The sequence below is a fragment of the Sphingomonas sp. GW821-FHT04B01 genome (assembly GCF_059420425.1).
Map to the genome: position 1 here is coordinate 452,571 of NZ_JBWKTR010000002.1, position 55,735 is coordinate 508,305.

Below are 55,735 nucleotides of genomic sequence, written 5' to 3' on the forward strand. Positions count from 1 at the left end.
CAGATGCGGCAGATCTTTCCCGATTCGAAGACCTTCGCGGATGCCGAACCGCGTCGCGGCGATGCCGCGATCCTCGCCGCCTACCGTCGTTGCGATTGCAAGGACGATGCCGCGCTGAAGGCGTTCGTGCTCGCCAACTTCAACGTGCCGGTGGCACCGGCCGCGCCGCCGCCGTCGCGCAAGCTGGGGCTGGCCGAGCATATCGACGCGCTGTGGCCGCAGCTTACCCGGACGCTGCCGACCGTGCCGACAGGATCGTCGGCGCTGCCGCTGCCGAAGCGCTTCGTGGTGCCGGGCGGCCGGTTCCGCGAGATGTATTATTGGGACAGCTGGTTCACGATGCTCGGGCTGCAGGTGTCGGGCCGGCAGGATCTGGTCGAGGACATGGTGACAGACTTCGGCAGCCTGATCGATCGCTACGGCCGCATCCCCAATGGCACGCGCAGCTATTATCTCAGCCGCTCGCAGCCGCCGTTCTTCTATCTGATCGCCGGCCTGTCGAAGAATGCCGCGACGCTGACGCAGCGCACGACATGGATGCGCGCCGAGCATGATTTCTGGATGGCGGGCGCCGCCGGATTGCGTCCCGGCGGCGCGCGCGCCCGCGTGGTGCGGCTGGCGGACGGGTCGCTGCTCAACCGCTATTGGGACGATCGCGACGATCCGCGCGACGAAAGCTATCGCGAGGATGCGGCGCTGGTCGCGGCGACGCCGGGACGCGATGCCAAGGCGATGTACCGCGACCTGCGCGCCGGGGCGGAAAGCGGCTGGGACTTCAGCTCGCGCTGGCTCGGCGACGGCAAGACGCTGGCGACGATCCGGACGACGCGGATCGTGCCGGTCGATCTCAACAGCCTGATGTACGGGATGGAGCGCAGCATCGCCGACAATTGCCGCATTTTGAAGGATGCCGCCTGCGTCACCACCTACGCTGCGGCCGCGGATGCGCGCGCGAAGGCGATCGCGGCGCATCTGTGGAACGGCGCGGGCTATTATGCCGATTACGATCTCGACGCGCGCCGGGTCGCCGACGGGCGGACCGCGGCGATGGCTTTCCCCCTGTTCGTCGGCCTCGCCTCGCCGGAGCGTGCGAAGGCGACCGCGCAGGCGCTGACGCCGCTGGTCGGCGAGGGCGGGCTCGGGACGACCGCGGTGAGGACCGGGCAGCAATGGGACGAACCCAACGGCTGGGCGCCGCTGCAATGGGTCGCGATCGAGGGACTGCGCCGCTATCGCGAGGATGCGCTCGCCAAGCGGATCGCGACCAACTGGCTGGCAACGGTGGACCGCGAATATACGGCGAGCGGCAAGCTGCTCGAAAAATACAATGTCGTCGAGCGGCTGCCCGGTGGCGGCGGCGAATATCCGCTGCAGGACGGCTTCGGCTGGACCAACGGCGTGACGCGCGCGCTGCTCGCGGCGGGCTACGCGCCGCCGCGATAGGCGCTACATCGCCGGCATGCTCGCCGGCATCAGATTGTGGTCGAGGTGCGCCATGATCCAGATCGAGCCGATCAGCACCAGCCCCACGATCAGCACGCCGAACGCCAGCGCGAGGACGTTGTTGGTATTGTCCGGCCCGCTGGTGACGTGGAGGAAGAAGACGAGGTGGACGCCCATCTGCGCGATCGCCAGCGCGATCAGCGCCACCGGGATGCCGGGACCGTAGATCATCCCGCTATGCACCGCCGCGAACGAGGCGATGCTGAGCACCGCCGCCAGCACGAATCCGGCGACATAGGTCAGCACCTTGGCGCGGATGTCGCCGGCGTCGCTGCTGCCCTCGCCGGGGGCGCGATCGTCGTCCAGGTCGCTCCGGTCGCTCATCGCGCCACTCCCAGCAGATAGACGGTGGTGAACAGCGCCACCCAGATGATGTCGAGCGCGTGCCAGAACAGGCTGAAACAGGCGATGCGGCGGACGATCTCGTCACGAAAGCCCTTGGCCTGCACCTGCGCCATCATCGTCGTCAGCCAGATCAGCCCGAGCGTGACGTGCAGGCCGTGGCAGCCGACGAGTGCGAAGAAGGCGGAGAGGAAGGCACTGCGCTGCGGCCCGTTGCCCTCGTGGATGAGGTGCAGGAATTCATAGGCTTCGAGGCCGAGGAAGCCGGCACCGAGCAGTGCGGTCGCCGCCATCGCGATCTGGAACCAGAAGCGGTTCTTTGCCGCGGTCGCGATCCCCGCCATGCCGCAGGCGAAGCTGGACGCGAGCAGCAGCGCCGTCTCCGCGCCGACCAGCGGCAGTTCGACGATGTCGCGCGCCGCCGGCCCGCCTGCGGTCGCCTGGGCCAGCACCGCATAAGCGGCGAAGAAGCCGGCGAACATGATGAAGTCGGTGAGCAGGAAGATCCAGAAGCCATAGGCCACGACGATCCGCTTGGGCGCGGGGCCGCGTTCGCTGGGTGCCGTCTCGCCGCGGCCGAGCTTGTGCGGATCGCCGCTCATGCCGGCTGGTCCGCAGGGATATCGAGCAATTGCGCCTTGGCGGTACGCCGTTCGCGGTCGAGCCGCTCCGCCTCCTCGGCGCTGATCTCGGTCTCATTCTCGTCGCGCCAGGCGAAGACGACGAAGGTCGCCCAGGCGCCGAGGAAGCCCAGCCCGAACAGCCACCAGATATGCCACACCGCGGCGAAGCCCAGCGCGGTGGTGAAAAAAGCGGTGACGACGCCGGTCGGCGAATTGCGCGGCATGTGGAACGCCTCGTATTTGGGGCGTTCGGAGAGTTCGCGATTTTCCCGCGCGGTCGACTTGATGTCCCAATAGGCTTCCTCGCCCTTCACGTCGGGCAGCGCCGCGAAGTTGAACGGCGGCGGCGGCGAAGTGGTGATCCATTCGAGGCTGCGGCCGTCCCACGGATCGCCGCTGGTGTCAGCGAGGTCCTTGCGGTTGCGGATCGAGACGTAGAGCTGGATCACCTGACACGCCATGCCGCCGGCGATCATCAGCGCGCCGAAAGCGGCGGCGATCAGCCACGGCTGCCAGCCCGGCACGTCGTAATGCTGCATCCGCCGCGTCATGCCCATCAGTCCGAGCACGTAGAGCGGCATGAACGCGACGTAGAAGCCCACCACCCACAACCAGAAGGCGCGCTTGCCCCAGCGTTCGTCGAGGGTGAAGCCGAACGCCTTGGGGAACCAGTAATTGTAGCCGGCGAAGGCACCGAACAGCACGCCGCCGATGATGACGTTGTGGAAATGCGCGACGAGGAACAGCGAATTGTGCAGCACGAAATCGGCGGGCGGCACGGCGAGCAGCACGCCGGTCATGCCGCCGATCACGAAAGTAATCATGAACGCCACCGCCCACATCATCGGCACGTGGAAGCGGATGCGGCCGCCATACATGGTGAACAGCCAGTTGAAGACCTTCACCCCGGTCGGCACCGCGATGATCATCGTCGTCACGCCGAAGAAGCCGTTGACGTCGGCGCCCGCGCCCATCGTGAAGAAATGGTGCAGCCAGACGATGAACGACAGGATGCAGATCACCATCGTCGCGACGACCATCGAACGATAGCCGAACAGAGGCTTGCTCGAAAAGGTCGAGACCACCTCGCTGAACACGCCGAACGCGGGCAGGATCAGGATATAGACCTCGGGATGGCCCCACGCCCAGATGAGGTTGACGAACATCATCTGGTTGCCGCCGGCATCGTTGGTAAAGAAGTGGAAGCCGAGGTAGCGATCGAGCAGCAGCATCGCGAGGGTCGCGGTGAGGATCGGGAAGGCGGCGACGATCAGCAGGTTGGACGCGAGGCTGGTCCAGCAGAACATCGGCATGCGGGTATAGCCCATGCCGGGGGCGCGCATCTTGAGGATCGTGGTGACGAGATTGACCCCCGACAGCAACGTGCCGACGCCGGAAATCTGCAGCGCCCACAGATAATAATCGACGCCGACGCCGGGCGAGAAGCGCAGCTCCGACAGCGGCGGATAGGCGAGCCAGCCGGTCTTGGCGAATTCGCCGATGACGAGGCTGAGATTGATCAGCAGCGCGCCGCTCGCGGTGAGCCAGAAGCTGACGTTGTTGAGCGTCGGGAAGGCGACGTCGCGCACGCCGAGCTGCAACGGCACGACGAAGTTCATCAGCCCGATGACGAACGGCATCGCCACGAAGAAGATCATGATCGTGCCATGTGCGGAGAAGATCTGGTCGTAATGCTCCGGCGGCAGATAGCCGGGATTGCCGTAGGCGATCGCCTGCTGGCTGCGCATCATCGCCGCATCGACGAAGCCGCGCATCAGCATCAGCAGCGCGAAGATGCAATACATGATGCCGATCCGCTTGTGATCGACCGAGGTGATCCACTCGTTCCAGATATAGGGGACATGGCCGGCGCGCCACGTCCAGACGAGCACCGCGAGGATGCCGCTGCCGACGATGGCGGCGGCGATCAACGGGATCGGCTGGTCCCAGGGGACCGAATGCCAATTGAGCTTGCCGAACATGCTCAATTCTCCCGTCCGCCGTTATCGACCTCGTGCACCGGCGCGCCGGCCTCGCGCACCGCGGCGGCGAAGAAGCCGGTCGGCACGCTGCCGTAGGCGAAGGGCTTCAGATTGCCCCGCTGGCGCGCGAGCGCGTGATAGCTGTCGGCGTTTAGCGCCGGCCCCCGCCCCTTGGTGCCCGCCGCCCAGGCCGCGAATTGCTGCGGCGGTACGGCGTCGACGACGAAGTCCATGTCCGAAAAGCCTTCGCCGCTGTAATGCGCCGACAGGCCGGGATATCGGCCGGGCTTGTCCGCCATCAGGTTGAGCTTCGCCTCCATGCCGGACATCGCGTAGATCTGGCTGCCGAGCCGCGGCACGAAGAAGCTGTTCATCACCGTCGCCGAGGTGATGCGGAAATCGATCGGCGTGCCGGCGGGGACGATGACGCGGTTGACCGTCGCGATCCCCTGTTCGGGATAGACGAACAGCCATTTCCAGTCGAGCGCGACGACCTGGACGACGATCGGCTTCTGCCTGGACGCCAGCGGCCGGCGCGGGTCGAGATCGTGCGCGGCGATCCAGCCCATCCCGCCGAGGAAGATGATGACGAGCAGCGGCACCGACCAGACGAGCAGTTCGAGCTTGCCCGAATAGGCGAAGTCCGGGCGGCGCCTGGCGCGGGCATTGCCGGCGCGGAACCACCAGGCGAAGGCGATGGTCGCGACGATCACCGGCACGACGATGCCGAGCATCACCGCGAGCGAATTGATCAGCAGCGTCTTCTCGCCCGCGGCAACCGGTCCGGCGGGATCGAGCAACGCGGGCGCGCAACCGCCCAGCCCGAGTACGGTCGCGGCAACAGCGAGCGGTTTCAACATGCGGTCGACGGCGAGCAGATCATCGAATCCCTTTGCGGAGCCGTCGTGACGGTTCTCCTTCATCGGGCAAACGGATGGGGATGCGGGTGGTTTCGTCGGGTGACGAACTATTGCTGGTCGCGCACCCGTTCGAGTGGATCATCGATACGGTGGCCCTACACCAGATATCAGAGCATCGGGGGGAGCCGCAGCCTTCCTCTCGCGCCGCCACGCCAGCGACTGGCGGTTGAGCGCGGCGAGATCGACCGTCCCGTCGGCGGCCCCCTGCCCGAGCGACACCGCCCGCTCCAGCAGATCCACCGCGATGAACCGATACGCCGGCCGCCCCTCGACCACGTCATACCAGACGCCGCCCACCGCCGCGTCGAGCAGGATGCGCTGGAAGCAATGATCCGCGCGTACCGGCCACATACGAAGACCCGCGAGACCGGGCAGGGTCTCGCGGGTCAGCGTCAGCCATGCGGCCTCCAGCGCGGCGCGGCGGGTGTCCGCGCCCGCCACGATCAGATGTGAATCGGCTTGCCGGTCACCGCCATCGCCGCTTCCTTGATCGCTTCGGAATGCGTCGGATGGGCGTGACAGGTATAGGCGATATCCTCCGACGTCGCGCCGAACTCCATCGCCTGCGCCGCCTGCGCAATCATCGTGCCGGCGACGCTGGCGATCGCCCAGACGCCGACGACGCGGTCGGTCTTGGCATCCGCGATGATCTTCACGAAGCCGTCCGGTTCGTGATTGGTCTTGGCGCGGCTGTTCGCCATCATCGGGAACTTGCCGACCTTGATCTCGCCCTTCGCCTTGGCGGCCTCTTCGGTCAGACCGACGCCGGCGAATTCGGGCAGCGTGTAGACGACGCTCGGGATGATGTCGTGGTTCACGATGCCGGTGAGGCCGGCGATGTTCTCCGCGACCGCAATGCCCTCGTCCTCGGCCTTGTGCGCGAGCATCAGGCCGGGGGCGACGTCGCCGATCGCCCAGATGCCGGGCACGCTGGTGGCAAAGTCATGGTCGATCTCGACCTGGCCGCGCGCGTTGACCGAGAGGCCGGCGGCGTCGAGGTTGAGGCCGTCGGTGTTCGGCTTGCGGCCGATCGCGAGCAGCACGACGTCCGCGTCGATCGTCTGCGCCTCGCCGCCGGCGGCGGGCTCGACGGTCAGCGTCGCCGCATCGCCATTCACCGCCACGCCGGTGACCTTGGTCGACAGCTTGAACTCGAAACCCTGCTTCTTGAAGATCTTCTGCGCTTCCTTGCGGACGTCGCCGTCGAAGCCGGGCAGGATCTGGTCGAGATATTCGACGACCGTGACCTTGGCGCCAAGCCGGCGCCAGACGCTGCCGAGCTCGAGGCCGATGACGCCGCCACCGATCACGACGAGATGCTGCGGCACCTTGGCGAGTTCGAGCGCGCCGGTGCTGTCGACGATGACCTTCTGGTCGACGGTGACGCCGGGCAGCGGCGTGACCGACGAGCCCGTCGCGATGACGATGTTTCTCGCACGAACGGCCTTGCCGTCGATCTCGACGCTGTCCTTGCCGGTGAAGCTGGCGCGGCCCTTGAGCCATTCGACCTTGTTCTTCTTGAACAGATATTCGATGCCGCCGGTGAGCTGGTTGACCGCGTCGCGGCGCTGGCCGTGCATCGTGTCGAGATCGAGTTCGGCGGTGACCTTGATGCCCATCTTGGCCATCGTGCCGTTCGAGGCGGCATCGAAGAACTCCGACGCGTGCAGCATCGCCTTCGACGGAATGCAGCCGACGTTGAGGCAGGTGCCGCCCAGCGTCTCGCGGCTTTCGGCGCAGGCGGTCTTCAGCCCGAGCTGCGCGGCGCGGATCGCCGCGACATAGCCGCCGGGGCCGGCACCGATCACGAGGACGTCATAGTCGTATTGCTGTTCGTCAGCCATTGCTCAGCTCCATCGTGCTCCTGCGAACGCAGGAGCCCAGGGTTACGGGCGATGCCATTCTTGGCTCTGGACTCCTGCGTTCGCAGGAGCACGCGTCAGAACAGCGTCTCGTACAAATCCTTCCACTGCGGGTTGCCCTTTTCGATCAAATCGACCTTCCAGGCCCGCTTCCACTTCTTCATTTGCAGCTCACGCTGCCGTGCCGCCTGTATGTCGTCGCTCGCGTCGTACCAGACAAGCAGGATGCAACCATGTTCTTTGGTGAAGCCATCGACGAGCCGGTTACGATGTTCGTATGCCCGGCGGATCAGATCGCTGGTCACGCCGAGATAGAGCGTGCCGTTGCGTCCGCTTGCCATGAGGTAGACGTAACCGGGGCGCATGCCGGACTCCTACCGTGTTCCTGCGAACGCCGGAACCCAGAGCCAGGCGGGGATACCGCCCGTGACCCTAGGCTCCTGCGTTCGCAGGAGCACAAGCACTTACAGGTCGATCAGGATGCGGGTCGGGTCTTCGATCGCATTCTTGAGCGCGACGAGGAAGGTCACCGCCTCGCGGCCGTCGATCAGGCGGTGATCGTAGGACAGAGCGAGATACATCATCGGGCGCACGACGACCTGACCGCCGACCACCACCGGGCGCTCCTCGATGCGATGCAGGCCGAGCACCGCCGCCTGCGGGGGGTTGATGATCGGGGTCGACATCAGCGAGCCGAACACGCCGCCGTTGGAGATGGTGAAGGTACCGCCCTTCATTTCGTCCATCTTGAGCGTGCCGTCCTTGGCGCGGCGGCCGAAGTCGCCGATCGTCTTCTCGATGCCCGCGACGGTGAGGTCCTGCGCATCGCGGATCACCGGCACGACGAGGCCGTTCGGCGCGCTGACCGCGACCGAGATATCCGCATAATCGTGATAGACGATCTCGTCGCCCTCGATCGAGGCGTTGACCGACGGAATGTCCTTCAGCGCCATCGTCGCGGCCTTCACGAAGAAGCCCATGAAGCCGAGGCGGACGCCGTGCTTCTTCTCGAACAGATCCTTGTACTTGGCGCGCGCCTCGATCACCGCGGTCATGTCGACGTCGTTGAACGTCGTCAGCATCGCGGCGGTGTTCTGCGCTTCCTTGAGACGCTTGGCGATCGTCTGGCGCAGGCGCGTCATCTTGACGCGCTCTTCCTTGCGGCCGCCCGTGGGGGCAGCGGCGGGCGCGGGCGCGGCGACGGGGGCCTGCGTCGCGGGCTTCGACGCGGCGGCGGCGGCGACGTCTTCCTTGGTGATCCGGCCGTCCTTGCCGGTGCCGGTGATCGACGACGGATCGAGACCATATTCGAGCACGGCACGGCGCACCGACGGCGACAGCGCCGCGGGCGAATCGCTCGACGCTTCCGGCTGCGCGGCCGGTGCCGGAGCGGCAGCCGCTGCCGGCGCGGCGGCGGGGGCCGGAGCGGCGGCGGGCGCGGGCGCCGACGCCGGAGCGGCGGCCGCGCCGTCACCCGCCTCGATCGTCGCGAGCATCGCGCCGACCTCGACCGTGTCGCCGACCTTGACCGCATGCTGGCCCATCACGCCGGCGACCGGCGACGGCACCTCGACCGAGACCTTGTCGGTCTCGAGGCTGGCGATCGGCTCGTCGACCTTCACCGGGTCGCCGGGCTGCTTGAGCCATTCGCCGACGGTGGCTTCGGTGATCGATTCACCCAGAACGGGCACGGTAACTTCGGTTGCCATCTCTTGCATCCTTCTCCCCGGGGAGGGGTCTCAATCGGGGAACGTTGTTAGCTGCTGGGGGCCTGGGTGGGCCGGGCGGTGGTGGTGGACGCCTCGCTGCGGGTGCGGCGGATTTCCTCGCGGACGTTGTGGCCGAGCGCATCGGCGACCAGCGCGCCCTGTTCGGCGGTGTGGCGCTTCATCAGGCCCGTCGCCGGCGAGGCGGCGGACTGACGGCCCGCATAGCGCGGCCGCTTGACTGCGCAATCGGCGGCCTTGAGCGATTCCTCGATCAGCGGCTCGACGAAGAACCAGTAACCGTTGTTCTTCGGCTCTTCCTGCGCCCAGACGACATCCTCGAGCTGCGGCATCCGCGCGATCCGGCGGGCGAGCGCATCGCCGGGGAACGGATAGAGCTGCTCGATCCGCACGATCTGCGTGCCGGTATCGCCCGCGGCGTTGCGCGCCTCGATCAGGTCGTAGGCGACCTTGCCGGTGCACAGCACCAGCCGCTTCGTCTCGGCATCCGCCGCACCGTTGGTGTCGGAGAGGATGCGCTTGAAGTGACTGTCGCCCTGGAAGTCCGCCGCAGCCGACACCGCCAATTTGTGGCGGAGCAGCGACTTAGGCGTCATCACGATCAGGGGTTTGCGGAAGTTGCGGTGCATCTGCCGGCGCAGCAGGTGGAAGTAGTTCGCCGGCGTGGTGCAATTGGCGACCTGGATATTATCCTGCGCGCACGACTGGAGGAAGCGCTCGGGACGTGCCGAGCTATGCTCCGGCCCCTGCCCTTCGTAGCCGTGCGGCAGCAGCATCACGAGGCCGTTGGCGCGCAGCCACTTGGACTCGCCGCTGGTGATGAACTGGTCGATCATGATCTGCGCGCCGTTGACGAAATCGCCGAACTGCGCCTCCCACATCACCAAAGTCTTCGGATCGGCGAGCGCATAGCCGTACTCGAACCCGAGCACGCCATATTCGGAGAGCGGACTGTCGAGCACCTCGAACCGGCCGTGCTCGACCGTGGTCAGCGGCACGTACTTGTGCTCGTCGGTCTGGTCGACCCAGACCGCGTGGCGCTGCGAGAAGGTGCCGCGGCCCGAATCCTGACCCGACAGGCGGACGCCATAGCCCTCCGACAGCAGCGAGCCGAAGGCCAGCGCCTCGCCGGTCGCCCAGTCGAAATTCTCGCCGGTCTTGAACATCTGGCGCTTGGCGTCGATCACCCGCGACAGCGTCTTGTGGATCTGGATGCCCTCGGGCACCGTCGTCAGCGTGCGGCCGAGTGCGTCGAACAGCTTGAGTTCGATGCCGGTCTCAACGTTGCGGCGCTCGCTGCCGCCGTCGGTCGGCGCAGACAGGCCCGACCAGCGACCGGCGAACCAGTCCGCCTTGTTGGGCTTGTAGCTCGCGCCCGCCTCGAACTCGCCTTCGAGCAGGGTGGTGAACTGGTGGACCTTGTCGTCCAGCCATGCCTGATCGATCACGCCCTCCGACATCAGGCGCTTGGCATAGATCTCGCTGACGCCGGGATGCTGGCGGATGACGTTGTACATCAGCGGCTGGGTGAAGCCCGGCTCGTCGCCCTCGTTGTGACCGAAGCGGCGATAGCACCACATGTCGATCACGATGTCGCGATGGAACTTCTGCCGGAATTCGATCGCCATCTTGGTGGCGAAGGTCACCGCCTCGGGATCGTCGCCGTTGACGTGGAAGACCGGCGCCTGCACGCCCTTCGCCACGTCGGACGGATAGGGCGACGAGCGCGCGAACTGCGGCGAGGTCGTGAAGCCGACCTGGTTGTTGATGATGAAATGGACGCAGCCGCCGGTGTTATAGCCGCGGATGCCCGAGAAGCCGAGGCATTCCCAGACGATCCCCTGCCCCGCGAACGCCGCGTCGCCGTGGATCAGCACCGGCAGCGAGCCGGTGTGCTCGACGAGGTCGTTGGCGAGCGTCTGGATCGCGCGCGTCTTGCCGAGCACGACCGGATCGGCCGCCTCGAGGTGCGACGGATTGGCGACCAGCGACATATGGACCTTGTGACCGTCGAACTCGCGGTCGGTCGAGGTGCCGAGGTGATATTTGACGTCGCCCGAACCGCCGATCTCGTCGGGGTTGGCCGAACCGCCGGCGAATTCGTGGAAGATCACGCGCAGCGGCTTGGCCATCACGTTGGCGAGCACGTTGAGGCGGCCGCGATGCGCCATGCCGTAGACGATCTCGCGCACGCCGGCCTGGCCGCCGTATTTGATGACGCTTTCGAGCGCCGGGATCATGCTCTCACCGCCGTCGAGGCCGAAGCGCTTGGTCCCGACATACTTCTTGCCGAGGAACTTCTCCCATTGCTCGGCCTCGATGACCTTGCTCAGGATCGCGCGCTTGCCGTCGCTGCTGAACTCGATCGCCTTGTCCTTGCCCTCCATGCGGTCCTGCAGGAAGCGGCGCTCCTCGACGTCGACGATATGCATATATTCGAGGCCGACGTTGCCGCAGTAATTGCGGCGCAGCGTGTCGACGAGCTCGCGTACGGTCGCCCATTCGAAGCCGAGCGTGCCGCCGAGGTAGATCGGCCGGTCGATATCGGCGTCGGTGAAGCCGTGATATTCGGTGCGCAGATCCTCGGGCATGTCGCGGTGCGACAGGCCGAGCGGATCGAGGTTGGCGGCGAGATGGCCGCGGACGCGATAGGTGCGGATCAGCATCTGCGCGCGGATCGCGTCGCCCGCCGCCTTGATGATGTCGTCCTTGGACGGCGCCGCGGTCGGCGCCGCGGCGGGCTTGCCGCCCTTGGCCGGCTTGGGCGCCGGCTCCATCTGGGTGGGGTCGAGGCCCGCGGTCAGGTCGTCGGTGGTCGACAAAGGCCAGCGCTTGTTGGTCCAGCTCGGACCGCCGGTGCCGGCTTCGAGACCCTCGAAGAAGCCACGCCAGCCGAGATCGACCGACGACTGGTCGGCCTGATATTTGGCGTAGAGCGCTTCGATGAACGCAGGCGACACGCCGGATGCGATGTCGCCGAAATCCTGACCTTCGTAGCCCATGGTCTTCTTCCTTCAACCCCTCTCCCCTTGTGGGAGAGGGAGGGGCCCGCCGCCGTCAGGCGGTGGGAGGGTGAGGGGAAAGGGTGTCGCTCGGCATCCCCCTCATCCAACTTCGACTAGGCGGCTGCGCCGCCAAGTCTCCGTATCCTTCTCCCACGAGGGGAGAAGGGTCAGATCAGCCGTTCAGCACTTCCAGCAGCGTCGAACCCAGTTCCGACGGGCTCGCCGCGACCTTGATGCCGGCGGCTTCCATCGCCGCTATCTTGCTCTCGGCGTCGCCCTTGCCGCCCGACACGATCGCGCCGGCATGGCCCATGCGACGGCCCGGAGGCGCGGTGCGGCCTGCGATGAAGCCGGCCATCGGCTTCTTGCGGCCACGCTTGGCCTCGTCGATCAGGAATTGTGCGGCCTGCTCCTCGGCGTCGCCGCCGATCTCGCCGATCATGATGATCGACTGGGTCGCCTCGTCGGCGAGGAACAGTTCGAGCACGTCGATGAAGTTGGTGCCGTTGACCGGATCGCCGCCGATGCCGACCGCGGTGGTCTGGCCGAGGCCGGCGTTCGAGGTCTGGAACACCGCCTCATAGGTCAGCGTACCCGAGCGCGACACGACGCCGACCGAGCCCTGCTTGAAGATGCTGCCGGGCATGATGCCGATCTTGCACTCGCCCGGCGTCAGCACGCCCGGGCAGTTCGGGCCGATCAGCCGCGACTTGGAGCCCGACAGCGCGCGCTTGACGCGGACCATGTCGAGCACCGGGATGCCTTCGGTGATCGCGACGATCAGCGGGATCTCGGCGTCGATCGCCTCGAGGATCGAATCGGCGGCGAAGGGGGGCGGCACGTAGATCACCGACGCATCGGCGCCGGTCTTCGACTTGGCTTCGGCGACGGTGTTGAACACCGGCAGGCCGAGATGCTCGGTCCCGCCCTTGCCCGGCGTCACGCCGCCGACCATCTGCGTGCCATAGTCCAGCGCCGCCTTGGTGTGGAAGCTGCCGGTTTCGCCGGTCATGCCCTGGGTAATGACCTTGGTGTTCTTGTTGACGAGGATGCTCATGGAGGCTCCCTGGATGTGACGCAGCCCCCGTCGATGCGGGGGCGCCATAAGACGTGCGGGGCGGCCGGTCGCCGCCCCGCACCGAAATGATTAGTTCAGCGAGCCGTCGATGCCCTTGCACGCCTCAAGCAGTTCCTTGACCGCATCGACGGAGACGGTGAGGTTCGCCTTGGCCTCGTCGTCGAGCGCGATCTCGACGATCTGCTCGACGCCGCCGGCACCGATCACCACCGGCACGCCGACATAGAGGTCGTTCACGCCGTACTGACCATCGACATAGGCCGCGGCGGGCAGGACGCGCTTCTGGTCGTAGAGATAGGCCTCGGCCATCGCGATGCCGCTGGTCGCCGGGGCGTAATAGGCCGAGCCGGTCTTGAGCAGGCCGACGATCTCGCCGCCGCCGCCGCGGGTGCGCTTGACGATCGCGTCGATCTTGTCCTGCGTCGAGCGGCCCATCTTGATGAGGTCGGGAACCGGGATGCCCGAGACGGTCGAATAGGAGATGACCGGGACCATCGTGTCGCCGTGGCCGCCGAGCACGAAGCTGGTGACGTCCTTGACCGAAACCTGGAACTCGTCGGCGAGGAAGTGGCTGAAGCGCGCCGAATCGAGCACGCCGGCCATGCCGACGACCTTGTTGTGCGGCAGACCCGAGAATTCACGCAGCGCCCAGACCATCGCGTCGAGCGGGTTGGTGATGCAGATCACGAACGCGTCGGGGGCGTTGGCCTTGATGCCCTCGCCGACCGCCTTCATCACCTTGAGGTTGATCCCGAGCAGATCGTCGCGGCTCATGCCGGGCTTGCGCGCGACACCGGCGGTGACGATGATGACGTCGGCGCCGGCGATATCGGCATAATCGTTCGAGCCGGTGATCTTAGCATCGAAACCTTCGACCGGGCCGCACTGCGACAGGTCGAGCGCCTTGCCCTGCGGCACGCCTTCGACGACGTCGAACAGGACGATGTCGCCAAGGCCCTTCAATGCCGCGAGGTGCGCGAGCGTGCCGCCGATGTTACCGGCGCCGATCAGCGCGATCTTCTTGCGAGCCATCCAATCCATCTCCGTTACAGGCAGGGCGTGATTGGCCACGCCGGTTACGCCCGTTTTGCGCGCCCGGCAACCGTTAAACGGCATGGGTTAAGAGTTTATCTGATAATGGTTCGCAAGTGCATTAGACTGTGCCATGGCCTTGCGCCAGATAGTCTTCGGAGCGGATTTCCTCGAGCCGGCTGACCGTGCGCTGGAATTCGAACCGGCCATCGCCCTCGGGATAGAGCGCGTCGGGCTCGGCATCGGCCGCCGCGAGCAGCTTGACCTTATGCTCGTAGAGCGCGTCGATCAGCGCGACGAACCGTGCCGCCTCATTGCGGTTCTCGGGCCCGAGCTTCGGAATGCCGACGAGGATCACCGTATGATAGCGGCGTGCGACGGCCAGATAGTCGGCCGCGCCGCGCGCCTCGCCGCACAGCTTTTTGAAGGAGAAGACCGCGACGCCCTTCAGCGTCTTGGGGACGTGCAAGGTGCGCCCCTGCACCTCGATATCCTCCGACGGGATCGGCTCGGTCACCTCGTGATCGGTCAGGCGGAAGAAGGCGGCGGACAGGTTGCGCGTCGCCTCGGCGCCGTTGGGCACGAGCCAGGTGTTCTGCTGGCCGAGCCGGTCGCGGCGATAGTCGATCGGCCCGTTCAGCGTCACCACGTCGAGCCGGCTTTCGATCAGCGCGATGAAGGGCAGGAAATGCTCGCGGTTGAGGCCGTTCTTGTAGAGGTCGGCGGGTGCGCGGTTTGAGGTGGTGACCATCGTCACGCCGGCTTCGAGCAAGGCGGTGAACAGGCGGCTGAGGATCATCGCATCGGGCGAGTTGGTGACCATCATCTCGTCGAAGGCGAGCAGCCGCGTCTCGGCGGCAAGCGCCGCGGCGACGGGGGCGATCGGGTCGCCCGCTTCCCGGCGGCGCTCGATCGCGATGCGGCCGTGCACCTCCAGCATGAATTCGGAGAAATGGACGCGGCGCTTCCTGTCCACCGCGACATTGGCGAAGAACAGGTCCATCATCATCGACTTGCCGCGGCCGACGTCGCCGAACATGTAGACGCCGCGCGGGCCGCCGCCGCCGCGCCCGGTGAGGCGGCTCAGCAGGCCCTTCTTGCGTGGCGCCTCGAGTGCGGCGGCGAGTTCGTCGAGGCGGGTGGCAGCGGCGCGCTGTTCGGCGTCGGGGCGCAACTCGCCCGCGGCGACGAGCGCGTCATAGGCGTTGAGGACTTTGGTCATGGGGAGCTCCTGCGAACGCCGGGGCGCTCATGGTCATTATAGGCGTTTCGCCTCGCCCTTACCCTTCGGTCGCAGGCGGCGCTGGGTGAGGGCAGGCGCGATCGGCCAAAGCGTTCGCCTCAGGCCGTCGCCTTGCGCAGCGTGCCGGTGAAGCTGGCGATCGTCCGCGCCTCCTGCACGATCAGCCCGCGCAGGAACAGCATGCGGCCGGTTTCACGCAACAGTTCGATGCGCGCTTCCAGCGGCACCCCGATCGCGCCGCCATCGATGAACTGCGCCGACAGATCGACCGTCACCGCGCCCCCTGCGCCGAGAACGCCGAAGCCGCGCGACGCGGCGAACAGCGCGACGTCCATGAAACCGAGCAACGCCCCGCCGTGGACGTTGTCGCGCATATTGGAATGGTCGCGCCGCGGCTGCATGCGGACGCGGGCGATGCCGTCCTCGACGCGGACGTGCAGCGGTTCGATGAATGTGTTGAAGCGCGACACGTCCCGGAACTGCCAGCGTTTCCAGCCGGGCAGCTCCGGATCGTCGTCGTAGACGAAGGCCGGCGACTCCGTCACGCCACGTGCCTTACAGGATGCGCTCGGCTTCCATCTTCTTGATCTCGGCGATCGCCTTGGCCGGGTTGAGACCCTTGGGGCAGGTGTTCGCGCAATTCATGATCGTATGGCAGCGATAGAGGCGGAACGGGTCCTCGAGCTGGTCGAGCCGCTCGCCGGTCATCTCGTCGCGGCTGTCGGCGAGCCAGCGATAGGCCTGGAGCAGGATCGCCGGCCCGAGGAACTTGTCGGCGTTCCACCAATAGCTTGGGCACGAGGTCGAGCAGCAGGCGCACAGGATGCACTCGTAGAGACCGTCGAGCTTGGCGCGATCCTCAGGCGACTGCAGCCGCTCCTTGCCCGAGGGCGGCGGGCTGACCGTCTGCATCCACGGCTTGATCGAGCTGTACTGCGCGTAGAAATGCGTGAAGTCGGGAACGAGATCCTTGATGACGTCCATCGCCGGCAGCGGCGTGATCTTCACCTCGCCCTTCACGTCCTCGATCGCGGTGGTGCAGGCGAGGCCGTTGCGGCCGTCGATGTTCATCGAGCAGGACCCGCAAATGCCCTCGCGGCACGACCGGCGGAAGGTGAGCGACGAATCCTGCTCGGCCTTCATCTTGATGAGCGCGTCGAGCACCATCGGGCCGCATTCGTCGAGGTTGATCTCGAACGTATCGTAGCGTGGGTTCTCGGCGGTATCGGGATCGTAGCGATAGACCTTGAAGGTCTTGATGCGCTGCGCGTCACCAGTCGCTTTATGAACCTTGCCCTTCGCCTTGACCTTGCTGTTCTTGGGCAGGGTGAACTCGGCCATCGCCGCAACGCTCCTCTATATGCTGCGTTGCGGCTATGCCTTTCGTCGGGCGAGTGCAACCCCCGAGAGATAGGCGGCGATCAGATCACATCAAGAACAAGGCCGCGCTGGCGCGCCTCCTCGGCCTCGATATACCAGTTGGACGGCGCCTTGCTGCGCAGCTCGTCCAGCGTCACCGACGAGCCGCGGACGATCTCGCGGAAGCCCTCTTCCTGGATCTTGATCGACTCCTCGATCTCGTGGAGCTTGGCCTTGAGCACCGCGGGCAAGGTGGTGAGCGGACCGGAGAGCTGCACCGTGCTGGTCATCAACCGCTCGTGCAGCATCAGCCGGGTGCCGCGGGTGAGGAACCGCTTCTCGACCGGGAAGGCCGCCATGAAGGTCGCACCGGCGGAATAGACCGCGACCTTGCCGAGGAACAGCGTCTCGCGGCCGGTATAGTCGCGCAGCAGCTGGATATCGTCGCCCATCGCGCGGCCCATCTCGGGGTCGCCGCCAAGCGTCGTGATCGACACGACGAGCGGGCCGTCCTGCGGCGCTTCGGCGAGCTGCGTCTTGAAGCGGGCGTACATCATGTCGTCCACGGTGCCGTGGAGCTGGATGTGCGGGAAGGCCAGCAGGGGGTATTTGCTGGCGACGTTTTGGCGGGCGCTATCGGTCATGTCGCGGCGAACCCCCGTGGCCCGCCGAGGTTCCCGACCTCGGCGGAACCCGCCGCCGTGGTGGCGCGCTTGTGGCGCACCCCAGCGAAAGATGATCTCATGAAGCCAGCGCTAAAGCCTCTCGCCGAGCAGGTGATCGTGATCACCGGAGCAAGCTCCGGTATCGGCCTCGTCACCGCGCGGATGGCGGCGGGGCGCGGCGCCAAGGTGTTGCTGATCGCCCGCGACGAAGCGGCGCTGCGCGAGGCGGTACAGGGCATCGTCGCGGCGGGCGGGACGGCGGACGCCTATGCCGCCGACATCGGCGACGCGGATACGATGCGCGCCGCAGCCGCGCATGCCAACCAGCGGTTCGGACGGATCGACACCTGGGTCAACGATGCCGGCACCGCCATCTACGGTAAGCTGGTCGAACTGCCCGACGACGAACATCGCCAGCTGTTCCGGACCAATTATTTCGGCACCGTCCACGGCTGCCTCGCCGCCATCCCGTATCTGACCGCGTCGCGCGGCACGTTGATCACGGTCGGGTCGGTGGCGTCCGACATGCCGAGCCCGATCATGGGCGCCTATGCCGCGAGCAAGCACGCGACCAGGGCCTACATCGACGCGCTGCGCATGGAGCTGGCCAGCGACGGGGTGCCGATCCAGGTGACGTTGGTCAAACCGTCGGGGATCGACACGCCGATCGCCCAGCATGCCGCCAATCACGAGCCCGGCGAGGCGCAGATCCCGCCGCCGGTCTATGCGCCCGAGCTGGTCGCGGACGCGATCCTGTTCTGCGCGACGCATGCCAAGCGCGACATCACCGTCGGCGGGGCGGGCCGCGCGCAGGCGCTGTTCGCCGCGCATTTCCCCAAGCTGTTCGACCGGCTCGCGCCGCTGGCGGCGACGATGTTCGTCGATCCCAAGAAGGACCAGCCAGCGCCGAGCAATCTGTTCACCACCACCGATACCGGCCGCGTCCATTCGGGCGAGCATCCGGCGGCGCGGCAGACCAGCCTGTATACCGCCGCGGCGAAACATTCGGGGCTGACCACGGCGCTGGTCGCGATCGCCGCGGCGGGCGCCGGCGCCTTCCTCTACGGCCGGAAGGATGCGGCGTGAGCGATATCGAATGGCAGATGAGCGCCGTCCTCGCCAACGTCGACCGCGGCGGCAACGAGGTTCCCGAGGTGACCAATCTCGCCGATGCGGTGCGGGCGTGGCTGGCGCTCGACAACGGCTTGCAGAATGACGCGGTGCTGCGCCCCGAACGCGCGGTCGACGTCGACGGCGAGCCGGTCGCGGTGTTCGCCGGGCAGGCGATCCGCGGTCTGGCCAAGCGACTAACCGGCTGAGCGTTCAGGCGCGCTTCGCGCTTCCGATCAGGGCCAGCATCGTCGCGGCGAGGCCGTCGCCGCGTGCTTCGAGCCGGATCGGACCACCCTTCTCCCCTGCCTGGATCAGCGCCATCGCCAGGCCGTTGAACGCGGATCGCGTCGTGGCGTGATCGGGCTCCAGACTGCGCGGATCACCGTTGCCGACACCGAGCAACACCGCGTCGCCGCTCAGCGCGAAGGTGATGCGGTTGTTCGCGGTCGGCACCTCGCGGCGCTGTCCGTCGAGGATCGCGGCGCGGACCACCGCGACCTCGCCCGGTGCGAGCTGGCGTCGATCGCTCGACAGGCCGATCCCTGCGGGTGCGCCGGTCGTCTGTCGTTCGGCGGTCAGGATAGGGCGACCATCGCGGAAACCCCGCGCGGTGATCCGGCCCGGTGCGTACGGCACCTGCCAGGCGAGATGCGTGTTGCGCGCCACCGTCTGCCGCCCGAGGCTGCGGCCGTTGAGGAACAATTCGACCGCCTCGCAATTGCTGTGCACCCAGACCGCGACCGTCTGCCCCTCGCGACCCGGCCAGTTCCAGTGCGGGAAGAGGTGGAGCACCGGCTCCGAACCCCACCAGGCGCGGTAGTAATGGAAATTATCCTTGGGGAAGCCGCACAGGTCCATCTGGCCGAAGTGCGAGACGTTTTCCGGCCAGCGTTCGAACGGCGTAGGCTCGCCGCGATAGTCGAAGCCGGTCCAGACGAACCCGCCGGCGAGGAACGGCCGCGCGTCGTAGAAGGACCACCATGTCTCCGCGGTCGTCGCCCAGACCGGATAGTCCTGATCATAGGCGGGGACGAGCCCCTCCTTGTCGTTGCGGGCATATTCGCCGCGCGTCATCACCGTGCTGCCCGTCTCGGTGCCGATCATCGGCACGGTCGGGTGCTTGGCGTGATAGCCGTCGATCTCGCCGAGATAATAATTGCAGCCCATGACATCGAGCACGCGCGAGGCGCCCTGCCCGAGCTTGCCGTTGAATGCCTCGGTCACCGGACGGGTGCCGTCGAGCGCATGGACGCGGCGCTTCATCGTCTCGGCGATGCGGGCGCCGTTTTCGGTGCCGCGGTGGATTTCCTCGTTGCCGATGCTCCAGATGAAGACGCTGGGGTGGTTGCGGCCCTGTCGCACGACGCGGTCGAGCTGTGACAGGCCTTCGGCATTGCTCGACATCTGCCGCGTCTCGCTCATCACGAGGATGCCGAGCCGGTCGCAGGCGTCGAGGATCGCCGGCGCGGGGGCATGGTGGGTCGAGCGATAGGCGTTGGCGCCCATCGCCTTGAGCTGTTCGAGCCGCCAGACGTGCAGGCTGTCGGGCACCGCGAAACCGACGCCGGCATGATCCTGATGGTTGCAGGTGCCCTTGATCTTCACCGGACGGTCGTTGAGGAAGAAACCGCGGTCGGGATCGAAGCGGATCGTGCGGATGCCGAAGCGCGTCTCGTCGCGGTCGACCGGGGCATCGTCGATCAGGATCTCGCTGGTCAGCGTATAGAGGTGCGGCGTCTCCAGCGACCAGAGCGCCGGACTGGCGAGCAGCGTCTGCTGCGCCGCGATCGTCTCGCCCCAGGCGGGCAGCGCGAGCGGATCGGAGGTCAGCCGCGCCACCACCCGCCCGTCCGGCGCGGCGATCGTCGAGCGCAGCCGGACGCGCGTGGCGGGGCCGTCGTTGACGATCTCGGTCGTGATCGCCACCTGCGCGCTCGCCGCGGCGACGGTGGTGCGTACGGTCGCACCCCATTGCCGGACGTGCACCGGCGCGGTCTTGACCAGCCGCGCGTGGCGATAGAGGCCGGCGCCCTCGTACGACCATGCCTCGCCGAGACTGACGTCGCAGCGGACGAGCAGCACATTGTCCTCGCCCGGCTTGGCGAAGTCGGTGACGTCGATCTCGAACGGCGTATAGCCGCTCTCGTTCGACCCGACGACGAAGCTGTTGAGGATGACGAGGCAGTCGCGGGACACGCCGTCGAACTGGAGCAGCAGCCGGCGCGTCGCATCCGCCGGCGTCAGGCGGATGACGCGCCGGTACCAGCCGACGCTGGTCGCCGGCCACATCCGGCCGAGCGGCTTGAAACCCTGATAAGCGCCGGTTTTGTCCGCGTCGCTGCCCGGCGCGCCGAACCGCTCGAACGGCAGGTCGACCGCCCAGTCGTGCGGCAGCGACACCGTCGCCCAATCCTTGGCGTCGAACTTGGCTTCGGCGGCCGGGGTGCCGGCGTCGCCCGATTTGGCATAGGTATCGTGGCTGCGGCCGAAGCCGAAGTCCCTGGCCGGGTCGCTGGCGTGGCCGAGGTGAAAGCGCCAGTCGGTGTCGAGCGGCTCGACGATGCGCGGGTTCGGCGAAGCGGCCGGAGCCGCCGCAGCGAGCGGCGCGGTGGGCAACAGCGCCGCGACGGCGGAGGCGCCGCCGGTCTTCAGGAGCGCGCGGCGGTGCGGGTGGCTCAAAGGGCGTCCTTCCGGCGGTTGATCGGATCGCCATTCCATCATTTCGCCTTTAGTCCGTCAAATATATTATACGATGATAAGGTCTTCGGCCGTCTCCGTATGGCAGGCGACGGGGTGAAGCCGACTTTGATTTTACATGCGTTCGCAACGACTTGAGTGAGCATGTCCGCTCGGATTGCGGACGGATGTTTGACGTCAGTGGCATGGTTCGATTTGCATCAGCGCACGCGAGTGCGGCCTCTTGAATCACGTCCGGAGTTCCACTGGTAAGCAGTTGAGGACGCGCGCTTTATCCGAAATTCGATGCCGCCGGACCGATCGTTTCGGATGCCGACCACGGCGATTGCGACGCTGCCATACGTCGTTGCCCGAGATTGCAAAATCGCCTGCATTAACCCAATGGTAGCCTCCTCGTGCCAGGGATGGCCGAGGGGTAACCCTACAATAGGAGATTAGCGTGATTCGTAAGTACCTCACCGCCGTTGCCGCTACGGCCCTCGTCGCTGCACCGGTCGCTGCGGCACCGGCCAACCCCGCTGCGAGCCTGTCGGTCGCCAAGTCGGTGCGCACCGGTTCCACCTCGGCCAGGAAGAACGAGCTCGCCGGTGGCGGCGTCATCATCGCCGTGCTGGCGGTCGCTGCCGTGGCAGCCGGCATCGTCGCCGTCGCTTCGGACGACGACAAGGCCGACAGCAACTAAGATCCGTTTTCCGCGGTCCTCGCCTGCGGGCGCGGCCGCCGGTCACGGCAGCGCCACGGGCGCTCGCAAAGGGGGCTACGGCCCCCTTTGTTGTGTCGGCGGCCGGGACACGTCGTCGCGCTGGTCGGTCAGGCGCGCCGGGCCGCGGCCCCATCGGCCCATCAGCGCGCGCACCAGTCCGCCGCGCCGATAATAGGCGTCGTGCCACTCGGCGGCGCGGCGCTGCTGCACGCGCCGGTCGTAGCGCAACGCGAAATACAGGCTGGCGATCAGCACCGCGATTCCGGCGAGGATCAGGGCATCGCTTGCGGAAAGATGTTCCCAATACATTCTCAAGCGCCCCATCGGGCGCCCTGCCGGCCCGGGAGTTGACGAGCCCGCCGGCAGAGCGTGGTACAGACATGCCGGTCGGGACGCCGGCGAGCAACCGCAATCGCTATAGGGTCTTGCGCCGGAATCCCGTTCCGAAACAAATCAACTCACGCCGCACGGCTTCGCTCCGCCCGGCGCATCGCCACTAAGCACCGCCGGCAGCGGGCATCAGGCGCGCTTCGTCGCCAGCACCACCGGCGTCGCGGCGACGCCGGGCACGGGCAGGTCCTTGATCCGTCGGGCGCGAATGGCGCCGGAGGGACCGGCCATGTTGACGTACAGACCGTTGGGTTCGGTGTCCTCGACGACCAGCGCCTTGGCGCCGATCTCGCAGCCCGCGCCAATCGTGACGCCGGGATTGATCGTCACGTCGGTCATGACCCAGCTGCCCGCCTTGATCGTGATTGGGGAGTCGATCGTCTCCTGCGACGAGCGCCGCTTCGGATTGCCGGTGTGATGATGCGTGCTGGTGGTGAAGGTGACGCCCGACGAGACACGCGCGCCCGCCTCGAAGATCAGCGGCGCGGCACCGTCGTAGCGGGCAAAGCAGTTGAGCATCGCATCCGGTCCCATCACGATGTCGGCGCTGTCGAGCCAGCAGGAATGACGGATGGTGGCGGTCGGGTGGATCCGCGCACCCGCGAAATTGAGGAGGCGCCGCCGCAAGCCGTCGGAGATGAACACCGAGCCCTGGATGCGCAGGATCAGGGCGCGCAGCTTCGTTCGTTTCCAACGAATCTGGGTCATCGGCTGTCTCCCGGCACACTACGGTCATCGTCGTTTTCGACGGAACTCGGGCACGAATGTTGTCCTAAAGCTACAGACCCATTTTGTCATCAGTCAAATGATTCTGTCCGATCGGCGTCACGGTCGATCGCATGGCAATCCGATGGCCGCGAACATACGGAACGCGACGTTAACCTTCTCCAGCTACACGCAGACTTCGTCGGAAAGACCATGGAAGGGATTGCCGGACTGACCTGCCCGCCCAGTATCTGGTGGGTGGGTCAGTCTACCCGCGGGGCCCCTGTCCTGCCGCGCCCGTCACACCCGCGCGCTGTCGACGACGCGCCGCGCCGCCGGTGCGCCCCGCTCGTAATAATGGAGCGCTGGCGCCTCATAGGTGATCAGATACAGGCGGCCGCGGATGATCGCGCCGAACGCCTCGCCGCGCCGGTGCAGCGATTCGTCGAGACGGATATAGCTGTAGGTGAAATGGACGCCGTCGCTGCCGGCGAAGCGTGCCGGCTCGACCCGCTCGATCGTCATCGCCGCGATGCCGCGCGCGACGCGATAGCTGTTCTCCAGCAGAATCGGGATGTCAGTGACCAGCATCGTCGCCGCCACGCGCGGCAGCGGACGCTCCTTACGGTTGACCTCTCGAAACAGCGTCTTGCCGTCGGCAATCCCGCCATAGAAGGTCAGCGCGTCGAGCTGGTCGCCGTCGCGCGTCCAGCGTTCCGCATAGCGTCCGGGGCGAACGCCGAGCCTGTTCCATTCGGCGTCGGGCTGTACGGTCAGCACCGATCCGGCGACGGCGACGCGCTGCCCCGCCGGGATGAGCGTGTTGCCGGCGCGGACCGGCACCGCGAGGGCGAGCGCCGCGGCGGCGAGCGCGATGGAGGGGAAGTGGCGCAACGTCATCGGCAAGCCTCATGAAGCGATCAGGGTGGAGATCAGCGGCGCATCGCCCGCATCGGGCTTGCGGCGGAGATAGTCGCGCAGCGCCGCTCTGCCGGCCTCGGCTTGGTTGCCGCGCAGCAGCGCGAGACCGAGCCCGCGATAGGCTTCGGGCGGCGCGTCGCCACGGCCGATCGCGTCGCGATAGAAACCGGCGGCGCTCACCAGATCGCGCGGATTGCCGCGTTCGCGATACAATTCGCCGCGCGCGAACAGGAGCGGCGTCGTCCAGCCGTCCGCCGCCAGTTGCGCGAGCAGATATTCGCTGCCGCCGAAATCGTTGCGCTTGATCTGGTCGGCGAGCAGGCGCGGCAGCCATGGCGCGAGCGCCGCGCGATACCGCGCCGCCTCGTCCGCGCCGTGAACGCCGATCGCCGCCGCCGCGGCACGCAGATAGGTGGCGCGGGTGAGATCGGTCGGATGCGTGGCGAAGAAACCGGCGGTGTAGCGTTGGTCGGGCTTGCGATAGCGGCCGATCGCGCTCGCGTCCGTCTCCGCCATGGCGCGCACCCAGATGTCCGCCGCCGCCGATGCCGGATAGGACGAGGCCGCGAGGTAGCGCAGGCCGAGCAGGTCCGCCGCTTTCTCCTGCGCGCGATCGAAGCGGTAGAAGCCGCCGATCGTCGCCACCTGCAAGGCGAAGCCGCCGCCGAGGATCGAGGCCCAGGCGAGCAAAGCGTTGCCGCTGCGCCGGTGGCGGAAGCTCGCCACGGTATGACGCAGCTCGAAATGGCCGAATTCGTGGCCGAGCATCGCGCCGAGCTCCGCCTCGCTGTGCAGCCGCAGCAGCGCACCCGTCCACACCGTCATCATCCCGTTCGGATAGGTGGTCGCGTTGAACGCCGGGATGCGCACGATGTAGAGCCGGATCGCGGCGCAGCGATCGGCACCGACGGTGCGGCACAGGACGTCGCGGACGAAGGCGTTGAGTGCGGGATCGCGGATCACCTCCGGCGCATCGCGCAGCCGACGCTCCTCTTCGTCGGCGATCATCCACGCACCGCGCTCGTCGACATCGGTGGGCTGATAGGCGGGAACATAGGGCGGCAGCACCGGATCGGACGCCGCAGTCGCGGTCGAGACGATCAGCGCGGCGGCGATCAGGCGGCGCATCTCAAGGCGCTGCTGCGGGCTTGCCGGGGAAGCCGGCGAGCAACTGCCGCACGCGCTTCTCGGCGCCGGCGACATCGCGGACGTCCCCGCCCATCTGCCAATCGGCGTTGAGCCACACCAGATCGCCGGTGCGCAGATCGACCAGCCCGGCGAACCCCCGGTGCACCCCGGCGGTGACCGGTACCCGCGCGAGCGCGGCGAAGATCTGCAACACCTTGCGTCCGGTCGAACCGAAATGATCCTCGGTCGAGACGAACAGCGCGTAATCGGCGCCGGCGAGGCCGGGCAACGTCGCCACGTCCGGCCCGAGGCTACAGGCGAACTGGTCCTTGCGCTTCTTGGTCGGCAGCCGGTTGCCGACGAAGAACTGATATTCGATCACCGACGCCGCGACCGTATCGAACAGCGCCTGATATTCGGCAAGCCGCGCGGCGTCCGCGCCGACGGGCTCGACATAATCGGTCACGTCGTTGCCGAGCCGCCGCTCCGCCGTGCGCAGCGCGGCGCCGAGTGCGTCGCGCGCCTGCGCGGTCCAGTCGGCATTGGGTTCGAACATCCCCGCGGTCGATTGCGCACCGACCTGGATCGATGGCCGGATCAGCACGATATGCGCCGATCCCGGCGTCAGCGTGAAACCCGGTTTGACGCCGGACTTCTCCTGCGCCGACGCCGACGACGCCCCGACCAGCAACCAGACCACCATAATGATCCGAACAATCTGCAAGTTACCGCCCCCGGCCATCGGATTGCTATCCGACTCGCAACTCCACATATCACATCGAGTCGAGATTTAGAACTGCGGCTTTGGCCCTAGTCTCTGCCTATTGCTTCACCGTCGAGCTACAACACATGGGTAGCCCGTCTAATATATTGATGGCGTTGCCATTCGCAGACGTGACGCGCCCGATTATGGGGTCGGCACCAAACCGGCGCACGGGCGTTACGATCGCGCAATGGTTTCCCGCCACCTGAAAGTCGCCAGCTACAATATCCACAAGGGCGTCGGTCTCGACCGTCGCCGCAACCCGGAACGGGTGCTGGAGGTGCTGCGTGAGATCGACGCCGACGTCATCGCCTTGCAGGAGGCGGACCGCCGCTTCGGCACGCGCGAATCGGTGCTGCCGACGCATCTGCTCGACGAGCACAGCGACTGGAAGCCGGTCGAATTCGGCATGCGCGCGCTGTCGATGGGCTGGCACGGCAACGTCATCCTCGTCCGCAAGTCGGCACGGGTCGTCGAGCGCGCGCCGATCCATTTGCCCTCGCTCGAACCGCGCGGCGCGGTGATGGCGGATATCGACACGCATGCCGGCATGCTGCGAGTCGTCGGCATGCACCTCGACCTGTCCGGCCTGTGGCGGCGGCGGCAGGCGGCGGCGATCATGGCGCATGTCGAGACGGCGACGCTGCGCCATCCGACCGTGCTGATGGGCGACCTCAACGAATGGACCGCCGCGGCGGGGTGCCTGCGCGACTTCTGCCGCGACTATCGCATGGCGGCGACCGGGCCGAGCTTCCACGCGCGCCGGCCGGTCGGGCGGCTCGACCGGATCATGGTGTCGCCCGAGCTGACCGTCGCCGAGTGCGGCGTCCATGCCAGCGCCGCGGCGCGCAAGACCTCGGATCACCTGCCGATCTGGGCGACGCTGGCGCCCGCCTGATGCGCGAGAAGGAACTGCGCCTCGCCCTGGTCTGCTACGGCGGGATCAGCCTCGCGGTCTATATGCACGGCATCACCAAGGAGGTATGGCATCTGGTCCGCGCGAGCTGCGCCTACCATGCCGGCGATGCGCGCGAGGGCGGCAGCGAAGCGGTCTATGCCGCGCTGATCGAGGAGATCGAGGCACTCGCCGGCATCCGGCTGCGCGTGCTCGCCGACATCATCGCCGGCGCGTCGGCGGGCGGGATCAACGGCATCTTCCTCGCGCAGGCGATCGCCACCGGGCAGAGCCTCGAACCGCTCACCGATCTGTGGCTGACCTCCGCCGATGTCGAGGCGCTGATCGATCCCGATGCCGCACCCGCCAGCCGCTTTTCGAAACTGTGGGCGCTGCCGCTCGCCTGGGTCGCGGCGGGGCGCAGCAAGGACAAGGTCGAGGCGCTCGACGAGGCGACGCAGGACGAGGTGCGGACCAAATTGTCGCATTTCGTCCGCTCGCGCTGGTTCGAGCCGCCGTTCGGCGGCGCGACCTTCACCGGCCTGCTGCTCGACGCCTTCGCGGCGATGGCGCGATCGACGGCGGGACCGCGGTTGCTGCCCGACGGCCAGCCGCTCGACCTGTTCGTCACCTGCACCGATTTCACCGGCCATCCCGAACGGCTGCGCCTCAACTCGCCACCCGAGGTGATGGAGACCGAGCATCGCGTCGTGCTCGGCTTCTCCGATCATGCCAGCGGCGGCGTGATCGGCGCGATGCCCGATCTCGCCTTCGCCGCGCGCGCGACGTCGAGCTTTCCGGGGGCCTTCCCGCCGTTCACCGTCGGCGAGCTCGACGACGTGCTCGCGGCGCGCGGCATCGACTGGCCGGGCCGCGCCTCCTTCCTCAAGCGTGCGCTGCCACGGCAGTTCGCCGCCAACCAGGTCGACAAAGCGGTGCTGATCGACGGATCGGTGCTCGCCAACGCGCCGTTCCGGCCGGCGATCGACGCGCTCAAGGAACGGCCGGCGCGGCGCGAGATCGATCGCCGCTTCGTCTACATCGACCCCTCGCCGGGTATCAAGATCCGGCTCGGTTCGGGCGGCGAGAAGCCCGGCTTCTTCCAGACGATCCTCGGCGCCCTCAGCGACCTGCCGCGCCAGCAGCCGATCCGCGACAATCTCGATGCGCTCGCCGAGCGCTCCGGCCGGATCGACCGGATGCGCGGCATCGTCACCGCGCTGCGCCCCGCGGTGGAGGAGGAGATCGAGCAGCTCTTCGGCCACACCTTGTTCCTCAACCGGCCGACGCCGGCGCGGCTGGTCGCCTGGCGACGCCGCGCGCAGACCGCGGCGGCGACGCGCGCCGGCTACAGCTACGCCGCATACGGCCATCTCAAGCTCAGCGGCGTGGTCGAGACGATCACTGGCCTGCTCTACCAGGTCGGCGGCGAGCCCGGCCAGCAACGCTGGCGCCGCATCCGCGCGAGTATCGAGGCGGCGATCGCCGAACGCGGCTTCGGCGGGCTCGCGCCGAGCTTCTCGGGCAAGGAGAGCGCGGCGACGATCGACTTCCTGCGCACCTTCGATCTCGGCTTCCGCATCCGCCGGCTGCGGCTGATGGCGCGGCGGCTGGAGGAGATCGAGGCGCAGCATGACGGTGCCGCGGGCGAGGCGAGCGCGATGCGCGAGGCGATCTATGCCTCGCTCGCCGCCTATCTCGACCGCCAGCGCGCCGACCAGCATCCCGAGCTCGGCCATCACGTCCGCCGCCTGCGCAGCGGCGATGCCGCGCCGCTGCTCGACGCGCTCGGCGCCGCGCTGGACCTCACGACGTTGGACGGCGATACCGACCGGCGGCTGGCGCACGCCTTCGCGACGCTCGACCGGCCGATGCGGCGCGCGTTGCTGCTCGCCTATCTCGGCTTCCCCTATTTCGACACCGCGACCTTGCCCTTGTTGCAGGGCGAGGGGCTGGACGAATTCGATCCGATCAAGGTCGATCGCATCGCCCCCGACGACGCCACCGCGATCCGGGCGGGCGGTGCGGAGGCGACGCTGAAGGGCATTCAGTTCAACAGCTTCGGCGCCTTCTTCAGCCGCGCCTATCGCGAGAACGACTATCTGTGGGGCCGGCTGCACGGCGCCGAGCGGATGATCGACATCTGCGTCTCGACGCTGCCCGCGCAGGTGCGGATGAAGCCCGGCCGCGTCGCCGCGATCAAGCGCGCCGCGTTCCGCGCGATCCTCGACGAGGAGGAACCGCGGCTGACGGCGATCCCGGCGCTGATCGCAAGCCTGCGGGTGGAGGTGGGGTGACGCCATTCCCCCGATGCAAGGGCAGGCTATTATAGGGGCGTTGCGATGTTACGTATCCTCCCGTCATGCCGGACCTGATCCGGCATCCCGCTTCTTCGTACCCTCCGAAAAAGCGGGACCCCGGCACAAGTCCGGGGTGACGGAGTGGGATTGCAAGGTCGGCCAGAGCAGACGGACGCTCACAGGCGATAGCCCTGCCCTTCCGGGAGAGGACCGCCCACTCTGGCCATCGGCGCGCGCCCCGGCTACCCTTGCTACTCCTCAGGAGTGTTACATGCAGTTCCTCAAGATCCTGTTCTGGTTCCTGCTCGCGTTCGTCGCGGCGCTGTTCACCTATGGCAATTGGACCGGCGTCCAGATCAATCTGTGGAGCGGCCTGATCGCCGACGTGAACCTGCCGCTGCTGCTGCTCGTTACTTTCCTGCTCGGCTTCCTGCCGACCTATCTGTACCTCGGCACGGTGCGCTGGCGGCTGCGCCAGCGTCTCGCGGCGTGCGAGCGGCTGCTGGTCGACCAGCGTGCCGCACCGGCGATGCCCGCACCCGTTGCGGCCGAGCCGGTCGTGCCGGCCGACCCGACGCTCGACGGACCCCCGGCATGAGCCCGATCTACGTCGCGATCGACACGCCCGATCTCGCCCGCGCCAAGGCGATCGCCACCCGGACCCGCGCGCATATCGGCGGCATCAAGCTCGGCCTCGAATTCTTCTGCGCGCATGGCCAGCATGGCGTGCGCGAGATGGCGGAGCTCGGCCTGCCGATCTTTCTCGATCTCAAGCTGCACGACATCCCCAACACCGTCGCCAAGGCGGTGCAGGCGTTGAGCCCGATCGAGCCCGCGATCCTGACCGTCCACGCCAGCGGCGGCCGCGCGATGCTCGAGGACGCCAAGGCGGCGGCACCGCTCAACACCAAGGTCGTCGCGGTGACGATGCTGACCAGCCTCGACGCGAGCGATCTCGCCGCCACCGGCATCGGCGGCAGCGCGCACGACCAGGTCCTGCGCCTCACCGAACTGGCACATGAGGCGGGGATCGACGGCATCGTCTGCTCGGGCGCCGAAGTCGTCGCGGCGAAGAAGGCGTGGCCCAAGGGCTTCTTCGTCGTCCCCGGCGTCCGCCCCGCCGATGGCGCGGCCGGCGATCAGAAGCGCGTCGTCACCCCCCGCGCCGCGCTCGATGCGGGCGCCTCGATCCTCGTCATCGGCCGCCCGATCACGCAGGCAGAGGACCCCGACGCCGCCGCGCGGGCGATCGGCGGGACGCTGTAGGACCCGATCGACCCTCACCCTTCCCACCGCCTACGGTGGCGGGCCCCTTCCCTCTCCCACCGGGAGAGGGAAAAGCCGCCGAAGGCGGCGACGGGTGAGGGTGACGGCTGAATGCGATCGGTCTGCAGCCGCCGCCGAACCCTTGCACTTCCCCCGCCGAACGCCGACACGCGCAATCATGCCCGTCCACACCAAGATCTGCGGCCTCTCCACGCCCGAGACGCTCGATGCCGCGTTGCGGCACGGCGCGAGCCATGTCGGTTTCGTCTTCTTTCCACCGTCGCCGCGCCATCTCGATTTCGCGCGCGCGACCCAGCTCGCCGCGCGCGTGCCGTCGCACGTCCGCCGCGTCGGCGTGTTCGTCGATCCCGACGATGCGCTGATCGAACAGGCGGTCGCCAGCGGCACGATCGACGCGGTGCAGCTCCACAAGACCGCTGCGCCCCGCGTCGCCGCGATCCGTGCCCGCACCGACCTCGAAAGCTGGGCCGCGGTGGCGGTGAAGACCCGCGCCGATCTCGATGCAGCGCGCAGCTTTGTCGGCGCCGCCGACCGCATCCTCTACGACGCCAAGACCCCGGACGACGCGAAGCTGCCCGGCGGCATGGGGTTGCGCTTCGACTGGGCGCTGCTCGACGGCTTCCGCCACCCTTTGCCGTGGGCGCTGTCGGGTGGACTCGACCCCGCCAATGTCGGCGAGGCGATCGCTCGGACCGGCGCTACGCTGGTCGACGTATCGTCCGGCGTCGAGTCCGCGCCGGGGGTCAAGGATATGGACAAGATCGGCGCCTTCCTTAAAGCGACGCAGTCATGAACGCCCCCAACACCTATCGCGCGCAGCCCGACGAGCGCGGTCACTTCGGCCAGTTCGGCGGCCGCTATGTCGCCGAGACGCTGATGCCCTTGGTCCTCGACCTCGATCGCGAATATCGCGCCGCCAAGGCCGACCCCGCCTTCGCCGCGCAGTTCGACGACCTCATGGAACATTATGTCGGCCGCCCCAGCCCGCTCTATCACGCCGAGCGGCTGAGCGAAGCGGTGCGCGAGGGCGCGGAGCCCGGCATGGGCGCCCAGATCTGGTTCAAGCGCGACGAGCTCAACCATACCGGCGCGCACAAGATCAACAATTGCATCGGCCAGATCCTGCTCGCAATCCGGATGGGCAAGACGCGGATCATCGCCGAGACGGGCGCCGGCCAGCACGGCGTCGCCACCGCCGCGGTCTGCGCGCGCTTCGGCCTACCCTGCGTCATCTACATGGGGGCGAAGGACGTCGCACGGCAGCAGCCCAACGTCTTCCGCATGAAGCTGCTCGGCGTCGAGGTCCGTCCCGTCACCAGCGGCGCGGCGACGCTGTCCGACGCGATGAACGAGGGGCTGCGCGACTGGGTCGCCAACGTCCACGACACCTTCTACATCATCGGCACCGCCGCCGGCCCGCACCCCTATCCCGAGCTGGTGCGCGACTTCCAGAGCATCATCGGTCGCGAGGCGCGCGCGCAGATGCTCGCGCGCACCGGCCGGCTGCCCGATCTGCTCTGCGCGGCGATCGGCGGCGGGTCGAATGCGATCGGCCTGTTCCATCCGTTCCTCGACGATCCCGCGGTCGGGATGCTCGGGGTCGAGGCGGCGGGCCATGGCCTCGACGGCAGCGAACATGCCGCCAGTCTGGCGGGCGGTTTCCCGGGCGTGCTTCACGGCAACAAGACCTATCTGTTGCAGGACGAGGACGGCCAGATCGCCGAGGGTCATTCGATCTCGGCGGGACTCGACTATCCCGGCATCGGCCCCGAACACGCCTGGCTGCGCGATATCGGCCGCGTCGAATATACCAGCGCGACCGACAAGGACGCGCTCGACGCCTTCCAGTTGCTCTGCCGCACCGAAGGGATCATCCCCGCGCTCGAGCCGGCGCATGCGATCGCCGCGGTGGCGGTGCGCGCGCGGACGATGCGCGACGACCAGATCATCCTCGCCAACCTCTGCGGTCGCGGCGACAAGGATATCTTCACCGTCGCCGAGGCCCTGGGGGTGGCGATATGAGCCAGCGGCTCGCCAACGCCTTCGCCAAGGGCCGCCCGGCGCTGGTGACCTTCGTCACCGCCGGCGATCCGACGCCTGACGCGACCGGCGCGATCCTCGACGCGCTCGTCGCGGGCGGCGCGGACGTGATCGAACTCGGCATGCCGTTCACCGATCCGATGGCGGACGGCCCGGCGATCCAGGCGGCGAACCTGCGCAGCCTCGCCGCCGGCACGCGGACCGCCGACATCCTCGCCATCGCCACCGCCTTTCGCGCCCGGCATCCCGACGTGCCGCTGGTGCTGATGGGCTATGCCAATCCGATGCTGCGCCGCGGCCCCGACTGGTTCGCCGGGGCGGCATCGGCGGCGGGTGTCGATGGCGTGATCTGCGTCGACATCCCGCCCGAGGAAGACGATGCCCTGGGGCCGGAACTGCGCGCGCGCGGCATCGATCCGATCCGCCTCGCCACGCCGACCACCGATGCCGCGCGCCTGCCGCGCGTGCTCGATGGCGCGAGCGGTTTCCTCTATTACGTCTCGGTCGCCGGCATCACCGGCCTGCAGCAGGCGGCGCAGGGGTCGATCGACCAGGCGGTCGCGCGGCTCAAGGCGACCACCGACCTGCCCGTCGCGGTCGGCTTCGGCGTCCGCACCCCCGAACAGGCCGCCGCGATCGGCGCGGTTGCCGACGGCGTCGTCGTCGGCTCGGCGATCGTCGAGCTGGTTGCCACCCATGGCGCCGCCGCGCCCGATGCGGTGCGCACCTATGTCCACTCCCTCAGCGAGGCGCTGGCCTCGTCGCGAAAGGTCATCCGATGAGCTGGATCACCAACGTCCGCAACGCTTTGCCCTTCGTCGCCAAGCGTGAATCGTCCGACGAGAACCTCTGGCACAAGTGCAAGGGCTGCGGGCAGATGGTCTTCACCAAGGAGCTGGAGGAGAACCTCTACGTCTGCCCGAAATGCGATCATCACGAGCGCATCGGCCCGAAGCTGCGCTTCGCGCAGATTCTCGACGAGGGCAGCTGCGCCGAACTGCCCGTGCCCAAGGTACCCGAGGATCCGCTCAAGTTCCGCGATTCCAAGCGCTATACCGACCGGCTCAAGGCGGCGCGGACCTCGGCGCACGAACAGGACGCGCTGATCAACGCGCGCGGCACGATCCTCGGCCATCGCGTCGTGATGGGGGTGCAGGATTTCGCCTTCATGGGCGGCTCGATGGGGCTCGCGGTGGGCGAGGCGTTCGTCCGCGGCGTCGAGGAAGCGATCCGCGAGAAGGCGCCCTATGTGATCTTCACCGCCGCGGGCGGCGCGCGCATGCAGGAGGGCATTCTCAGCCTGATGCAGATGCCGCGCAGCACCGTCGCGATCCAGATGCTGCACGACGCCGGCCTGCCCTATGTCGTCGTGCTGACCGATCCGACCACCGGCGGCGTCACCGCGAGCTATGCGATGCTCGGCGACGTGCAGATCTCCGAACCCAATGCGCTGATCGGTTTCGCCGGCCAGCGCGTAATCGAGAGCACGATCCGCGAGAAACTGCCTGAAGGCTTCCAGCGCGCCGAATATCTGCTCGACCACGGCATGCTCGACATGGTCGTCCACCGCAAGGAACTGCGCGAGCGGCTGGCGACGGTGATCGGCTATCTGTCGGTGGCGCAGGCGGCGTAACCGGGGGGACGTGCCCCAGCACGCGTCATCCGGACACAGGCGCAGCGAACCCCAACAGATGCCAGACCACGCCACCTCCACCGATCCCGCGGTCCAGCAGCAGCTCGACCGCCTGTGGTCGCTGTCCCCCGGCGCCGACATCCTCGGCCTCGACCGTATCACGACGCTGCTCGCGCGGCTCGGCGACCCGCATCTGGCGTTGCCGCCGGTGTTCCACGTCGCCGGCACCAACGGCAAGGGCTCGACCTGCGCCTTTCTGCGCGCGGCGATCGAGGCGGCGGAGCATGACGTCCACGTCTTCTCCAGCCCGCATCTCGTCCGCTTCAACGAGCGCATCCGCATCGCCGGGCGGCTGATCGACGACGCCGCGCTCGCTGCCCTGCTATCCGAGGTGCTCGACCATGCCGACGGCATCGGCGCGAGCTTCTTCGAGGTCACCACCGCCGCCGCCTTCCTCGCCTTCGCACGTACCCCCGCCGCCGCGACGATCGTCGAGGTCGGTCTCGGCGGGCGGCTCGATGCGACCAACGTCATCCCCCGACCCGCGGTCACCGGCGTCGCCGCGCTCGGCATGGACCACGAAGCCTTTCTCGGCAGCCGCATCGTCGACATCGCCGGCGAGAAAGCGGGGATCGCCAAGCCGGGCGTGCCGCTGGTGACGATGAACTATCCCGCCCCCTGCCGCGCCCGCGTCGCGGCGGTCGCCGCCGTCGCCGGCGCTCCCGTGGTCGCGCGCAACGTCGACTGGTGGAGCGAAACCGCGCGCCAGACGATGCGCTATCGCGACGGCGGCTTTGCCGTCGTGACCGATCGGCCCCGGCTCGTCGGCCCGCATCAGTCGCGCAATCTGGCACTCGCCATCGCGATGCTGCGCCATCAGGGCGCGCTGGCAATTCCGGAGGCGGCGATGCGCGCCGCCGCCGATTGGGCGCAATGGCCCGCACGGATGCAGCGACTCGGCGCCGGACCGCTCCACGATCGCCTGCCGGCCGGCAGCGACCTGTGGCTCGACGGCGCGCACAATCCCTCCGCCGCGCAGCCGGTGGCACGCGCGCTGCGCACGCTCGCCGGCGAACGGCCGGTGGTGCTCGTCCTTGGCATGCTCGCCAACAAGGATGCGCGCGGAGTGCTGCGCCTGCTCGCCCCCGCGGTGTCGCGGATGATCGCGGTGCCGGTCCCCGGTCACGCCTGTCACGCCCCCGCCACGCTCGCCGCGCTGGCCGAGGAGTTCGGCGTCGCCGCCGGAGTCGCCGACGATCTGCCGCAAGCGCTCGATCTGGCGGGAGAAACCGCTGCGCCGGTCGTGCTGATCGCCGGTTCGCTCTATCTTGCCGGTGAAGCGCTCCGCCTGAACGATGAGTATCCACAATGACGCGTTGATTGCGATTGACTTGCAATAGCGGATTGTCGAGTGTTCGGGACGACCACAGGAGTTGCCCCCGATGTCCGACCTCACCACCACGATCGCAGCCCTGCCCTATGCGCTTCCCGCCTGCCCGAATGCGCGGATCGCGTTGTTCGCGCTGCGCCGGATGGGCGCGCAGGGGTTGCACGATGCGCGCGCCAGCCACGCGCTGTTCACCGCCTTCGGGCAGGAATTCCGCCGGCCGCTGGTGCTGATGCGCGCGCTGATGGCGGACCTTGCCGGCACCGCGGCGGGGACGATCGCGATCGCGCCCTGCTGCTGCGCGCGGATGACCGCGGCGGAGCGGACGATGCTCACCATCCTCGCCCGCGTCGAGACCGCGCCCGATACCGCACGGCTGCTGCTCGGCGACCTGCTCGGCGTCCGCCGCGTCGACGCGGTGCTGGCGAGCGTCGCGGCGGTGGCGACCGCCTTCGCCGACGACGGCCGCCCGATCTGCGTTTAGGCCTGGGGCGTGTCGCGCACGTCGCCCTCGCCCGCCACGCCGGCGCTGCCGATCGACCGGTCGATCAGGCCCGACCGGCACATCCACCAGAACAGCAGCACGCCGGGCAGCGCCGCGACCGTCGTCCCCCAATAGAAAGCGACATAGCCGAAACTGTCCACCAGCCGCCCGGTCGTCGTCGCGGTCAGCACGCGGCCGACGATGCTCGCCGCCGCCGAGATCAGCGCATATTGCGCGGCGGTGAAGCGCAGGTCGCACAATGCCGAGAAATAGGCGACGACGGTTACGCCGCCGATGCCGCTGGCGAGATTTTCGAATGCCATCGCCCCGGCCAGACCGAGGTTGCTGTGCCCCGCTCCGGCGAGCAGCGCAAAGGCGGCGTTGGAGACCATCATCAGCACGAGGCTGAGCATCACCGAGCGCTTCAGCCCCATGCGCGCGTAGAGCACGCCGCCGACCGCGATACCGATCCAGAACGCCCAGAAGCCGATGACGACATCGTACAGCGCGATCTCGTCGTTGCTGAAGTGCAGGTCGTCGAGCAACAGCCGCAGCGCCTGCTGCCCCAAAGTGTCGCCGATCTTGTGCAGCAGGATGAAGGCGAGGATGATGAAGGCACCGTGGCGGCGGAAGAATTCGAGGAACGGGCTGACGATCGATGCAGCGATGTCGCGTGCGCCATGCCGCTTGATCGGCTCGCGGCGCCGATGCGGCTCGCCGCGGACCAGCGCGACGATCATCGCCGGGAAGGCGAACAGCACGCAGGCGAGATAGGCGACATGCCAGTTCGAGCGAGCGGCGATCACCAACGCCAGCGCGCCGGCGAGTACCGAACCGATCCGCCAGCCATATTGCGTCATGCCCGAGCCGATGCCCATCTGCTCGGGTTCCAGCGTCTCGATGCGATAGGCGTCGATGACGATGTCGTAGGTCGCGCCGGCAAAGCCGACCAGCACCGTCGCGATGATCGTCGCCTGCAGACTGGCGGCGGGATCGACGAAGGCGAGGTTGGCAACCGCAAGGATCACCAGCACGCCCGATAGCAACACCCACGACACCCGCTGGCCCAGCCGACCGATCAGCGGCAGCCGCACGCCATCGACCATCCACGCCCATAACGGTTTGAGATTGTAGACGAGGAAGCCGAGCGTGAAGGCGGTGATCGTGCTCTTGTCGAGCCCGTCCTGCTTCAGCCGCGTGGTCAGCGTCGCGCCGATCATCGTGAAGGCGAGGCCCGAGGATATCCCCATGAAGAACACGGCGATCGGGCCGCGCTCGGCATAAGGTGCCAGCGGCGCGAGCCGCGCCCGCAGCGCCGCGGAGCGCCGCATCGCGACGATCAGCACAAGCACGAGCGCGACGACGATCAGGAAATACAGGTTATTGCCGGTCATCGGCGCGACACTAACGCCAATTTCGCGTGCGCCTAGCGGCTTTGCGAATGGGGCGAGGGCCGAAGTCGATCACCCGATCCCATACCGTTCACCCGGAGCCTGTCGAAGGGCGGCAGGACCCACCGTGCTTCGACAAGCTCAGCACGAACGGCGTCGGGATGTATGCCAGCCCGTCTTATCCCGCCGGCGCCTCGAACAATTGGAACCCCGACGGGAGGCGCTTGGTCTTGCGGCCGGCGCGTTTGGCTTCGATCGCCTCGATCGCACCGATCAGGTCGCGCTGCTGGTAGGGCTTGGCGAGGCAGCCTGCCGCCAGCGACATCGCCTCGGCGGGGAAATTGCCGGTGACGAACAGCACCGGCACGCCGCCCTCGCCCGCGGCGCGCGCGACGTCGAGCCCCGATCCGTCGGCGAGATGCACGTCGACCAGCACCAGATCGACCTCCGCATCCGAACGCAGCACACGAACCGCATCGGCGACACGGTCCACCGTCGCGACGATCTGATAGCTCGCATCGGTCAGCAGATGCTCGACGTCGAAGGCGATCAGCGGTTCGTCCTCGACGACCAGCAGGCGCACGATCTGGCGCTTCTTCCTCCCGAACAGCATCGATGCGCTCCGCGTGGCGTCAGGGTATTCGTTACGCCTCCGCGACATAACGCACGCACGCAGCTTCGGACGCAAATATTTTCGCAGCTTGGACGAATGCGCGTTATGGGCGGACCATGGCCCAAACCCCCGAACCCCGCACCGGCGACCGGATCGCGAAACTGCTCGCCCGCGCCGGCGTCGCGAGCCGCCGCGAAATCGAACGGATGATCGCCGACGGACGCGTCGCGCTCGACGGCAAGCTGCTCGACACGCCCGCGACGGTGCTGCGCTCGCTCGCCGGCGTCACCGTGGACGGCGAGCCGGTCGCGCCGCCCGAACCGACGCGCCTGTTCCTGTACCACAAGCCGACCGGCCTGCTCGTCACCGAGCATGACCCGGCGGGGCGGCCGACGATCTACGACCGATTGCCCGACGACCTGCCGCGGCTGGTGCCGGTCGGCCGGCTCGACCTCAATACCGAGGGGCTGCTGCTGCTGACCACCGACGGCGGCTTCAAGCGCCAGCTCGAACTGCCGGCGACCGGGGTCGAGCGCAGCTATCGCGCGCGCGCTTACGGCAATGTCACGCAGCAGCAGCTCGAGGAGCTGGCCGAGGGCATCGAGATCGACGGCATCCGCTACGGCCCGATCGACGCCAATATCGAGCGCCGCACCGGCGCCAACGTCTGGATCGAGATCACGATCACCGAAGGCAAGAACCGCGAGGTGCGGCGCGTGCTCGAACATCTCGAATTGCAGGTCAGCCGGCTGATCCGCACCCGCTACGGCCCGTTCATCCTCGGCGACCTGCCGGTCGGCGGCGTCGGCGAGGTCAAGCAGCATGAGGTCGTCGCCTTCCGCCGCACGCTGAAGGGCGGCGCGCCCGACGAACCGATGATCGAGGCGCCACGCGACGGCTTCCGCACCGCACCGACCGCCAACCGGCCGGCGCGTGCCCGGCCGCGCCCCGTAGACGTGCCGGCACCGCGCGACGTGCAGGAACGGCCGGCCCAGGCGCGCACGCCCGCTACCGGCGAAGGTCGCCGCGCGCCCCGCCGCAGCGATGCGGCACCGGCCGGCGTCGCCACGCGTCCCGCTCGTCCCGGCGCGACGCCGGCGTCGTCGGCAGGCGGTCGTCAGGACACCCGTCGCGTCGCCCCCCGCGCCGAACGCACCGGTTCGGAGGAAGGCCGTCGCTTCACTCCGCGCGCCGATCGCGGCGGCGAGCGCGACGCTCCCCGTCAGGAAGGCCGCCGCTTCGTGCCGCGGGCGGATCGCGGCGACGAGCGTGAGGCGGGCCGCGGTCGGTTCGGCGATGCCCGCCGCGCGGTCCGTGCCGGCGACGCCAAACCCGCTGGCGCGCGTCCGCCCCGGTCGAACACCCGCCCGCCTCGCGACGACGACCGGCCGAAAGTCCCGACCGGTGGTTCGGCGGTCAAGCCGTGGGAGCAGGGCGACGATCGCAACGGCGGTCGCACCCGATCGAATGACGGCCAGCGCTCGTCCACCGCCGGCGGTCGTCCTGCGCGCGCGGGCGCCCGCCCGCCGCGCGGCGATGCGCCCCGCAGCGGAGGTCCCGCCGGCGGTCGCGGCTCGCCGCGTCCCAAAACCCCCGGCGGCACGCCGCGTGGCGCGCCGAAAGGCGGCCGTCGATGAGGGTGATCGCCGGCCAATGGCGTGGCCGCCCGCTCGTCGCGCCCAAGGGCGACGCCACCCGCCCCACCGCCGACCGGACGCGCGAGGCGCTGTTTTCGATGCTGACCAGCCGGCTCGGCAGTTTCGAGGGGCTCGCCGTCGCCGACCTCTTCGCCGGCTCGGGCGCGCTCGGCATCGAGGCGCTGTCGCGCGGTGCCGCCTCGTGCCTGTTCGTCGAACAGGACGGTGCGGCGCTCGACGCGCTCAAGGGCAATCTCGCCAAGCTCGGCACCCGCGCCGACGTGCGTGCAGGCTCGGTGATGGGGCTCGGTCCCGCACCGGCGGCGCTCGACCTTATCATGATGGACCCGCCTTACGGCACCGGCGCCGGCCTCGTCGCGCTCGACAAGCTGGCGCGGCTCGGCTGGGTCTCGCCGGCGACCTGGGTCAGCATCGAGACCGCCAAGGCGGAAGAAATCGCCCCGCCCGGCTTCACCGTCGATGCGACCCGCGTCCATGGCAAGGCACGGCTGACGCTGCTGCGGCAGGCGTAGCGCCGTTAGCCCGCAGGCCGTGACCGCAGCAGTGCCAGCCCGCCCAGGCTGAGCAGCCCCGCGCCGACCAGATACAGGCCGATCCACCCCAGACCGCGATGGGCCAGCGCCTCCGCGGCGATCGGTGCGACCGCACCGCCGAGGATGCCGCCGAGGTTGAAGGTCATCGACACGCCGGTATAGCGCACCCCCGCCGGAAACAGGCTCGGCAGCCACCCGCCGAGCGGCCCGTAGGCGAAGCCCATCACGAACAGGGCGAAGGCGAGCCACAGGAAGACGACGAAGAGCGAGCCTGCGCCGAGCATCGGCCCCATCGCAAGGCCCGCGGCCATGCAGCCGAGAAACCCGATCACCAGCATCCGTCGCGCGCCGGTGCGGTCGGCGGTGACGCTGGCGACGATCACCCCGGCGGCGAGGAACAGGATCGCGACGAGTTCGACCGCCAGCATCGCCTCGCGTCCGTATCCCAGCATCTTGGTCCCGTAGCCGAGCGTGAAGGCGGTCGCGAGATAGAAGAGCGCGAAACAGGCGATCACCCCGCCCGTCCCCGCCAGCACCGCGCGGCCATGGTCCAGCATCAGCGTCGCGATCGGCACCTTGGGCAGCGCTTCCGCCTGCTCCGCCTCGACGAACGCGGGCGTCTCGGTGAGCTTCAGCCGCACCCATAGCCCGAGCACGACCAGCACCGCGCTGACCAGGAACGGCAGCCGCCAGCCCCACGCCCGGAACTGCGCCTCGTCGAGCGCCAGCCCGAGGATGAGGAACAATCCGTTCGCCATCAGGAAGCCGACCGGCGCACCCAGCGGCGGGAACATGCCCCAGGTATTGCGGCGGTGCGGCGGCGCGTTCTCGACCGCGAGCAGCGCCGCCCCGCCCCATTCGCCGCCGAGCCCGAACCCCTGCCCCAGCCGCAGCAGGCACAGCAGCAACGGCGCGACCCAGCCGACCTGATCGTAGGTCGGCAGGAAGGCGATCGCGACGGTCGACCCGCCCATCAGCATCAGGCTGGCGACGAGCGTCGACTTGCGGCCGACGCGGTCGCCGAAATGACCGAACACGATCGCGCCCACCGGCCGCGCGATGAACGCGAGGCCGAAGCTGGCGAAGCTCAGCATCTGCTGCGCGGTCTTGCTCTCGGCAGGGAAGAACAATTCGCCGAACACCAAAGCGGCGGCGGTGGCGTAGATGTAAAAATCGTAGAACTCGACCGCAGTGCCGACCAGGCTGGCGGTCAGGATGCGTCGGGCGGAGGCGGGCGCGGGCGGCGTGGCGGACGGCGAAGGCATGCGGTCACTCTAATCGCGAAAAAATCGTTGCGGGCAACAGTTGTGAAATCCGTTCGCAACAATCCACGCCTAGAGAGAGAACGTCGCTGCTCCTCTCCCCCTGTGGGTAGCGACGTGTCGGTCGCCTCCCCTGTCGGCCGACCCTCCCTGAACTACGGGGCGGTCGCTTTGCGGCTGCCCCGATTTTTCATGGACTTGACCGCTCGTCGCGACGCGACGGCGATCGCCGCGCCGCCGAGCGAAAAGCCTTATTCCGCGCGATCGGCGTCATGCAGACCGGCGAGTCGCACGTCGCCCGCCCGTGCCGCGAGCTGGCGCGTGCCGTCGTCGCAAATCTCCCTGACGCAGCGCAGCGCGTCGAGTCGCATCTCCAGCGTCGCACCATTGGGGATGCATGCCGCGCGCGCCGCGCGGACGATGCGGCCTTGCAGCGACCGCCGGCCCGATTCACTGTGCAGGTCGAGCCCCTTGGCCGACACCTTGACCTGCACCGGCTCGCGCTCCGCGGCGATGGCGGCGCCCGGAACCGCGGCGAACAGGCACGACAAGGCGACCGCCGCGATGGCGGCGTGATGCGACGTCTTCATGATGACACTCCTGCAAATCGGACTCGCCGCGGCGGGCCGGCTCGATCCCCGCGCGCCTCCCGGGCGCCGGCTGGACGAAGCCGACCATTCCGCCGGCGGGGTCGCCCTAGCAGTCGGTCGTTACGCATGCGTTACATGCCGGTGTCGCCTTGATGACGACCGGTGGCCGATCGGACTTGCCCGCTCGCGCGCCGTTCCCTACCTGTTCGCCGGTGACCGATCTCAGCGCCCCCGCCAACGCCTTGCAGGACCCGCCCTATCTCAAGGGGCTCAACCCGCCGCAGCGCGATGCGGTCCTGACCACCGAAGGCCCGGTGCTGATGCTCGCCGGCGCCGGCACCGGCAAGACCGCCGCGCTCACCGCCCGGCTCGCGCATCTGCTGTGGACGCGCAAGGCGTGGCCGTCCGAGATCCTCAGCGTCACCTTCACCAACAAGGCGGCGCGCGAGATGCGCGAGCGCGTCGGCCGGCTCGTCGGCGACGCGGTCGAGGGCATGCCATGGCTCGGCACCTTCCACGCGATCGGCGCCAAGATGCTGCGCCGCCACGCCGAGCTGGTCGGGTTGCAGAGCAATTTCAGCATCCTCGACACCGACGACCAGCTTCGGCTGCTAAAACAGCTCATCCTCGCCGCCGATCTCGACGAGAAGCGCTTCCCCGCGCGCAGTCTCGCCGGGCTGATCGACGACTGGAAGAACAAGGGGCTGGTTCCCGCCGATATCGATGCCGGCGAAAGCGAACGCTATGCCAACGGCCGCGGCGGCGAACTCTACGCGCAATATCAGGAGCGGTTGAAGGCCCTCAACGCCTGCGATTTCGGCGATTTGCTGCTGCACATGCTGACCGTGCTGAAGACCTATCCCGAGGTGCTGAAAATGTACCAGGAGCGGTTCAAGTACATCATGGTCGACGAATATCAGGACACCAACGTCGTCCAGTATCTCTGGCTGCGCCTGCTCGCGCAGGCGCGCAAGAACATCGCCTGCGTCGGCGACGACGACCAGTCGATCTATTCGTGGCGCGGCGCGCAGGTCGAGAACATCCTCAAGTTCGAGAAGGACTTTCCGGGCGCGAAGGTGATCCGGCTCGAACAGAATTACCGCTCGACGCCGCATATCCTCGGCGCCGCCTCGGGCGTCATCGCCAACAACGGTGGGCGGCTCGGCAAGACTTTGTGGACCGAGCTCGACGCGGGCGAGAAGGTGCGCGTGCTCGGCGTCTGGGACGGCCCCGAGGAGGCGCGCCGCGTCGGCGAGGAGATCGAGGCGGCGCAGCGCAGCGGCAAGAGCCTCGACGAGGTGGCCATCCTCGTCCGCGCGCAGCATCAGACTCGCGAATTCGAGGATCGCTTCATCGCGATCGGCATGCCCTATCGCATCATCGGCGGATTCCGCTTCTACGAACGCGCCGAGATCCGCGACGCGCTCGCTTATCTGCGCATCGTCAACCAGCCCGCCGACGACCTCGCCTTCGAACGGATCGTCAACGTCCCCAAGCGCGGGCTCGGCGACAAGGCGCTTGCCAAGATCCACCAGCTCGCTCGGATCGAGGGCATACCGCTGACCATCGCCGCGGCGCGCATCCTCGACACCGACGAACTGACCCCGCAGGCGCGCCGCGCGCTCGGCAACCTCGTCGGCGACATCGCCCGCTGGCGCGACATGGCGCGCGACCTGCCACATGCCGAGCTCGCCCGCCAGTTGCTCGACGAGAGCGGCTATACGGCAATGTGGCAGGCCGAGAAATCGGTCGACGCCGCCGGCCGGCTCGAGAACCTGTCCGAACTCGTCCGCGCGATGGAGGAATATGAATCGCTCGGCGCCTTCCTCGAACACGTCAGCCTCGTCATGGACAAGGAGGGCGGCGTCCAGGACCCGCAGGTGACGATCATGACGATCCACGCCGCCAAGGGCCTCGAATATGACACCGTCTTCCTCGTCGGCTGGGAGGAGGGGCTGTTCCCGTCGCAGCGCTCGCTCGACGAGGGCGGCACCAAGAGCCTCGAGGAGGAACGCCGCCTCGCCTATGTGGCGATCACCCGCGCGCGGCGGCGCGCGACGATCCTCCACGCCGCCAACCGCCGCATCTACGGCCAGTGGACGTCGAGCATCCCGAGCCGCTTCGTCGGCGAACTGCCCCCCGAACATACCGACGCCGAGACGACGATGTCGGGCGGCGAGAGCCTGTGGCGCGCGAACTGGAGCGAACGCGCCGACCCCTTCGCCGACGTCGGCCGCGGCACCGGCCGCGGTCCCGGCTGGCAGCGCGCGGCGGGCAGCGGCTCGGGCTTCTCGACCGCGCCGACGCGCGTCGTCGAAAGCCGGTCGAGCGCGGTCAGCATCGGCAACAAGGGGCGCAGCGACCTGTCGGTCGGCCTGCGCGTCTTCCACCAGAAGTTCGGCTATGGCGCGATCGCCGAGATCGAGGGCAACAAGCTCGAGATCGACTTCGAGGCGGCGGGCCGCAAGCGCGTGATGGACAGTTTCGTCACGATCGGGTGAGGGTCGTTCAGGAACCGCCAAGGTCGGATCGGATTATGCTCGTTGCGGACCCGACTCCACGGGTCCCTTAGAGGATCATCCCGATGTTCAGGTCCCTTCTGCTGTCCGCCGCGGTCTGCGCGAGCCTCGCCGCGACCGCCCCGGCGATCGCCCAGTCCGCCGCCGACGATGCCCGCTTCGCCGCTGCGCAACAGCGGTTCGATGCCGAGATGGCGCGCTACCGTTCCGAATTCGACCGCTATCGCGCGCTGCGCGGCACGCCGGGCCCGGGCGGCTATCGCCAGGCGCCGGTGCCGGGCGGCTATGACGAGCAGCGCTACGACGATCGCGACGACGACCGGTACGAAAACGGCTACGATCCCGCACGCTACTATCGTCCGGGCGCGCAGGAGCGCGTGCTGAGCCCCAACGACCGCGTCTATGCGGGCAATGACGGCCGCTATTATTGCAAGCGCAGCGACGGCACGACCGGCCTCATCGCCGGCGGTGCGGCGGGCGGCATCCTCGGCAACGTCATCGACGGCGGCCACAGCCGGATCGTCGGCACGTTGCTGGGCGGCGCAGTCGGCGCGCTCGCCGGCAAGGCGATCGACCAGAATCAGGCGCAGGTGCGCTGCCGCTGAGCGAGCGGCGGTCGGACGGTCAGGCCCGTTCGACCGCCATCAGCGTCACGCCCGCATATTTCTCGGCTTCGGGCTCGAACAGGCTGCTCGGCGCGAACGCCTTGTCGGTCAGCGTCGGCTCGCCGAGCCCGTCCATCTTGAACGTGCCGACCTTCTCCTCGCGCGGCGGCTTGCCGTCACGCTCCACCGTCACCGCGTCGACGTAGATCTCGCCATGGCGGGTGTAGAGAATATGCGGCGCGATCGTCACCGTCCCCTTGTTGTAGGTGGCGGTCACGGTCAGCAGGCGCACGATCGCTTCGAACATCGTCGGCACCGGTCCCGTCGGTGCGGCAGTCGCGGCTTCGGTCTGGGTCATCGGCGGCACCATAAACGTTCGTGTTGCGTCGCAGCAAGAACGCTTTGCCGTTAACGATGTTTCACGGCCGGCGGATCGCCCCGCCAGCCGCCGTCCGCTTTAGCGATAGACGGTGAAACAGCGCCGCTGCGGTCCGTAATAGCCGCGATGCACCCGGCAGACGACGCGGCCGCGACCATAACCGCGGCCATAGCCCCGCCCGTAACCGCCGCCATAACCATAACCGCGACCACGATCGTAGCCGCGCCCGTGGAAACGCGGACCATCACGCCAGCGGCGGTCGTCGCGCCGGTCGTAGCCGCGGTGATCGTACCCGCGGTGATAGCTGCGATCGTAGCCGTAGCGCTGCGCCTCGGCGGGCGCGGCGGTCATCAAGGTGCCGGCAGCGAGCGCCGCGGCGCTGAACAAAGCAATGAGCTTCATGGGGTTACTCCTCACACGCCCGACATCGGGCATGTCCGCACCATGGCGCGGGCGCCATGCATGCGATCTGAACCCGCGGTTGTGAAAATGTCAGGATCGCTGCCCCGCCACCCCGTCAGGGCAGGCGCACCGTCAACCCGTCGAGCGCCGCGGTCAGCCGCACCTGGCAGGCGAGGCGACTCGTCCGCGACGCGGCGGGGACCAGATCGAGCAAATCCTCCTCCTCCTCGCGCGCCGCCGGCATGCGGGCGAAATCCTCCGCGGCGATAACGACGTGGCAGGTCGCGCAGGCCATGTCGCCGTTGCACGTCCCTTCGAGCGGATGGCCATCCGCCTGCGCGAGATCGAGCAATCGGGTGCCCTCGGCGCCTTCCGCCTGTCGGCTGCGGCCATCCGGATCGACGAACACCACGCGAATCATGCCATCCCCCCCTGCCGCGCCGCTGCCGCGACGATGGCCGCCAGTCCGTCCCGCAGCGCGTCCTCGCCGGTATAGCGCCCGAAACCGAGCCTGATACTCGACCGCGCCTGCGCCTCGGTCAGGCCGAGCGCGCGCAGCACGTGGCTCGACCGGCCCGAGCCGCTCGCACACGCCGATCCCGCCGAAAAGGCGAGATCGCGACAGTCGCTCATCAGCCGTGCCACGTCGAGCCCGTCGCGTCGCACGTTGAGATTACCGCGATACCGCCGCGTCACCGACCCGTTGACATCCCATCCCGCCAGCGCCGCGGTCGCGATCGCCCAGAGCCGATCGACATGCGCCGCATCGGCCGCAGCCCGCTCCGTCATCAGCCGCGCCGCGGCACCGAAACCCGCGCACAGCGCCGGCGATAGCGTTCCCGAGCGTCCCGCCGCCTCCTGTCCGCCGCCGTGGATCAGCGGCGCCAGCGTCACGCCGTCGCGAATCCACAAGCCTCCGATCCCCTTCGGCCCATGCAGCTTGTGCGCCGACACCGCGATCAGATCGCATCCCGCCGGCACCGGCATACGCCCATAGCCCTGCACCGCATCGCACAGCATCAGCGCGCCGGCCGCATGCGCCAGTTCGGCGAGCGCCGCGATCGGTTGGATCACGCCGATCTCGTTATTGACCAGCATCGCCGCGACCAGTCCCACCCCCGGCCCGATCGCCGCCGCGGCCCGATCGAGGTCGACCAGCCCGTCGTCGCCGACCGGCAGCACCGTCACCTGCCGTCCATGGGCCGCCTCCGCCGCAACGGTGTCGAGCACCGCGGCATGTTCGGTCGCCAGCGTGACGATCGCGCCGCTGGTCCCCTTGATCGCCCAGTTGAGCGCCTCGGTCGCGCCGCTGGTGAAGCTGAGCGCGCCCCCCGCCGGCGCAAGTGCCGCCACCGCATCGCGCGCCACCTCGACCGTCGCCTTGGCGGCGCGGCCCGGCCGATGTGGCGAATGCGGATTGGCATGTTGCGATTCGAGCCATGGCAGCATCGCCGCCAAGGCTTCGGGCGCGAGCGGCGTGGTCGCCTGATAATCGAGATAGATCATGCCGCGCGGCGCGTCGTCTTCGCCATCTGCCGCCACGCCGCGACGAAGGCGTCGACGTCCGCCTCGCTTGTGGTGCGCCCGAAGCTCACCCGGATCACCTCGCGACCGGCGGCCGCGTCCCAGCCCATCGCACCGAGCACATGGCTCGGCTTCATGCTGCCGCTCGAACAGGCGCTGCCCGCCGAGACCGCGAAGCCGGCGCTGTCGAGCAGGATGAGCTGCGCCGCCGCCGCAACGCCGCGCAGACGATACGATCCGATCGCCGGATGGCGCGGACTGTCGGCGGCGACGATCTCGCCCCCCGACCGCAGGATCGCATCGTCGAGCCGCGCGCGCAGCACGCCATGGTCCGGCTCCGCCTCGCCGAGCACCGCGGCATAGCCGAGCGCGCCGGGCAGGTTCTCCGTCCCCGGTCGGTAGCCGCGTTCCTGCCCGCCGCTGGGATGCAGCAGCGCGAGATCGCGCACCAGCAGCGCGCCGATCCCCGGCGGGCCGCCGCGCTTGTGCGCCGACAGCGCCACCATATCCGCAACCTCGGCCAGCTCGACGGACGCCGGCATCTGCGCGGCATCGACCAGCAATCGGCTGCCGGCGTCGCGCACCAGCGCAGCGATAGGTGCCAGCGGCTGCCGCACCCCCGTCTCGCTGTTCGCCCATTGCACGCAGACCAGCGCCGGCCCCGCCGCGAGCAGCGCCGCGAGCGCCGCCAGATCGACGATCCCGTCCGCACCCACCGGCGCCACGGCGGCATCGCCGCCGGCGCGCAGTACCGCATCATGTTCCACCGCGGTGACGATCCGCCGCGGCAGCGTCGTCCGCCCCAGGGCGACCGAAAGCGATTCGCTCGCGCCGCTGGTCAGCAGCGTCTCGCCCCGCCAGCCGTACGCCGCGGCGATGGCGCGTCGCGCCGCCTCCAGCGCCGCCCGCGCCGCGCGCCCCTCGGCGTGCGGCGACGACGGGTTCGCCCAGCGCACCAATCCGTCGACGACGGCCGCGCGTGCGGCATCGGTCATCGGCGTGGTGGCGGCGTGATCCAGATAGAGACGTTGGGACAGGATTCGTTCCAATTGCGTGTCGGAGCCCGACGCCTATATAGCGCGCAACGTTCTGCGCTGCACAGCGCGCCCCTTCTTACGTGGCGAGACCCATGCCCGAAGTCATTTTTCCCGGCCCCGAAGGCCGTCTCGAAGGCCGTTTCGCGCCCGCTCCCCGTCCGCGCGCACCGGTGGCGATGATCCTGCATCCGCACCCCGCCGCCGGCGGCACGATGAACAGCCGCATCGTGCAGGAGCTCTACAAGACCTTTCAGCGCCGCGGTTTCGCGACGCTGCGCTTCAACTTCCGCGGCGTCGGCAAGAGCCAGGGGACGTTCGACAACGGCATCGGCGAACTGTCCGACGCGGCGAGCGCACTCGACTGGGTGCAGAGCTTCCATCCGGAGGCGTCGACCACCTGGATCGCCGGGGTCAGCTTCGGCGCGTGGATCGGCATGCAGCTGCTGATGCGCCGTCCCGAGATCCGCGGCTTCATCTCGATCGCGCCGCCCGCGAACATGTTCGACTTCTCGTTCCTGGCACCCTGCCCGTCGTCGGGCATCATCATCCAGGGCGAGGCCGACGAGGTCGCCACCCCGGGCGCGACGCAGAAGCTCGTCGACAAGCTGCGCACCCAGAAGCACATCACCATCCATCACGACACGATCCCGAAGGCGAACCACTTCTTCGAGAACGAGACGCCGGAGCTGATGCGCTCGGTCGACAAGTACCTCGACATGCGGCTCGACCCGAATTCGCCGATCCGGTGACATCGACGCCGGGACCGCACGCTGATGCGGTCCCGGCCACGCTGGCGGTCACTGGTCTCGATCAGTCGCCGGTCAGCAGACCCTCGAAATCGAGGATGCCGGCGTGATATCGTTCGCCCCGCACCTCTTCGAGGATGTCATAGATCGCCATGAGCTTGTCGCATCCCTCGGCCGTCTTGCCATTCGTGTCGTCGGGATCGGCCAAAAACAGTGATTTGGCTTCATCCGCATCAGCGAGAACCGTCCGGTAGCGCTCTTCGCCGACCTTGTCCGCGACGGCGGCTAGCCCAAGCTGAATACTTCGAAACTCGTTGTCGACCGACCGATGATAGCCGTAAGACGTCACCTCGTCGAAGCGCGGCGCCGCCGCCATCATGCACATGAGGAAATCCTGGATTTCGCTCAACTGTTCGGGGACGTACAAGCGCCCACCTTCCTTGCGCTGCGGTTCCATATTGCCTCACTGTTTCATGACATACGTATGGTCAGGATGCGTACCGCTGGGGGTCACAACGACGATATAGCGTGGCTTTGAACCAGTTTCCGAAAAACGCCGCAGTTGTTCATCGGCCATGGTCTTTCGGGTCAAGCTGACTTCGATATAAGTATCAGCAACCCGAATGTCGGGAAGGCCGTACGAGCCTTTCGGCGTCACATACTCCCGCCGATTGACCCTGACGTTTCCATTGCTCGAGACCTTAACGCCATATTGGTTTAATCTTTCGCGAATAGTTCTTCTCACGTGAGTATCTATAAAATTTCCTAATTTCATGCCGTTGTTCACACCACGATTTTTTAGCGTTCCCTTATTGAGCCGCTCCAATCCTTCTTTATAAGTTTTATCCACCTCTCGCTGCACCCGACGGATCATCTGTGCCCGCAGCGGAGCATAGTCGCCTAAAACCCTCGCATGCGTCGCGGCTTGCCACATTAACAGATCGTCAAGCCTGTTGGCGCTCCCTTCGACGCTGGGGTGACCCGAGTTCATGTACTGATGAACGAAATTCGGGTCTAATCTCTTTATATCGCTAAGCACCTCCTTCGAGTGCCGATCGAGTACTTGTATTTGCGCTTCAGCGGCTGGCCCGACGATGTCTAATAATGGCCCGGTGATTGCAGCGAATGTTTTCAGCGCAGGATCGTTGATCTCGGGAAACGCCTGCTCCACCGTCATAGGGTCTTCGAACGCCCGGCTGTTGCCGCCGCGCCCCATTCGTGGCCCTTGCCCTTCGCCATAAGCGGCGACGGACCCAGCCCCTCCGGGACCGAAGGTGAATCGGCCGTCTTTCGGATCGTGATAGGGGTTGAACTTGAGCTCCAGCCCCGCCGCCGACCTGACGGTCGGCAGGCGGCCCGTCCTCAGCCACCATGAAAATGCCTGCCGTTTCTCACTCGTCGATAGTTGCATCCCGCCGCCCCTTCCGGTTACGGCAGGAACATATCAGCAACATTTTCCAACAAAGCAAATGCGTATTACGGCACGCTGGCACCAGATCGCCGACGTGGTTGATATCCGAAGATTCTATCTTTGCTCTTATCGTCGACGGTCGATGCGCGTGACCGGCGACTCGGCCGTTACAATTGCCAGATCGCCACGTTGCCGAGCAATACCGCCGCCATCACCAGCAACAGGATCGCCTTCCGCCGATCCCCGCCGCGAGCGAGCAGCGCGCCACCGCCGATCAGGCAGGCGAAGCAGCCGAGCATGGCGATGGCCGGGGCGGCGTTGGCGATCGATCCGAGAAGCGCTTGCATTACGATAATCTGCCTCTCACCGCCTGCAATGTCGAGGCAATGCGCGCGCAAGACCGTATAGCGCGCTACCCGACCGCCCGCGCATAAGCGTCGATGTCGACGTTGCCGCCCGAAAGGATCACCAGCAGCCCCGGCTCCGCCGCCACCTTGCCCGCGAGTACTGCCGCCAGCGCCACCGCGCCGCCCGGCTCGATCACCAGCCGCAAATTCTCCGCCGCCCAGCGCTGCGCCGCAGCGGTCTCCGCCTCGCTCACCGCCACGCCGGTCGCATCGCGCCGCGACAGCACGTCGAAGGTCAGCGGCGACACGCGCTGCGTCTGCAAGGCATCGCACGCAGTTGGCGGCGGATTGGGGCCGACCGGCTCGATCCACGACGCCTCCAGCGAGCGGCGCATGTCGTCCCAGCCCTCGGGCTCGACGACCGTCACCGCGCTGTCCTTGAGCGCCAGCGCGAGCCCGGCCGCCAGCCCGCCGCCGCCGCAGGGTACGACGACGCGAGCCGGAACGCCCAGCCCCAGCGCCGTCATCTGCGCCGCCGCCTCGATCCCCGCGCTGCCCTGCCCCTCGATGATCCACGGATCGTCGAAGCTCGGCACCAGCGTCGCGCCGCGCGCTTCGGCGAGTCGGGCAGCGATGCCTTCGCGGCTCTCGGTGGCGCGATCGTAGCGCACCACTTCGGCGCCGAGAGCCAGCGTCGCCGCCAGCTTGGCGTGCGGCGCATCCGCGGGCATCACGATCGTCGCGGCGATGCCCAGCCGCCGCGCCGCCCAGGCGATCCCCTGCGCGTGATTCCCCGAGGAGAAGGCGACCACCCCCCGCCGCCGCGCATCCTCGTCCAATGCGGTGAGCCGATGCCAGGCGCCGCGAATCTTGAACGCCCCGATCGGCTGCAGCGACTCCGCCTTGAACGCCACCTCCAAGCCGTTGATTTGGCGCACATAAAGTGGCGTCGGCGGCAGGATTCTGGCGATCTTTTCGGCCGCGTCGCGCACCCCGGCGCGCGTCGGTTGTCGCAAAAACGTCACTTTTCGTCCTTTCCTACGCTAACCCACTTTACATGGGGGTCGGACGACCATAGATCGCGCCTCCGCTGCCCCATGGGACTTCCAACCGCAAGGCAGCTTTTGTCACCGTATGCCGAAAGGCAATTGGAGGTCCCTTGAATTGGCCAAGCACCATAGCGCGCTGGGGTTAGCGCCCCTCTCGACCGCCCGTTCCGCCGTTAGCCGTACGGGCATCGACATCGCCAAGAGCCGACCGGTCGATCCGGTCACGCTCGTTCGCCCGCACGCCGCTGCGCGCGCCGCCCGCTTCTTCGTCGAGAAGTTTCCGGGCCGCTCGATGTATGCCGTGAAGGCGAACCCCAGCCCGGACCTGCTCAAGGTCCTCTGGGACAATGGCATCACGCATTACGATACGGCATCGATCGCGGAAGTGCGCCTGGTCAAGGCGACGCTGCCGGAGGCGACCTGCTGCTTCATGCATCCGGTCAAGTCGGAAGAGGCGATCGCCGAGGCGTATTTCGTCCACGACGTGAAGACGTTCTCGCTCGACAGCATGGAAGAGCTGGCGAAGATCGTCCGTGCGACCGACGGCGCCACCGACCTCACGCTCTGCGTGCGGCTGCGCGTCTCGTCCGAATATGCCAAGCTCAGCCTGGGCTCGAAGTTCGGCGTCGGTCCCGGCGAGAGCAAGGAATTGCTGATCGCCACCCGCCAGGTCGCGGACGCGCTCGGCATCTGCTTCCACGTCGGCAGCCAGACGATGTCGCCGGACGCCTATACCAATGCGATGGAGCGCGCCCGCGCGGCGATCGTCGAGGCGGCGGTGACCGTGGACGTCATCGACGTCGGCGGCGGCTTCCCCTCGGCCTATCCCGGCATGACCCCGCCGCCGCTGGAGCGGTTCTTCGAGACGATCCACCGCGCGTTCGAGAGCCTGCCGATCAGCTATTCGGCCGAATTGTGGGCCGAGCCGGGCCGGTCGCTGAGCGCCGAATATGCCTCGGTCGTGGTGCGCGTCGAGCGTCGCCGCGGCACCGAGCTGTACATCAACGACGGCGCCTATGGCACGTTGTTCGATGCGGCGCACATCGGCTGGAAATATCCGGTGCAGCTGCTCCGCGAGCCGGATTCGGACGCGCGCGACATGGACTTCGCCTTCTGGGGTCCTACCTGCGACGATCTCGATTACATGCAGGGCCCGTTCCCGCTGCCCGCGGACACGGTCGCCGGTGATTATTTCGAGATCGGCATGCTCGGGGCATATGGCTCGGCGATGCGGACCGCGTTCAACGGCTTCGGCACCGGCGACACGGTCGTCGCGTCCGACGAGCCGATGCTCTCGGTCTATCTCGACGACGAGATCGCCGACGTGCGCACGAACAACGTCGTAAAGCTGTAACGCCAACGCTATAACCGATTGTCTTCCCTCCTCCCGCTTCGGCGGGAGGGGCGGCCCCTGGGTTTCCGCGTCCCCAATGTTGAACGACGACGGCTGGATAGCCAAAGGCGAACCATGACCGACACGCTGAACAAGACCGCAGGCGCCAACGCGCCGATCAACGACAACCGCAAGGCCGAACTGCTCTCGAAGCAGGTCAAGCACATCGACATCAAGAGCTTCGACGCGCGCCCGATCGTCGACGCGATGGCCGACATGAGCTTCACCAGCCGCGACCTCGGCCGCGCGACCAACATCTACAACCAGATGCTGGCCGACAAGGATTGCTCGATCTTCCTCGTCATCGCCGGTTCGACCTCGGCCGGCGGCTGCATGGACCTCTATGCCGAGCTGGTGCGCAACAACATGGTCGACGGCATCGTCGCGACCGGCGCGACCATCGTCGACATGGATTTCTTCGAAGGGCTCGGCCACAAGCACTATCAGGCACTCGAGATCCCCGACGACGATACGCTGCGCTCGCTCTACATCGACCGTATCTACGATACCTATATCGACGAGGAAGCGCTCCAGAACGTCGACCACACGATCTTCGAGATCGCCGAGAGTCTCGAGCCGCGCGCCTATTCGAGCCGCGCCTTCATCCGCGAGATGGGCAAGTATCTCGTCGAGCACGGCAAGAAGGACAACAGCCTCGTCAAGCTCGCCTATGAGCATGACGTGCCGATCTTCTGCCCGGCGTTCGTCGATTCGTCGGCGGGCTTCGGCCTCGTCAAGCATCAGGTCGACGCCGCCAAGGCGGGCCGTCCGTATCTGATGATCGACGCGGTGGCGGACTTCCGCGAGCTGACCGAGATCAAGATCCAGGCGGGCACCACCGGCCTGCTGATGATCGGCGGCGGCGTGCCGAAGAACTTCATCCAGGACACCGTCGTCTGCGCCGAGATCCTCGGCCACGACGACGTCCAGGTCCACAAATATGCGGTGCAGATCACCGTCGCCGACGTCCGCGACGGCGCCTGCTCGTCCTCGACGCTGCAGGAAGCGGCGAGCTGGGGCAAGGTCAACACCGGTATCGAGCAGATGGTGTTCGCCGAGGCCGGCTCGGTGGTGCCGCTGCTGGCGTCGGACGCCTATCACCGCGGCCTGTGGAAGGACCGCCCGGTCCACCGCTGGGGTGCAATCTTCGACAAGTAAGTCATACCTAAGTCCTCCCCCGCCAGGGGGAGGTGGCACGGCGAAGCCGTGACGGAGGGGGAGGACAGGGCGAAGCTTCGTTATGGAGCTGCCACCCTGTCCTCCCCCTCCACCAGTCGGCTGACGCCGAACGATTCCCCTCCCCCTTGCGGGGGAGGGATGGTGGATATTGCGCCCGCCCTTCCGATCCGGCACTTTCATACGAAAGGGAGCCACCGATGCACGCCGAAATCCTGCGCCCGATGGCGGCGCTCGTCGCCTGGACGCTCGTCATGCTGGTCTGGATGCTCGCCACCCGACTGCCGGCGATGAAAGCCGCCGGCCTCCGCCTCGGCATGCTCGTCGGCACCAAGCCGTCCGATGCCGACCGCGGCCTGCCACCCCAGGCGCAGTGGAAGGCCCACAATTACAATCATCTCCACGAACAGCCGACGCTGTTCTACGCGATCTGCACGGTGATCGCGCTCAGCGGCACCGGCAACGGCGTCAACGCCGCGATCGCATGGGCCTATGTCGGCCTGCGCGTCATACATTCGCTGGTACAGGCGACCACGAACAAGGTAGGGCCTCGCTTCATGCTCTTCATCGCCTCCAGCCTCGCGCTCGCCGCGCTCACCCTCCACGCCGTCATGGCGGTGTTCTGATGGCCAAGGGTGAGGTGTTCGAACGCCACCGCCAGCCGTGGACGCAGGACGAGATCCAGAAGCTCCACCAGTTCGCCAAGAAGGGCATGGCGCTCAAGGCGATCGCCAAGGCGCTCAAGCGCAGCGAGGAATCGACCAAGGATCGCGCCAAGGAAGACAATCTGTCGATCGCCAAGCTACGCTAGACGGGATCGACATTCGATTTTTTCTCCTCCCCTTGCGGGCAGGGCTATCGTGATGAGTTTTAATCGGCTTCCTCATCAGATTCGTCACCCCGGACTCGTTCCGGGGTCCACCGGGCCGCAAGAGAATGGTGTCGGATCAAGCCTGTCTCCTCGCCGCAGAGTGGACCCCGGAACAAGTCCGGGGTGACGGGGCGGATTTGGAATGCAGCTAGCCGAACAACCGTTTTGCGCTGCGCTCCAGCATCAGCAATTGCCAAAGGGTGCGGCCGTGATCGGCGCGGCCGCTGCGGTGCGCATCGGCGAGTTTCGCGACCTGCGCCATGTCGAGCCAGCCGCTCTCTACCAGCGTCCGCGACCGCGCCAGCCCGTCCGCTTCCGACGCCAGCGCGCCGCGGAACCATGCGCTGATCGGCGTCACGAACCCCATTTTCGGCCGATAGAGGATCTCCTTGGGGAGATAGCGTTCGAGGCTGCGCTTCATCAGCCATTTGCCCTCGCCGCC

58 protein-coding genes (2 of these 58 only partly in view) are annotated in these 55,735 nt (G+C 67.8%); 23 read left to right on the forward strand and 35 right to left on the reverse strand.

Annotated elements, in window-relative coordinates; genetic code table 11:
- Positions 1-1,443, forward strand: partial view of an alpha,alpha-trehalase TreA gene (gene treA, locus AC07UH_RS08315; protein ID WP_495180170.1) — the 3' portion only. It extends 96 nt beyond the left edge of the window; only the last 1,443 of its 1,539 coding nucleotides appear in the window; the start codon falls outside the window, past its left edge; the stop codon is at positions 1,441-1,443.
- A 3-nt stretch (positions 1,444-1,446) separates the two neighbouring features.
- Here treA and cyoD read toward each other — a convergent pair whose 3' ends face one another.
- The 15 genes from cyoD to AC07UH_RS08390 all read right to left on the reverse strand — a co-directional run bounded on the left by cyoD (position 1,447) and on the right by AC07UH_RS08390 (position 17,320).
- Positions 1,447-1,827, reverse strand: coding sequence for a cytochrome o ubiquinol oxidase subunit IV (gene cyoD, locus AC07UH_RS08320; protein WP_495180169.1), 381 nt, complete (start codon positions 1,825-1,827; stop codon positions 1,447-1,449).
- Positions 1,824-2,447, reverse strand: a complete 624-nt coding sequence (gene cyoC / locus AC07UH_RS08325; protein ID WP_038659561.1) for a cytochrome o ubiquinol oxidase subunit III — start codon at positions 2,445-2,447, stop codon at positions 1,824-1,826. The genes cyoD and cyoC overlap by 4 nt, the downstream gene beginning before the upstream one ends.
- The gene (cyoB, locus tag AC07UH_RS08330; RefSeq protein ID WP_495180168.1) at positions 2,444-4,450 is read right to left on the reverse strand and encodes a cytochrome o ubiquinol oxidase subunit I; all 2,007 of its coding nucleotides are present in this window, start codon (positions 4,448-4,450) and stop codon (positions 2,444-2,446) included. The genes cyoC and cyoB overlap by 4 nt, the downstream gene beginning before the upstream one ends.
- Before the next feature lie 2 nt (positions 4,451-4,452).
- Positions 4,453-5,373 (reverse strand): ubiquinol oxidase subunit II, encoded by a 921-nt coding sequence (gene cyoA / locus AC07UH_RS08335; protein ID WP_495180167.1) that lies wholly within the window; start codon positions 5,371-5,373, stop codon positions 4,453-4,455.
- Positions 5,374-5,448: 75 nt separating this feature from the next.
- Positions 5,449-5,811, reverse strand: coding sequence for a GCN5-related N-acetyltransferase (locus tag AC07UH_RS08340; RefSeq protein ID WP_249340741.1), 363 nt, complete (start codon positions 5,809-5,811; stop codon positions 5,449-5,451).
- A gap of 2 nt (positions 5,812-5,813) precedes the next feature.
- Entirely contained in the window at positions 5,814-7,214 is a 1,401-nt protein-coding gene (gene lpdA, locus AC07UH_RS08345) for a dihydrolipoyl dehydrogenase (RefSeq protein ID WP_495180166.1), read from the reverse strand.
- A 95-nt stretch (positions 7,215-7,309) separates the two neighbouring features.
- Positions 7,310-7,597 carry a GIY-YIG nuclease family protein gene (locus AC07UH_RS08350; RefSeq protein WP_495180165.1) on the reverse strand — a complete coding sequence of 96 codons (288 nt, stop codon included), beginning with the start codon at positions 7,595-7,597 and terminating at the stop codon, positions 7,310-7,312.
- A gap of 99 nt (positions 7,598-7,696) precedes the next feature.
- Complete coding sequence (gene odhB, locus AC07UH_RS08355; RefSeq protein WP_495180164.1) at positions 7,697-8,941, reverse strand: 2-oxoglutarate dehydrogenase complex dihydrolipoyllysine-residue succinyltransferase; 1,245 nt, start codon at positions 8,939-8,941, stop codon at positions 7,697-7,699.
- Between the two features lie 47 nt (positions 8,942-8,988).
- Positions 8,989-11,961 (reverse strand): 2-oxoglutarate dehydrogenase E1 component, encoded by a 2,973-nt coding sequence (locus tag AC07UH_RS08360; RefSeq protein WP_495180163.1) that lies wholly within the window; start codon positions 11,959-11,961, stop codon positions 8,989-8,991.
- Positions 11,962-12,136: 175 nt separating this feature from the next.
- Positions 12,137-13,021 (reverse strand): succinate--CoA ligase subunit alpha, encoded by an 885-nt coding sequence (sucD, locus tag AC07UH_RS08365; protein WP_037536645.1) that lies wholly within the window; start codon positions 13,019-13,021, stop codon positions 12,137-12,139.
- Positions 13,022-13,111: 90 nt separating this feature from the next.
- Entirely contained in the window at positions 13,112-14,074 is a 963-nt protein-coding gene (gene mdh, locus AC07UH_RS08370) for a malate dehydrogenase (RefSeq protein ID WP_495180162.1), read from the reverse strand.
- Between the two features lie 121 nt (positions 14,075-14,195).
- Positions 14,196-15,296 carry a cell division protein ZapE gene (gene zapE / locus AC07UH_RS08375; RefSeq protein WP_495180161.1) on the reverse strand — a complete coding sequence of 367 codons (1,101 nt, stop codon included), beginning with the start codon at positions 15,294-15,296 and terminating at the stop codon, positions 14,196-14,198.
- Positions 15,297-15,415: 119 nt separating this feature from the next.
- The gene (locus AC07UH_RS08380; RefSeq protein ID WP_495180160.1) at positions 15,416-15,862 is read right to left on the reverse strand and encodes a PaaI family thioesterase; all 447 of its coding nucleotides are present in this window, start codon (positions 15,860-15,862) and stop codon (positions 15,416-15,418) included.
- A gap of 10 nt (positions 15,863-15,872) precedes the next feature.
- On the reverse strand, positions 15,873-16,658 hold the full coding sequence (locus tag AC07UH_RS08385) for a succinate dehydrogenase iron-sulfur subunit (protein ID WP_038659584.1): 786 nt from the start codon (positions 16,656-16,658) through the stop codon (positions 15,873-15,875).
- Positions 16,659-16,738: 80 nt separating this feature from the next.
- Positions 16,739-17,320 (reverse strand): ClpP family protease, encoded by a 582-nt coding sequence (locus tag AC07UH_RS08390; protein WP_137899377.1) that lies wholly within the window; start codon positions 17,318-17,320, stop codon positions 16,739-16,741.
- A 99-nt stretch (positions 17,321-17,419) separates the two neighbouring features.
- Here AC07UH_RS08390 and AC07UH_RS08395 point away from each other — a divergent pair, with 99 nt between their 5' ends.
- Together AC07UH_RS08395 and AC07UH_RS08400 are read left to right on the forward strand one after the other, a co-directional pair.
- Positions 17,420-18,427, forward strand: coding sequence for an SDR family oxidoreductase (locus AC07UH_RS08395; protein ID WP_495180159.1), 1,008 nt, complete (start codon positions 17,420-17,422; stop codon positions 18,425-18,427).
- A complete protein-coding gene (locus AC07UH_RS08400; protein ID WP_495180158.1) occupies positions 18,424-18,660 on the forward strand; it encodes a hypothetical protein in 237 nt (78 codons plus the stop codon). Before AC07UH_RS08395 ends, AC07UH_RS08400 begins: the two co-directional genes overlap by 4 nt.
- A gap of 4 nt (positions 18,661-18,664) precedes the next feature.
- On the opposite strand, the gene galA is transcribed toward AC07UH_RS08400, so the two are convergent.
- On the reverse strand, positions 18,665-21,133 hold the full coding sequence (galA, locus tag AC07UH_RS08405) for a beta-galactosidase GalA (protein WP_495180157.1): 2,469 nt from the start codon (positions 21,131-21,133) through the stop codon (positions 18,665-18,667).
- A gap of 457 nt (positions 21,134-21,590) precedes the next feature.
- Between galA and AC07UH_RS08410 the strand changes: the two genes are divergently transcribed.
- The gene (locus tag AC07UH_RS08410) at positions 21,591-21,833 is read left to right on the forward strand and encodes a hypothetical protein (RefSeq protein ID WP_495180156.1); all 243 of its coding nucleotides are present in this window, start codon (positions 21,591-21,593) and stop codon (positions 21,831-21,833) included.
- A 75-nt stretch (positions 21,834-21,908) separates the two neighbouring features.
- Here the strand turns inward: AC07UH_RS08410 and AC07UH_RS08415 are convergent, their stop codons facing one another.
- From AC07UH_RS08415 to AC07UH_RS08435, 5 genes are all read right to left on the reverse strand, one after another.
- Entirely contained in the window at positions 21,909-22,163 is a 255-nt protein-coding gene (locus AC07UH_RS08415) for a hypothetical protein (protein WP_495180155.1), read from the reverse strand.
- A gap of 210 nt (positions 22,164-22,373) precedes the next feature.
- A complete protein-coding gene (locus tag AC07UH_RS08420) occupies positions 22,374-22,952 on the reverse strand; it encodes an acyltransferase (protein WP_137899381.1) in 579 nt (192 codons plus the stop codon).
- Between the two features lie 297 nt (positions 22,953-23,249).
- Complete coding sequence (locus tag AC07UH_RS08425; RefSeq protein WP_495180154.1) at positions 23,250-23,849, reverse strand: hypothetical protein; 600 nt, start codon at positions 23,847-23,849, stop codon at positions 23,250-23,252.
- 9 nt (positions 23,850-23,858) lie between these two features.
- Complete coding sequence (locus AC07UH_RS08430; protein WP_495180153.1) at positions 23,859-24,998, reverse strand: M48 family metallopeptidase; 1,140 nt, start codon at positions 24,996-24,998, stop codon at positions 23,859-23,861.
- Position 24,999: 1 nt separating this feature from the next.
- Positions 25,000-25,701, reverse strand: a complete 702-nt coding sequence (locus AC07UH_RS08435) for a hypothetical protein (RefSeq protein ID WP_495180152.1) — start codon at positions 25,699-25,701, stop codon at positions 25,000-25,002.
- A gap of 250 nt (positions 25,702-25,951) precedes the next feature.
- Here AC07UH_RS08435 and AC07UH_RS08440 point away from each other — a divergent pair, with 250 nt between their 5' ends.
- From AC07UH_RS08440 to AC07UH_RS08485, 10 genes are all read left to right on the forward strand, one after another.
- Complete coding sequence (locus AC07UH_RS08440) at positions 25,952-26,659, forward strand: endonuclease/exonuclease/phosphatase family protein (RefSeq protein ID WP_137899385.1); 708 nt, start codon at positions 25,952-25,954, stop codon at positions 26,657-26,659.
- On the forward strand, positions 26,659-28,953 hold the full coding sequence (locus AC07UH_RS08445) for a patatin-like protein (RefSeq protein ID WP_495180151.1): 2,295 nt from the start codon (positions 26,659-26,661) through the stop codon (positions 28,951-28,953). The genes AC07UH_RS08440 and AC07UH_RS08445 overlap by 1 nt, the downstream gene beginning before the upstream one ends.
- A 274-nt stretch (positions 28,954-29,227) precedes the next feature.
- Positions 29,228-29,554: a lipopolysaccharide assembly protein LapA domain-containing protein gene (locus AC07UH_RS08450; RefSeq protein WP_495180150.1), complete on the forward strand. Its 327-nt coding sequence runs from the start codon at positions 29,228-29,230 to the stop codon at positions 29,552-29,554.
- Positions 29,551-30,222, forward strand: coding sequence for an orotidine-5'-phosphate decarboxylase (pyrF, locus tag AC07UH_RS08455; RefSeq protein WP_495180149.1), 672 nt, complete (start codon positions 29,551-29,553; stop codon positions 30,220-30,222). Before AC07UH_RS08450 ends, pyrF begins: the two co-directional genes overlap by 4 nt.
- 178 nt (positions 30,223-30,400) lie before the next feature.
- Positions 30,401-31,036 carry a phosphoribosylanthranilate isomerase gene (locus AC07UH_RS08460; RefSeq protein ID WP_495180148.1) on the forward strand — a complete coding sequence of 212 codons (636 nt, stop codon included), beginning with the start codon at positions 30,401-30,403 and terminating at the stop codon, positions 31,034-31,036.
- On the forward strand, positions 31,033-32,265 hold the full coding sequence (trpB, locus tag AC07UH_RS08465; RefSeq protein ID WP_495180147.1) for a tryptophan synthase subunit beta: 1,233 nt from the start codon (positions 31,033-31,035) through the stop codon (positions 32,263-32,265). Before AC07UH_RS08460 ends, trpB begins: the two co-directional genes overlap by 4 nt.
- The gene (gene trpA, locus AC07UH_RS08470; RefSeq protein ID WP_495180146.1) at positions 32,262-33,065 is read left to right on the forward strand and encodes a tryptophan synthase subunit alpha; all 804 of its coding nucleotides are present in this window, start codon (positions 32,262-32,264) and stop codon (positions 33,063-33,065) included. The genes trpB and trpA overlap by 4 nt, the downstream gene beginning before the upstream one ends.
- The gene (accD, locus tag AC07UH_RS08475; protein ID WP_038659632.1) at positions 33,062-33,916 is read left to right on the forward strand and encodes an acetyl-CoA carboxylase, carboxyltransferase subunit beta; all 855 of its coding nucleotides are present in this window, start codon (positions 33,062-33,064) and stop codon (positions 33,914-33,916) included. Before trpA ends, accD begins: the two co-directional genes overlap by 4 nt.
- Positions 33,917-33,974: 58 nt before the next feature.
- Positions 33,975-35,288 carry a bifunctional folylpolyglutamate synthase/dihydrofolate synthase gene (locus AC07UH_RS08480; RefSeq protein WP_495180145.1) on the forward strand — a complete coding sequence of 438 codons (1,314 nt, stop codon included), beginning with the start codon at positions 33,975-33,977 and terminating at the stop codon, positions 35,286-35,288.
- Positions 35,289-35,358: 70 nt separating this feature from the next.
- A complete protein-coding gene (locus AC07UH_RS08485; RefSeq protein ID WP_038659638.1) occupies positions 35,359-35,787 on the forward strand; it encodes a DUF6628 family protein in 429 nt (142 codons plus the stop codon).
- Here AC07UH_RS08485 and AC07UH_RS08490 read toward each other — a convergent pair.
- Positions 35,784-37,118, reverse strand: coding sequence for an AmpG family muropeptide MFS transporter (locus AC07UH_RS08490; RefSeq protein ID WP_249340715.1), 1,335 nt, complete (start codon positions 37,116-37,118; stop codon positions 35,784-35,786). The genes AC07UH_RS08485 and AC07UH_RS08490 overlap by 4 nt on opposite strands.
- Before the next feature lie 238 nt (positions 37,119-37,356).
- A complete protein-coding gene (locus AC07UH_RS08495; protein ID WP_495180144.1) occupies positions 37,357-37,791 on the reverse strand; it encodes a response regulator in 435 nt (144 codons plus the stop codon).
- 116 nt (positions 37,792-37,907) lie between these two features.
- On the opposite strand from AC07UH_RS08495, the gene AC07UH_RS08500 reads away from it, so the two are divergent.
- Together AC07UH_RS08500 and rsmD are read left to right on the forward strand one after the other, a co-directional pair.
- Positions 37,908-39,428 carry a pseudouridine synthase gene (locus AC07UH_RS08500; RefSeq protein ID WP_495180143.1) on the forward strand — a complete coding sequence of 507 codons (1,521 nt, stop codon included), beginning with the start codon at positions 37,908-37,910 and terminating at the stop codon, positions 39,426-39,428.
- A complete protein-coding gene (gene rsmD / locus AC07UH_RS08505; protein WP_137899958.1) occupies positions 39,425-39,961 on the forward strand; it encodes a 16S rRNA (guanine(966)-N(2))-methyltransferase RsmD in 537 nt (178 codons plus the stop codon). The genes AC07UH_RS08500 and rsmD overlap by 4 nt, the downstream gene beginning before the upstream one ends.
- A gap of 5 nt (positions 39,962-39,966) precedes the next feature.
- Here the strand turns inward: rsmD and AC07UH_RS08510 are convergent, their stop codons facing one another.
- A complete protein-coding gene (locus tag AC07UH_RS08510) occupies positions 39,967-41,247 on the reverse strand; it encodes an MFS transporter (RefSeq protein WP_495180142.1) in 1,281 nt (426 codons plus the stop codon).
- Positions 41,248-41,495: 248 nt separating this feature from the next.
- Entirely contained in the window at positions 41,496-41,834 is a 339-nt protein-coding gene (locus tag AC07UH_RS08515; protein ID WP_495180141.1) for a UrcA family protein, read from the reverse strand.
- Positions 41,835-42,046: 212 nt separating this feature from the next.
- Here AC07UH_RS08515 and AC07UH_RS08520 point away from each other — a divergent pair, with 212 nt between their 5' ends.
- Together AC07UH_RS08520 and AC07UH_RS08525 are read left to right on the forward strand one after the other, a co-directional pair.
- Positions 42,047-44,335 (forward strand): ATP-dependent helicase, encoded by a 2,289-nt coding sequence (locus AC07UH_RS08520; RefSeq protein ID WP_495180140.1) that lies wholly within the window; start codon positions 42,047-42,049, stop codon positions 44,333-44,335.
- Between the two features lie 83 nt (positions 44,336-44,418).
- Positions 44,419-44,958, forward strand: a complete 540-nt coding sequence (locus tag AC07UH_RS08525; RefSeq protein ID WP_495180139.1) for a glycine zipper 2TM domain-containing protein — start codon at positions 44,419-44,421, stop codon at positions 44,956-44,958.
- Positions 44,959-44,977: 19 nt separating this feature from the next.
- Here AC07UH_RS08525 and AC07UH_RS08530 read toward each other — a convergent pair whose 3' ends face one another.
- From AC07UH_RS08530 to AC07UH_RS08550, 5 genes are all read right to left on the reverse strand, one after another.
- On the reverse strand, positions 44,978-45,316 hold the full coding sequence (locus tag AC07UH_RS08530) for a hypothetical protein (protein ID WP_081974524.1): 339 nt from the start codon (positions 45,314-45,316) through the stop codon (positions 44,978-44,980).
- Between the two features lie 99 nt (positions 45,317-45,415).
- Complete coding sequence (locus AC07UH_RS08535) at positions 45,416-45,739, reverse strand: hypothetical protein (RefSeq protein WP_495180138.1); 324 nt, start codon at positions 45,737-45,739, stop codon at positions 45,416-45,418.
- 115 nt (positions 45,740-45,854) lie between these two features.
- Entirely contained in the window at positions 45,855-46,160 is a 306-nt protein-coding gene (locus AC07UH_RS08540) for a 2Fe-2S iron-sulfur cluster-binding protein (protein WP_495180137.1), read from the reverse strand.
- Positions 46,157-47,245, reverse strand: coding sequence for a cysteine desulfurase family protein (locus AC07UH_RS08545; protein WP_495180485.1), 1,089 nt, complete (start codon positions 47,243-47,245; stop codon positions 46,157-46,159). Before AC07UH_RS08545 ends, AC07UH_RS08540 begins: the two co-directional genes overlap by 4 nt.
- On the reverse strand, positions 47,242-48,258 hold the full coding sequence (locus AC07UH_RS08550) for a cysteine desulfurase family protein (RefSeq protein ID WP_495180136.1): 1,017 nt from the start codon (positions 48,256-48,258) through the stop codon (positions 47,242-47,244). The genes AC07UH_RS08545 and AC07UH_RS08550 overlap by 4 nt, the downstream gene beginning before the upstream one ends.
- Before the next feature lie 134 nt (positions 48,259-48,392).
- Between AC07UH_RS08550 and AC07UH_RS08555 the strand changes: the two genes are divergently transcribed.
- Positions 48,393-49,049 carry an alpha/beta hydrolase gene (locus tag AC07UH_RS08555; protein WP_038659670.1) on the forward strand — a complete coding sequence of 219 codons (657 nt, stop codon included), beginning with the start codon at positions 48,393-48,395 and terminating at the stop codon, positions 49,047-49,049.
- 61 nt (positions 49,050-49,110) lie between these two features.
- Here AC07UH_RS08555 and AC07UH_RS08560 read toward each other — a convergent pair whose 3' ends face one another.
- From AC07UH_RS08560 to AC07UH_RS08575, 4 genes are all read right to left on the reverse strand, one after another.
- A complete protein-coding gene (locus tag AC07UH_RS08560) occupies positions 49,111-49,503 on the reverse strand; it encodes a hypothetical protein (protein ID WP_495180135.1) in 393 nt (130 codons plus the stop codon).
- Positions 49,504-49,509: 6 nt separating this feature from the next.
- Positions 49,510-50,457 carry a hypothetical protein gene (locus AC07UH_RS08565; RefSeq protein WP_495180134.1) on the reverse strand — a complete coding sequence of 316 codons (948 nt, stop codon included), beginning with the start codon at positions 50,455-50,457 and terminating at the stop codon, positions 49,510-49,512.
- Between the two features lie 167 nt (positions 50,458-50,624).
- Positions 50,625-50,804: a hypothetical protein gene (locus tag AC07UH_RS08570; RefSeq protein ID WP_495180133.1), complete on the reverse strand. Its 180-nt coding sequence runs from the start codon at positions 50,802-50,804 to the stop codon at positions 50,625-50,627.
- 65 nt (positions 50,805-50,869) lie between these two features.
- Positions 50,870-51,829 (reverse strand): threonine ammonia-lyase, encoded by a 960-nt coding sequence (locus AC07UH_RS08575; protein WP_495180132.1) that lies wholly within the window; start codon positions 51,827-51,829, stop codon positions 50,870-50,872.
- A 139-nt stretch (positions 51,830-51,968) separates the two neighbouring features.
- Here AC07UH_RS08575 and AC07UH_RS08580 point away from each other — a divergent pair, with 139 nt between their 5' ends.
- The 4 genes from AC07UH_RS08580 (at position 51,969) to AC07UH_RS08595 (ending at position 55,233) form a co-directional block, all read left to right on the forward strand.
- The gene (locus tag AC07UH_RS08580) at positions 51,969-53,207 is read left to right on the forward strand and encodes a type III PLP-dependent enzyme domain-containing protein (RefSeq protein WP_495180131.1); all 1,239 of its coding nucleotides are present in this window, start codon (positions 51,969-51,971) and stop codon (positions 53,205-53,207) included.
- A 114-nt stretch (positions 53,208-53,321) separates the two neighbouring features.
- A complete protein-coding gene (locus tag AC07UH_RS08585; protein ID WP_495180130.1) occupies positions 53,322-54,404 on the forward strand; it encodes a 1,9-bis(guanidino)-5-aza-nonane synthase in 1,083 nt (360 codons plus the stop codon).
- Positions 54,405-54,622: 218 nt separating this feature from the next.
- Entirely contained in the window at positions 54,623-55,048 is a 426-nt protein-coding gene (locus tag AC07UH_RS08590) for an MAPEG family protein (RefSeq protein WP_495180129.1), read from the forward strand.
- The gene (locus tag AC07UH_RS08595) at positions 55,048-55,233 is read left to right on the forward strand and encodes a hypothetical protein (RefSeq protein ID WP_137899689.1); all 186 of its coding nucleotides are present in this window, start codon (positions 55,048-55,050) and stop codon (positions 55,231-55,233) included. The genes AC07UH_RS08590 and AC07UH_RS08595 overlap by 1 nt, the downstream gene beginning before the upstream one ends.
- Before the next feature lie 208 nt (positions 55,234-55,441).
- Here AC07UH_RS08595 and AC07UH_RS08600 read toward each other — a convergent pair whose 3' ends face one another.
- Positions 55,442-55,735: the 3' portion of an XrtA/PEP-CTERM system amidotransferase gene (locus AC07UH_RS08600; protein WP_495180128.1), read on the reverse strand. Its footprint extends 1,593 nt past the window's final position; only the last 294 of its 1,887 coding nucleotides appear in the window; its start codon lies off the right edge, out of view; it ends in the stop codon at positions 55,442-55,444.

Bases quoted from the DNA above. Each gene is read 5' to 3' on its own strand.
- cyoD (WP_495180169.1), bottom strand. From the start codon at position 1,827: ATGAGCGACCGGAGCGACCTGGACGACGATCGCGCCCCCGGCGAGGGC.
- cyoC (WP_038659561.1), bottom strand. From the start codon at position 2,447: ATGAGCGGCGATCCGCACAAGCTCGGCCGCGGCGAGACGGCACCCAGC.
- cyoB (WP_495180168.1), bottom strand. From the start codon at position 4,450: ATGTTCGGCAAGCTCAATTGGCATTCGGTCCCCTGGGACCAGCCGATC.
- cyoA (WP_495180167.1), bottom strand. From the start codon at position 5,373: ATGAAGGAGAACCGTCACGACGGCTCCGCAAAGGGATTCGATGATCTG.
- lpdA (WP_495180166.1), bottom strand. From the start codon at position 7,214: ATGGCTGACGAACAGCAATACGACTATGACGTCCTCGTGATCGGTGCC.
- AC07UH_RS08350 (WP_495180165.1), bottom strand. From the start codon at position 7,597: ATGCGCCCCGGTTACGTCTACCTCATGGCAAGCGGACGCAACGGCACG.
- odhB (WP_495180164.1), bottom strand. From the start codon at position 8,941: ATGGCAACCGAAGTTACCGTGCCCGTTCTGGGTGAATCGATCACCGAA.
- AC07UH_RS08360 (WP_495180163.1), bottom strand. From the start codon at position 11,961: ATGGGCTACGAAGGTCAGGATTTCGGCGACATCGCATCCGGCGTGTCG.
- sucD (WP_037536645.1), bottom strand. From the start codon at position 13,021: ATGAGCATCCTCGTCAACAAGAACACCAAGGTCATTACCCAGGGCATG.
- mdh (WP_495180162.1), bottom strand. From the start codon at position 14,074: ATGGCTCGCAAGAAGATCGCGCTGATCGGCGCCGGTAACATCGGCGGC.
- zapE (WP_495180161.1), bottom strand. From the start codon at position 15,296: ATGACCAAAGTCCTCAACGCCTATGACGCGCTCGTCGCCGCGGGCGAG.
- AC07UH_RS08385 (WP_038659584.1), bottom strand. From the start codon at position 16,658: ATGGCCGAGTTCACCCTGCCCAAGAACAGCAAGGTCAAGGCGAAGGGC.
- AC07UH_RS08390 (WP_137899377.1), bottom strand. From the start codon at position 17,320: ATGACCGATAGCGCCCGCCAAAACGTCGCCAGCAAATACCCCCTGCTG.
- AC07UH_RS08395 (WP_495180159.1), top strand. From the start codon at position 17,420: ATGAAGCCAGCGCTAAAGCCTCTCGCCGAGCAGGTGATCGTGATCACC.
- AC07UH_RS08415 (WP_495180155.1), bottom strand. From the start codon at position 22,163: ATGTATTGGGAACATCTTTCCGCAAGCGATGCCCTGATCCTCGCCGGA.
- AC07UH_RS08420 (WP_137899381.1), bottom strand. From the start codon at position 22,952: ATGACCCAGATTCGTTGGAAACGAACGAAGCTGCGCGCCCTGATCCTG.
- AC07UH_RS08425 (WP_495180154.1), bottom strand. From the start codon at position 23,849: ATGACGTTGCGCCACTTCCCCTCCATCGCGCTCGCCGCCGCGGCGCTC.
- AC07UH_RS08430 (WP_495180153.1), bottom strand. From the start codon at position 24,998: ATGCGCCGCCTGATCGCCGCCGCGCTGATCGTCTCGACCGCGACTGCG.
- AC07UH_RS08435 (WP_495180152.1), bottom strand. From the start codon at position 25,701: ATGGTGGTCTGGTTGCTGGTCGGGGCGTCGTCGGCGTCGGCGCAGGAG.
- AC07UH_RS08440 (WP_137899385.1), top strand. From the start codon at position 25,952: ATGGTTTCCCGCCACCTGAAAGTCGCCAGCTACAATATCCACAAGGGC.
- AC07UH_RS08445 (WP_495180151.1), top strand. From the start codon at position 26,659: ATGCGCGAGAAGGAACTGCGCCTCGCCCTGGTCTGCTACGGCGGGATC.
- AC07UH_RS08450 (WP_495180150.1), top strand. From the start codon at position 29,228: ATGCAGTTCCTCAAGATCCTGTTCTGGTTCCTGCTCGCGTTCGTCGCG.
- pyrF (WP_495180149.1), top strand. From the start codon at position 29,551: ATGAGCCCGATCTACGTCGCGATCGACACGCCCGATCTCGCCCGCGCC.
- AC07UH_RS08460 (WP_495180148.1), top strand. From the start codon at position 30,401: ATGCCCGTCCACACCAAGATCTGCGGCCTCTCCACGCCCGAGACGCTC.
- trpB (WP_495180147.1), top strand. From the start codon at position 31,033: ATGAACGCCCCCAACACCTATCGCGCGCAGCCCGACGAGCGCGGTCAC.
- trpA (WP_495180146.1), top strand. From the start codon at position 32,262: ATGAGCCAGCGGCTCGCCAACGCCTTCGCCAAGGGCCGCCCGGCGCTG.
- accD (WP_038659632.1), top strand. From the start codon at position 33,062: ATGAGCTGGATCACCAACGTCCGCAACGCTTTGCCCTTCGTCGCCAAG.
- AC07UH_RS08480 (WP_495180145.1), top strand. From the start codon at position 33,975: ATGCCAGACCACGCCACCTCCACCGATCCCGCGGTCCAGCAGCAGCTC.
- AC07UH_RS08485 (WP_038659638.1), top strand. From the start codon at position 35,359: ATGTCCGACCTCACCACCACGATCGCAGCCCTGCCCTATGCGCTTCCC.
- AC07UH_RS08490 (WP_249340715.1), bottom strand. From the start codon at position 37,118: ATGCGGCGCTCCGCGGCGCTGCGGGCGCGGCTCGCGCCGCTGGCACCT.
- AC07UH_RS08495 (WP_495180144.1), bottom strand. From the start codon at position 37,791: ATGCTGTTCGGGAGGAAGAAGCGCCAGATCGTGCGCCTGCTGGTCGTC.
- AC07UH_RS08500 (WP_495180143.1), top strand. From the start codon at position 37,908: ATGGCCCAAACCCCCGAACCCCGCACCGGCGACCGGATCGCGAAACTG.
- rsmD (WP_137899958.1), top strand. From the start codon at position 39,425: ATGAGGGTGATCGCCGGCCAATGGCGTGGCCGCCCGCTCGTCGCGCCC.
- AC07UH_RS08510 (WP_495180142.1), bottom strand. From the start codon at position 41,247: ATGCCTTCGCCGTCCGCCACGCCGCCCGCGCCCGCCTCCGCCCGACGC.
- AC07UH_RS08515 (WP_495180141.1), bottom strand. From the start codon at position 41,834: ATGAAGACGTCGCATCACGCCGCCATCGCGGCGGTCGCCTTGTCGTGC.
- AC07UH_RS08525 (WP_495180139.1), top strand. From the start codon at position 44,419: ATGTTCAGGTCCCTTCTGCTGTCCGCCGCGGTCTGCGCGAGCCTCGCC.
- AC07UH_RS08530 (WP_081974524.1), bottom strand. From the start codon at position 45,316: ATGACCCAGACCGAAGCCGCGACTGCCGCACCGACGGGACCGGTGCCG.
- AC07UH_RS08535 (WP_495180138.1), bottom strand. From the start codon at position 45,739: ATGAAGCTCATTGCTTTGTTCAGCGCCGCGGCGCTCGCTGCCGGCACC.
- AC07UH_RS08540 (WP_495180137.1), bottom strand. From the start codon at position 46,160: ATGATTCGCGTGGTGTTCGTCGATCCGGATGGCCGCAGCCGACAGGCG.
- AC07UH_RS08545 (WP_495180485.1), bottom strand. From the start codon at position 47,245: ATGATCTATCTCGATTATCAGGCGACCACGCCGCTCGCGCCCGAAGCC.
- AC07UH_RS08550 (WP_495180136.1), bottom strand. From the start codon at position 48,258: ATGACCGATGCCGCACGCGCGGCCGTCGTCGACGGATTGGTGCGCTGG.
- AC07UH_RS08555 (WP_038659670.1), top strand. From the start codon at position 48,393: ATGCCCGAAGTCATTTTTCCCGGCCCCGAAGGCCGTCTCGAAGGCCGT.
- AC07UH_RS08560 (WP_495180135.1), bottom strand. From the start codon at position 49,503: ATGGAACCGCAGCGCAAGGAAGGTGGGCGCTTGTACGTCCCCGAACAG.
- AC07UH_RS08565 (WP_495180134.1), bottom strand. From the start codon at position 50,457: ATGCAACTATCGACGAGTGAGAAACGGCAGGCATTTTCATGGTGGCTG.
- AC07UH_RS08570 (WP_495180133.1), bottom strand. From the start codon at position 50,804: ATGCAAGCGCTTCTCGGATCGATCGCCAACGCCGCCCCGGCCATCGCC.
- AC07UH_RS08585 (WP_495180130.1), top strand. From the start codon at position 53,322: ATGACCGACACGCTGAACAAGACCGCAGGCGCCAACGCGCCGATCAAC.
- AC07UH_RS08590 (WP_495180129.1), top strand. From the start codon at position 54,623: ATGCACGCCGAAATCCTGCGCCCGATGGCGGCGCTCGTCGCCTGGACG.
- AC07UH_RS08595 (WP_137899689.1), top strand. From the start codon at position 55,048: ATGGCCAAGGGTGAGGTGTTCGAACGCCACCGCCAGCCGTGGACGCAG.